At 57.5% G+C, this 57,671-nt stretch carries 47 protein-coding genes, 1 tRNA gene and 1 other RNA gene (2 of these 49 cut by a window edge); 13 read left to right on the plus strand and 36 right to left on the minus strand.

The annotated features are described in order from the left end of the window. Both DYI20_RS00280 and rnpB read right to left on the minus strand, forming a co-directional pair. Positions 1 to 471, minus strand: partial view of an HNH endonuclease family protein gene (locus tag DYI20_RS00280; protein WP_244924634.1) — the 5' portion only. Its footprint begins 348 nt before the window's first position; the window shows 471 of its 819 coding nt (coding positions 1–471); it begins with the start codon at positions 469 to 471; the stop codon falls past the left edge of the window. 75 nt (positions 472 to 546) lie between these two features. Beyond that, positions 547 to 914, minus strand: an RNA gene (rnpB, locus tag DYI20_RS00285) — RNase P RNA component class A. Between the two features lie 121 nt (positions 915 to 1,035). On the opposite strand from rnpB, the gene DYI20_RS00290 reads away from it, so the two are divergent. Beyond that, positions 1,036 to 1,830: a YaaA family protein gene (locus tag DYI20_RS00290; protein ID WP_110100368.1), complete on the plus strand. Its 795-nt coding sequence runs from the start codon at positions 1,036 to 1,038 to the stop codon at positions 1,828 to 1,830. Between the two features lie 17 nt (positions 1,831 to 1,847). Here the strand turns inward: DYI20_RS00290 and DYI20_RS00295 are convergent, their stop codons facing one another. After that, complete coding sequence (locus DYI20_RS00295) at positions 1,848 to 2,585, minus strand: zinc ribbon domain-containing protein (RefSeq protein ID WP_110100367.1); 738 nt, start codon at positions 2,583 to 2,585, stop codon at positions 1,848 to 1,850. Between the two features lie 79 nt (positions 2,586 to 2,664). Further along, positions 2,665 to 3,579, minus strand: a complete 915-nt coding sequence (locus DYI20_RS00300) for a Nif3-like dinuclear metal center hexameric protein (protein WP_110099505.1) — start codon at positions 3,577 to 3,579, stop codon at positions 2,665 to 2,667. Between the two features lie 61 nt (positions 3,580 to 3,640). Between DYI20_RS00300 and msrA the strand changes: the two genes are divergently transcribed. From msrA to epsC, 3 genes are all read left to right on the plus strand, one after another. Further along, a complete protein-coding gene (msrA, locus tag DYI20_RS00305) occupies positions 3,641 to 4,201 on the plus strand; it encodes a peptide-methionine (S)-S-oxide reductase MsrA (protein WP_110099504.1) in 561 nt (186 codons plus the stop codon). Positions 4,202 to 4,282: 81 nt separating this feature from the next. Beyond that, positions 4,283 to 5,215 (plus strand): cysteine synthase A, encoded by a 933-nt coding sequence (gene cysK, locus DYI20_RS00310; RefSeq protein ID WP_110099503.1) that lies wholly within the window; start codon positions 4,283 to 4,285, stop codon positions 5,213 to 5,215. Between the two features lie 176 nt (positions 5,216 to 5,391). Then, the gene (gene epsC, locus DYI20_RS00315; protein ID WP_110099528.1) at positions 5,392 to 6,021 is read left to right on the plus strand and encodes a serine O-acetyltransferase EpsC; all 630 of its coding nucleotides are present in this window, start codon (positions 5,392 to 5,394) and stop codon (positions 6,019 to 6,021) included. Between the two features lie 10 nt (positions 6,022 to 6,031). On the opposite strand, the gene DYI20_RS00320 is transcribed toward epsC, so the two are convergent. The 7 genes from DYI20_RS00320 to DYI20_RS00350 all read right to left on the minus strand — a co-directional run bounded on the left by DYI20_RS00320 (position 6,032) and on the right by DYI20_RS00350 (position 12,051). Next, entirely contained in the window at positions 6,032 to 7,255 is a 1,224-nt protein-coding gene (locus tag DYI20_RS00320; RefSeq protein WP_110100366.1) for an MFS transporter, read from the minus strand. Further along, a complete protein-coding gene (gndA, locus tag DYI20_RS00325) occupies positions 7,245 to 8,759 on the minus strand; it encodes an NADP-dependent phosphogluconate dehydrogenase (protein WP_110100365.1) in 1,515 nt (504 codons plus the stop codon). Before gndA ends, DYI20_RS00320 begins: the two co-directional genes overlap by 11 nt. 124 nt (positions 8,760 to 8,883) lie before the next feature. Next, positions 8,884 to 9,801 (minus strand): polyphosphate kinase 2, encoded by a 918-nt coding sequence (ppk2, locus tag DYI20_RS00330; RefSeq protein WP_183145565.1) that lies wholly within the window; start codon positions 9,799 to 9,801, stop codon positions 8,884 to 8,886. A gap of 96 nt (positions 9,802 to 9,897) precedes the next feature. After that, positions 9,898 to 10,794 carry a MarR family winged helix-turn-helix transcriptional regulator gene (locus DYI20_RS00335; protein WP_166769827.1) on the minus strand — a complete coding sequence of 299 codons (897 nt, stop codon included), beginning with the start codon at positions 10,792 to 10,794 and terminating at the stop codon, positions 9,898 to 9,900. Between the two features lie 238 nt (positions 10,795 to 11,032). Beyond that, a tRNA-Val gene (locus DYI20_RS00340) sits at positions 11,033 to 11,105 on the minus strand. 20 nt (positions 11,106 to 11,125) lie between these two features. Next, a complete protein-coding gene (locus DYI20_RS00345) occupies positions 11,126 to 11,641 on the minus strand; it encodes a redoxin domain-containing protein (RefSeq protein WP_110099499.1) in 516 nt (171 codons plus the stop codon). Then, the gene (locus tag DYI20_RS00350) at positions 11,638 to 12,051 is read right to left on the minus strand and encodes a DUF3052 domain-containing protein (protein WP_110099498.1); all 414 of its coding nucleotides are present in this window, start codon (positions 12,049 to 12,051) and stop codon (positions 11,638 to 11,640) included. Before DYI20_RS00350 ends, DYI20_RS00345 begins: the two co-directional genes overlap by 4 nt. 367 nt (positions 12,052 to 12,418) lie before the next feature. Between DYI20_RS00350 and aceE the strand changes: the two genes are divergently transcribed. The 6 genes from aceE (at position 12,419) to fabF (ending at position 20,530) form a co-directional block, all read left to right on the plus strand. Then, on the plus strand, positions 12,419 to 15,169 hold the full coding sequence (aceE, locus tag DYI20_RS00355; protein ID WP_110100363.1) for a pyruvate dehydrogenase (acetyl-transferring), homodimeric type: 2,751 nt from the start codon (positions 12,419 to 12,421) through the stop codon (positions 15,167 to 15,169). A 204-nt stretch (positions 15,170 to 15,373) separates the two neighbouring features. Beyond that, a complete protein-coding gene (locus DYI20_RS00360) occupies positions 15,374 to 16,606 on the plus strand; it encodes a PucR family transcriptional regulator (RefSeq protein ID WP_110100362.1) in 1,233 nt (410 codons plus the stop codon). A 125-nt stretch (positions 16,607 to 16,731) separates the two neighbouring features. Continuing rightward, positions 16,732 to 17,670, plus strand: coding sequence for an ACP S-malonyltransferase (locus tag DYI20_RS00365; protein ID WP_110099495.1), 939 nt, complete (start codon positions 16,732 to 16,734; stop codon positions 17,668 to 17,670). Positions 17,671 to 17,674: 4 nt separating this feature from the next. Beyond that, positions 17,675 to 18,730: a beta-ketoacyl-ACP synthase III gene (locus DYI20_RS00370; RefSeq protein ID WP_110100414.1), complete on the plus strand. Its 1,056-nt coding sequence runs from the start codon at positions 17,675 to 17,677 to the stop codon at positions 18,728 to 18,730. Between the two features lie 85 nt (positions 18,731 to 18,815). Further along, positions 18,816 to 19,061 carry an acyl carrier protein gene (locus DYI20_RS00375; RefSeq protein ID WP_110099494.1) on the plus strand — a complete coding sequence of 82 codons (246 nt, stop codon included), beginning with the start codon at positions 18,816 to 18,818 and terminating at the stop codon, positions 19,059 to 19,061. Positions 19,062 to 19,288: 227 nt separating this feature from the next. Continuing rightward, positions 19,289 to 20,530: a beta-ketoacyl-ACP synthase II gene (gene fabF, locus DYI20_RS00380; RefSeq protein WP_122548667.1), complete on the plus strand. Its 1,242-nt coding sequence runs from the start codon at positions 19,289 to 19,291 to the stop codon at positions 20,528 to 20,530. Between the two features lie 87 nt (positions 20,531 to 20,617). On the opposite strand, the gene DYI20_RS00385 is transcribed toward fabF, so the two are convergent. The 17 genes from DYI20_RS00385 to ftsY form a co-directional block, all read right to left on the minus strand. Next, on the minus strand, positions 20,618 to 21,121 hold the full coding sequence (locus tag DYI20_RS00385) for a DUF3145 domain-containing protein (RefSeq protein WP_110099492.1): 504 nt from the start codon (positions 21,119 to 21,121) through the stop codon (positions 20,618 to 20,620). 143 nt (positions 21,122 to 21,264) lie between these two features. After that, positions 21,265 to 22,272 carry a tyrosine recombinase XerC gene (locus DYI20_RS00390; RefSeq protein WP_122548668.1) on the minus strand — a complete coding sequence of 336 codons (1,008 nt, stop codon included), beginning with the start codon at positions 22,270 to 22,272 and terminating at the stop codon, positions 21,265 to 21,267. Positions 22,273 to 22,298: 26 nt separating this feature from the next. Continuing rightward, positions 22,299 to 23,558: a DNA-processing protein DprA gene (gene dprA / locus DYI20_RS00395; protein WP_122548669.1), complete on the minus strand. Its 1,260-nt coding sequence runs from the start codon at positions 23,556 to 23,558 to the stop codon at positions 22,299 to 22,301. Continuing rightward, a complete protein-coding gene (locus DYI20_RS00400; protein ID WP_243857349.1) occupies positions 23,548 to 25,185 on the minus strand; it encodes a YifB family Mg chelatase-like AAA ATPase in 1,638 nt (545 codons plus the stop codon). The genes dprA and DYI20_RS00400 overlap by 11 nt, the downstream gene beginning before the upstream one ends. Then, entirely contained in the window at positions 25,182 to 25,589 is a 408-nt protein-coding gene (locus tag DYI20_RS00405) for a YraN family protein (protein ID WP_166769828.1), read from the minus strand. Before DYI20_RS00405 ends, DYI20_RS00400 begins: the two co-directional genes overlap by 4 nt. Before the next feature lie 142 nt (positions 25,590 to 25,731). Further along, on the minus strand, positions 25,732 to 26,073 hold the full coding sequence (locus DYI20_RS00410) for a DUF2469 family protein (RefSeq protein ID WP_122548671.1): 342 nt from the start codon (positions 26,071 to 26,073) through the stop codon (positions 25,732 to 25,734). A gap of 112 nt (positions 26,074 to 26,185) precedes the next feature. Further along, positions 26,186 to 26,908, minus strand: a complete 723-nt coding sequence (locus tag DYI20_RS00415) for a ribonuclease HII (RefSeq protein ID WP_122548672.1) — start codon at positions 26,906 to 26,908, stop codon at positions 26,186 to 26,188. Next, positions 26,908 to 27,654 carry a signal peptidase I gene (gene lepB / locus DYI20_RS00420; RefSeq protein WP_122548673.1) on the minus strand — a complete coding sequence of 249 codons (747 nt, stop codon included), beginning with the start codon at positions 27,652 to 27,654 and terminating at the stop codon, positions 26,908 to 26,910. The genes DYI20_RS00415 and lepB (DYI20_RS00420) overlap by 1 nt, the downstream gene beginning before the upstream one ends. 12 nt (positions 27,655 to 27,666) lie before the next feature. After that, positions 27,667 to 28,329 (minus strand): signal peptidase I, encoded by a 663-nt coding sequence (gene lepB / locus DYI20_RS00425; protein WP_122548674.1) that lies wholly within the window; start codon positions 28,327 to 28,329, stop codon positions 27,667 to 27,669. A gap of 29 nt (positions 28,330 to 28,358) precedes the next feature. Beyond that, on the minus strand, positions 28,359 to 28,709 hold the full coding sequence (gene rplS, locus DYI20_RS00430) for a 50S ribosomal protein L19 (RefSeq protein WP_110099484.1): 351 nt from the start codon (positions 28,707 to 28,709) through the stop codon (positions 28,359 to 28,361). A gap of 165 nt (positions 28,710 to 28,874) precedes the next feature. Continuing rightward, complete coding sequence (trmD, locus tag DYI20_RS00435; protein ID WP_122548675.1) at positions 28,875 to 29,591, minus strand: tRNA (guanosine(37)-N1)-methyltransferase TrmD; 717 nt, start codon at positions 29,589 to 29,591, stop codon at positions 28,875 to 28,877. 5 nt (positions 29,592 to 29,596) lie between these two features. After that, positions 29,597 to 30,151, minus strand: a complete 555-nt coding sequence (gene rimM, locus DYI20_RS00440; RefSeq protein WP_122548676.1) for a ribosome maturation factor RimM — start codon at positions 30,149 to 30,151, stop codon at positions 29,597 to 29,599. Between the two features lie 114 nt (positions 30,152 to 30,265). Continuing rightward, positions 30,266 to 30,505 (minus strand): RNA-binding protein, encoded by a 240-nt coding sequence (locus DYI20_RS00445; protein WP_110099481.1) that lies wholly within the window; start codon positions 30,503 to 30,505, stop codon positions 30,266 to 30,268. A 2-nt stretch (positions 30,506 to 30,507) separates the two neighbouring features. Beyond that, positions 30,508 to 30,966 (minus strand): 30S ribosomal protein S16, encoded by a 459-nt coding sequence (gene rpsP / locus DYI20_RS00450; RefSeq protein ID WP_110100350.1) that lies wholly within the window; start codon positions 30,964 to 30,966, stop codon positions 30,508 to 30,510. Between the two features lie 192 nt (positions 30,967 to 31,158). Beyond that, positions 31,159 to 32,763, minus strand: coding sequence for a signal recognition particle protein (ffh, locus tag DYI20_RS00455; protein WP_110100349.1), 1,605 nt, complete (start codon positions 32,761 to 32,763; stop codon positions 31,159 to 31,161). Between the two features lie 175 nt (positions 32,764 to 32,938). After that, positions 32,939 to 34,708: an N-acetylmuramoyl-L-alanine amidase gene (locus DYI20_RS00460; RefSeq protein ID WP_122548677.1), complete on the minus strand. Its 1,770-nt coding sequence runs from the start codon at positions 34,706 to 34,708 to the stop codon at positions 32,939 to 32,941. Positions 34,709 to 35,006: 298 nt separating this feature from the next. Further along, positions 35,007 to 36,206, minus strand: a complete 1,200-nt coding sequence (gene ftsY, locus DYI20_RS00465; RefSeq protein WP_244924635.1) for a signal recognition particle-docking protein FtsY — start codon at positions 36,204 to 36,206, stop codon at positions 35,007 to 35,009. Between the two features lie 102 nt (positions 36,207 to 36,308). Here ftsY and DYI20_RS00470 point away from each other — a divergent pair, with 102 nt between their 5' ends. Next, entirely contained in the window at positions 36,309 to 37,616 is a 1,308-nt protein-coding gene (locus tag DYI20_RS00470; protein ID WP_122548678.1) for an MFS transporter, read from the plus strand. Here DYI20_RS00470 and smc read toward each other — a convergent pair. The 3 genes from smc to DYI20_RS00485 form a co-directional block, all read right to left on the minus strand. Next, positions 37,585 to 41,184 (minus strand): chromosome segregation protein SMC, encoded by a 3,600-nt coding sequence (gene smc / locus DYI20_RS00475; RefSeq protein WP_122548679.1) that lies wholly within the window; start codon positions 41,182 to 41,184, stop codon positions 37,585 to 37,587. The genes DYI20_RS00470 and smc overlap by 32 nt on opposite strands. 31 nt (positions 41,185 to 41,215) lie before the next feature. Next, positions 41,216 to 42,379: a non-hydrolyzing UDP-N-acetylglucosamine 2-epimerase gene (gene wecB, locus DYI20_RS00480; RefSeq protein ID WP_122548680.1), complete on the minus strand. Its 1,164-nt coding sequence runs from the start codon at positions 42,377 to 42,379 to the stop codon at positions 41,216 to 41,218. Between the two features lie 215 nt (positions 42,380 to 42,594). After that, entirely contained in the window at positions 42,595 to 44,769 is a 2,175-nt protein-coding gene (locus tag DYI20_RS00485) for a hypothetical protein (protein WP_110100345.1), read from the minus strand. Between the two features lie 322 nt (positions 44,770 to 45,091). On the opposite strand from DYI20_RS00485, the gene DYI20_RS00490 reads away from it, so the two are divergent. Together DYI20_RS00490 and DYI20_RS00495 are read left to right on the plus strand one after the other, a co-directional pair. Further along, positions 45,092 to 46,012, plus strand: coding sequence for an ABC transporter permease (locus tag DYI20_RS00490; RefSeq protein ID WP_110100344.1), 921 nt, complete (start codon positions 45,092 to 45,094; stop codon positions 46,010 to 46,012). Next, on the plus strand, positions 45,990 to 46,907 hold the full coding sequence (locus DYI20_RS00495; RefSeq protein WP_110099472.1) for an ABC transporter ATP-binding protein: 918 nt from the start codon (positions 45,990 to 45,992) through the stop codon (positions 46,905 to 46,907). Before DYI20_RS00490 ends, DYI20_RS00495 begins: the two co-directional genes overlap by 23 nt. A 104-nt stretch (positions 46,908 to 47,011) precedes the next feature. On the opposite strand, the gene DYI20_RS00500 is transcribed toward DYI20_RS00495, so the two are convergent. The 5 genes from DYI20_RS00500 to DYI20_RS00520 all read right to left on the minus strand — a co-directional run. After that, positions 47,012 to 51,349, minus strand: a complete 4,338-nt coding sequence (locus DYI20_RS00500) for a glycosyltransferase (protein WP_110099471.1) — start codon at positions 51,347 to 51,349, stop codon at positions 47,012 to 47,014. Positions 51,350 to 51,376: 27 nt separating this feature from the next. Beyond that, positions 51,377 to 52,996, minus strand: coding sequence for a heparinase II/III domain-containing protein (locus DYI20_RS00505; RefSeq protein WP_110099470.1), 1,620 nt, complete (start codon positions 52,994 to 52,996; stop codon positions 51,377 to 51,379). 3 nt (positions 52,997 to 52,999) lie between these two features. Continuing rightward, entirely contained in the window at positions 53,000 to 53,992 is a 993-nt protein-coding gene (gene galE / locus DYI20_RS00510) for a UDP-glucose 4-epimerase GalE (RefSeq protein ID WP_110099469.1), read from the minus strand. A gap of 139 nt (positions 53,993 to 54,131) precedes the next feature. Continuing rightward, on the minus strand, positions 54,132 to 55,382 hold the full coding sequence (wecC, locus tag DYI20_RS00515; protein ID WP_110099468.1) for a UDP-N-acetyl-D-mannosamine dehydrogenase: 1,251 nt from the start codon (positions 55,380 to 55,382) through the stop codon (positions 54,132 to 54,134). Between the two features lie 120 nt (positions 55,383 to 55,502). After that, positions 55,503 to 57,671 carry the 3' portion of a glycosyltransferase gene (locus DYI20_RS00520; RefSeq protein ID WP_158278428.1) on the minus strand. The gene runs 810 nt beyond the window's last position, so the window shows 2,169 of its 2,979 coding nt (coding positions 811–2,979); the start codon falls outside the window, past its right edge; it ends in the stop codon at positions 55,503 to 55,505.

The following is a 57,671-nucleotide window of genomic DNA, read 5'->3' on the forward strand; positions in this document are numbered from 1 at the left end:
GGTCAGGGTTTGACCGGTGTACAGGTCCTCAAGCACCCCGCTGTCTACCACGCAGTCATCGGTGCCACTGCGGTAGGTGACGTTTTGGAGATCACGGGCCAGAATTTCATTGCGGGTACTACACCCATCACCGTCGAGGTCCAGCCAGCCATCACCAAAGTATTCGCGCTGATATTCAGCGGAGAAGTCACGGTCCCCGGTCTCCAGGTGATCAAGGAGCTCTTCAGCAGTGCGGTCTTGGGCATCCACCTCGGTCAATGTGGACTGGTCGGGAAACAGCCCGAAGACCACGAGCAGCCCCATCAACACCAGGGCGGCCACCACGACGGTCCCGGTCGTGCGCCGGGAAGACTTCCGCCGGCGGCTCGCGCTACGCCCGATGCCTGGCGACCTGCGATGTCCTCTGTGGTGATGGGACCGAGAGCCGAGGCGAGACCGCGACTTTCCACGCCGAGGATAAGGTGCCTGCACAGCCGCGTCCTCCTTTAAGACCCTAACGATGTGGGAGATATTCACCGGCAGGTGGCCACCGGTGCTGACGATCAGTGGGATGGACCGGCGATAAGCCGGATCCTGTGCCGTGGGCTCGTTGCCAAGCCCACGGTAACGGTCATCCATCTAGGTCAGACTGCATTGCTGCAGGACTCTAGCAACCAACCCGGGTGCGTCTCGCGGGCCACGAGTTGGCACCCTACTTGGTTTTGCACCGGATGGGGTTTACCAAGCCGTTGCTGTCACCAGCAACGCTGGTGGTCTCTTACACCACCGTTTCACCCTTACCCAACAGGGGCGGTTTACTTTCTGTTGCACTAGCCTGCGGGTTACCCCGAGTGGGCGTTACCCACCATCCTGCCCTACGGTGTCCGGACTTTCCTCGACTCACGTCGCTGAGCCGCGACCGTTTGCCGGACCATCCCGGACAGCTAGTCTAGCGTTCCCGGCGGTCACCCTCAGGCCATAAGAACAACTGTTGTTTACATCGCCACGACTTGTCGGTCACCGGGAGTTTGGTCTCTGCCGTTTAGAGTGGGACTAATGCTAGTGCTTTTGCCCCCTTCAGAAGGAAAGAATTACCCAGAGAAAGGTCGCCCGATCTCTTGGGATTCTTTGGTGTTCCCGCAACTGAACGGAGAGCGCCACACCATGATGGGAAATCTGGCGACAGCCTCCTCGTTGCCGACGGTCTACGATGAGCTTGGGGTGTCCCGAAAACTCAGCAATGAGGTGGCCGCCAACCAGCACCTGAATATTGCACCCGCCGCACCAGCGCACCAGATTTATACCGGAGTGCTCTATGAAGCATTCGATTATGCCTCCCTGACGCCGGCGGCCAAACGGCGCGCTCGGCAGAAAGTTTTGGTTTTCTCTGGTCTGTTCGGCGTCACCGGGATTGCCGATAGAATTCCGGCCTACCGGATGTCTGTATCCGCCAAACTGCACACCGTGGGCACGACCGCTAAGTGGTGGCGCCCCAAAATGGCACCGTGGCTGGACCAACGCGCCACCCACGATGGCCCGATCGTGGATTGTCGATCCGGTGGTTATCAGAAAATGTGGGAAGCCCCGCACCCCATCACATTGACCGTCAATGTTTTCCAGATGCGTGGTGGCACCCCGAAGACTGTCTCCCACGCGGCAAAGTACACCCGTGGCCGAATTGCCCGAGCCTTAGTCGAGGCCGATGCTCGCTCCACGCGCTCCTTGGACAAGGTGCTCGACGTGGTCAAAGAAGCCGGCCGTAGCGGTGGTGAAGACCGCTGGGACGTGGAAATGGTGCGCCCCCAAGCCTCTCGGGGCGGCTCGTTGCAGGTCATTTTGCCTGAAGACTAGCTCCGACTACTCCGTCGCTACGCCTCGTCGCGAATAAGGATGACGCCGGTCTCTGGATCATAGGCCAGCTGGTCGGCGGGCGTATTGTCAATCGCTGCGAGTTCTACCGGCGACAGTGTCATGCCACTGGCCGAGGTATTGCCGTCTAACCGCATAACACCGATTCCTGCGTTACGCTGGGCAATGTCTTGGTAGTGAGCCACCAACTCCTCCGGCAGGCTCCCAACCAGTTCAGCCCGTGCTGCCGTTAGTCGTTTGCCCTCGGTAGCGATCTGGCCCATCTGGTCTTTCAGTCGCACCGCGAGCTCTTCGAGGTTTTGCTTCAAATACTGACGCTGTTGTTGGCAGGCGGAGATCTCGGCATCCACCCCGGCCACAGCCTCACGGGCAGCACCGGTGGCCGCTTCCGCCTGCGCCAGATCGGCTTCCACCGAGGATTTCTGCGCCAAGATCGCATTCAACTGGTGGGAGTTCGCCGCGTTCTCTTCTGCTTGCCCGCTCAACGTCTTCACCCGCCGGTCAAGGGATGCTTCGGTTGACTGTGCTTCAGCCAGGCGGAGACCAGCGTCCTCCCGTTGACGGTTGAGGTGTTGGAGTTGATCGGTGAACTTCTCGTACTGGTTTTTGCCTTGCTGGTAATCAGGGTCTTTCTTCAGCTGAGCCAGGCGCTGTTTCGCTGTGGCAATCTGGGTGTCGAAGGCCTGCAGGTCGAGAAGTCGTCGTTGGGTTTCGGGGTCGTAGCGTGTCACTGGCATCGCGCCATTCCTTTCGATCCGTACACTGTCCGCGTCGCTTCTGGTCTCGTGTCTTCTCGTCGGGTCTGTTGTGGTGTGATCAGTTTCGACCGGCGGTGATCACAAAGTCCCAGGGGTCGGTGTTCAGTGCTGAGACGCCAGTGTCAACCGTCCAGCCATGCTCGGCCAACCCGCGCTGTAGGGCCTGTGCGGCTGCCGGCAAGAACAGCCATTCGGAGGCGAAATGGGAGACGTCGACCAGATAGGGTCGGTCGCCTTCTAGTGCTGCCCGTTCGCGGGCTTCACTGGCTGGATGGTGGCGCAAATCAGCGGTGACATATACATCAGCGTGGTGGGCACGCACCTGGTCGAATAACGAGTCTCCGGCCCCACCGGTCACCGCCACGGTGCGGACCACGCCGTTGCGGTCACCGGCCACCCGCACTCCGGGCGCGACCGCGGGCAGAGCAGAAAACACCCGGGCGGCAAAGTCTTCCAGGCGCAATGGGTGGGGCAACGTCCCAACTCGACCCATCCCCTCACCGTTGACTGATTGTCCCTTCTCGGCCGGTGCCAGTGGCACCACATGCTGCAGGCCCAGAATCTCGGCCATCACATCGGAGACCCCGCCGACCGCAGAATCGGCGTTGGTATGAGCGGTAATCAGTGCACACCCACCCTCAATCAGAGTGTGCACGACTTTGCCCTTAAATTGGTCCGCTGCCACCGAGTGCACCGCTTTGAGCAACAGCGGGTGATGGGTAATCAACAGATCGGCTCCGGCCTCTACAGCCTCATCGACCACCGCTTGAACCGGATCAACGGCCCAATGAACTCGCCGCACGGGTTGTTCAACTCGGCCGGTCACCACTCCGGAAGCATCCCAGGGTTCGGCCAGTGATAACGGCCAGAGTTCTTCCATCACCTCGATCACCTCGCGCAAGGTGGGAGTTCGGTGGTATCGGTGCTGCTGGGTGGACGCATCGGACGCTGACGAGAGTGTGGAATCGGCCATGTCTCTATTGTCTCGCAGTCAGGGAATGAATTCACCCCCGTAGCACGCTATACCTGGCGTGATGGATCAGAACTTCGACACGAACGCGACACCGCAGACCCGTGAGCTCATCATGGCTGGGGGCTGTTTTTGGTGTCAGGACGCCATTTATCGCAAGACCCGGGGTATTACCGCAGTGGAAAGTGGCTACACCGGTGGCTACGTAGACCATCCCAGCTATCGGCAGGTCTGCAGTGGCACCACCGGGCACGCCGAGGCGGTAAAGGTCCGCTTTGACCCTCAGGTAATCGATGTGGGGGTGGTTCTCGATATCTTTTTCGCCTCGCACAATCCGACGAGTCTGAACAGACAAGGTGGGGATGTCGGCCCCCAGTATCGTTCTGCGGTCTTCCCCCGCACCGCGCAAGACCGCCAGGACTTTGCAGACGCGATCGACCGACACCAGCAGCTCTGGGATGCTCCGATTGTGACCACCATCGAACCGGCGGGGCACTGGTGGCCAGCCGAAGATGAGCACCAGGACTTTTATCACAAACACCCCGCCATGGGATATTGCCAGGTGGTCATTAACCCAAAACTGTCCCGAATCCGCAAAGATTACGCTTCGTGGCTGATCGACTGATGCCTTCCCACGTGATCTTCTACGCTTAAGTAAGGAAAGACTAACCCGTTGCCCGCGGTGAAAGAAAGGATGGCAACACCCATGGCACTACTGAATAATATTACCGAAGCTGTTGGTCACACCCCCTTGGTCAAGCTCAACCGCTTGGACCAGGACTTGCCTGGCAATGTGGCGGCCAAGGTGGAGTTCTACAACCCAGCTAATTCAGTCAAGGACCGTATTGGTGTCGCGATCATCAACGCTGCCGAGAAGTCCGGCGAGCTTCGCCCGGGTGGCATCGTTGTGGAAGGTACGTCCGGGAACACCGGTATCGCTCTGGCGATGGTTGGGGCAGCTCGTGGCTACCGTGTCATTCTCACCATGCCCGAAACCATGTCGGCTGAGCGTCGGGTGATGTTGCGCGCCTATGGTGCAGAAATCGTACTCACCCCCGGTGCCGATGGGATGCGCGGCGCCGTCGAAAAGGCCCAACAGATCGTGGCCGAGTCTGATAACGCCATCTGGGCTCGCCAGTTCGCCAACGAAGCCAACGTGCAGGCACACTATGACACCACCGGGCCGGAGCTGTGGGAAGACTCCGACGGCGCTATTGATGTGCTGGTCTCCGGTATCGGTACCGGTGGCACCTTGACCGGTGCTGGGCGCTATCTGCGCGAGCAGAAGCCGGAGCTGAAGATCGTGGCCGTCGAGCCAGCAGATTCGCCGATCCTTTCCGGCGGCAAGCCCGGCCCGCACAAGATCCAGGGTATCGGGGCGAACTTCGTCCCCGAGGTGCTCGACACCGAACTGTACAACGAGGTCTACGCCGCCACGTTGGAGGAATCCGTCAAGGCTGCCCGCGACCTCGGTACCCAGGAAGGCATTCTGGGCGGTATTTCCGCTGGTGCCATCATCTCGGCTGCGCTGGCTGAGGCCGCCAAGTCCGACAACGAGGGCAAGCTGATCGTGGCGATCATCCCCGACTTCGGTGAGCGCTACATTTCCACCGTGCTGTACGAAGACATTCGCGGCTAACTGGCTGGGGTAGGCCAGTACGCGCTCAGCAAGCCCGGAAGAGCGCTGCAGGCCCCCGCCCAGGTCACCTAGGACCGGCGGGGGTCTTTTTTGTCTCGTAACGTTTCAGAGTGGAATATGACACTAAACTCACGTGTTGTTGATAGATGCCTGACCCCGTTCGCGGTCAGCAGATGATGGAAACTCGCACCGAAAGGCTGAGCTCAGTGGGCTTTCTCTCACGTATTACCCGTCGCGTTGTCGAAGATATCCAGGCGGTCAAGGACCATGACCCCGCGGCTCGGGGCTCCGTTGAAGTCGCGTTGGCCTATTCGGGGCTCCATGCCATATGGATGCACCGTCTTGCCCATAAAGCCTGGCAACACGAGCACCTCAAACTTCCTGCTCGCCTGCTGTCCCAAATCAACCGGGCGCTGACCGGTATCGAGATTCACCCGGGGGCCACGATTGGTCGGCGGTTTTTTATCGACCACGGCATGGGCGTGGTGATTGGCGAAACCACGGAGATCGGTGACGATGTGATGCTGTATCACGGTGTGACGCTTGGTGGACAGTCCTTGGAGAAGGTCAAGCGCCACCCCACGTTGCATGACGGTGTCGTCGTCGGTGCTGGCGCTAAGATCCTCGGCCCGGTGGAGATTGGGGCGGGCACTGCGGTGGGTGCTAACGCGGTGGTCGTCAAAGATACTCCCGATAATGCCATTGCCACCGGTGTACCGGCCACCGCGCGTATTCGGAAATCACCGCAGGAAAATAAGCCGGCCGTCGACCCGGCAGAGTACGTCGACCCGGCCCTGTGGATCTAAGGACCTTGCCCTAGGCTCGGGCCCCAGCCGTCTGCGTGTCCGGGATCCACCGGGCTAACCACATCGTGAGCACTCCGGCAGCGGGAACCACCAGCAGCGCCCAGCGTAGCTCGCTGACCTCGGCGAGTGCACCGACCACCGGTGGGGTGATGAGAAAGCCAATCCGCATCAGCCAGGACACGAGGGTGACGCCGGTTCCTTCGGGTAAGCCCGGGATACGGTGGGCTTGATCGTAGGCGCCGGGGACCAGAGCCGCGGAGCCGTATCCGGCGATGCCGACTCCCAGGATGGTGCCCCAGACCGATGGGAACAGCAACGCGACACCGAGCCCGAGCCCGATCAATGCACCACCCAGGCTGAGGATGGGGCGTAGCCCGAAGCGGTTAATCAGCGGGTCGGCGACCAACCGGCCCATCAGTTGGCCGGTGATCAGCGTGGTGAACCCCATAGTTGCCACGATGGGGCTGGTGCCACGTTCCTCGGAGAGATACAGGGCCGCCCAGGAGTTCCCGACGTCTTCAACCATGGTCCCGGTGTTGCCGATCAAGACCAGCACCAGCAGGAATCCAAGGCTCGACCAGCGGATCGGCAGGCGGCAACGTTTCCCCGGTGTCGGGTGACTCTCGATGGATACCTGCCCGGGTGCAGTGCCGGTGTGTTGGCGTGGGAGCATCCACCACCAGGCCCCAACAGCCGCCAGCGTGAACATCGCCCCGGAGAGGCTCAGGTGTACCGGTAGCGGGAGGGTGAGCCCCACTGCCCCGGCTGCCATGACCCCACCCAGCACCCCACCCAGCGACCAGACCGCGTGCAAGGAATTGATGATGGACCGGTGGTATCCGGCTTGGACACGCAAGGCGTGCTCATTTTGGGAAACATCGGCCACCGCATCAGCGCCACCGGCAATCAGCAGACACAGCATGAGCACCCAGAGGCTGGGGGCCAAGCTCGCTCCGAGCAGACCAACAGCCACCAGTGCGGTAAAGACCGCGGCAATCAGCCCGGACCCGAAAGCCCGCACGAGCCGGGCGGCCAGGAGTCCGAACAGGATCGCTCCGGCGGGAAACGCGGCGACGGCAATACCGAAGACCCCGTCGCTGAGTCCTAGCGAGTCTTTGATCTCCGGGTAGCGTGGCAACAGGTTGGCGAACAGGGCCCCGTTGGTCAGAAACAACACGGCGGTGGCGGCCCGTGCGCGCCGGTAAGGTGCAGGCGGTGTGTGGCTACTGCTCAATCTCGCAACGGTCCTGGGACCACAGGGTATGGAAGGACCCGTGGCGGTCGACGCGCTGATAGGTGTGGGCGCCAAAGTAGTCGCGCAAGCCCTGAGTCAGTGCCGCTGGCAGTCGCTCGGCGCGCATCTGGTCGTACCAGGCCAGGGCCGAGGAGAACACCGGGACCGGCACACCCGCCGCCACACCGGTGGCGACCACACGACGCCAGGCCGGAAGAGTTGCGGTGATCGCTTCGGTGAACTTCGGGGCGAACAACAGGTTTGCCGGGTAGTCCCCGGCTCCGGAATTCTGCGGATCGGGGTGCCGGGTCACATCGCGTCCGCCATAGGCTTGCATGATCTCGTCGAGCAACCGGGCGCGAATGATGCAACCATTCCGCCACAGCGAGGCGATGGTGCCAATATCCAATGGCCAGTCGTAGGTGGCTGCCGCGGTGGTGAGCATGTCGATGCCTTGGGCATAAGACACCAGCTTGGAGGCATATAGTGCCTGGGCCACATCGTCGATGAAAGCCTCCCGGTCGTCAATGGTCACCGGTTCAGCCCCGGCCGAGAGAAGCTGCTGGGCTTGGGCTCGTACCTGACGCTGTGACGAGACGGTACGGGCGAAGACGGACTCAGCGATCGCGGCGACTCCGGAGCCAATGTCCAGCCCAGAGATCGCGGTCCAGCGACCGGTGCCTTTTTGTCCCGCACTGTCAACGATGACATCCACCAGGGGCTTGCCAGTGGTGGCATCGATGTGGCCCAGAACCTGGGCGGTGATATCGATCAGGTAGGACTCCAGTTGGGTGGTGTTCCACGTGGCGAAAATCTCGGCCTGTTCTGCCGGTGAGATGCCGGCGACCTGGCGCATCAAATCATAGGCCTCACCGATGACCTGCATATCGGCGTATTCGATCCCGTTGTGCACCATCTTCACGTAGTGGCCGGCCCCATTGGGGCCGATCCAGGCACAGCACGGGTCGCCCTGGAAGTCAGCGGCAATGTCTTCGAGCATCGGGCCCAGGCTCTGGTAGGAGGCCGGGGGGCCACCGGGCATGATGGCCGGGCCGTTCAGTGCGCCGTCTTCCCCACCGGAAACGCCGACTCCCACGAAGTGCAGGCCCCGCTCAGCCAGGGCCTGTTCGCGACGGATGGTGTCCGGGTAGTGGGAGTTGCCACCGTCGATCACCACATCCCCGGGCTCCAGGAGTTCAGCTAGCTCTGCGATCACGGCATCCACCGCACCGGCAGCGACCATGACCAGCACCCGACGGGGGCGCTTCAGCTCAGCGACCAGCTCGGCCAGGGTTTCGGTCCCCACAAATTCGCCCTCGTCACCGTGCTCGGCGAGCAACGACTCGGTGCGTTCGGCGGATCGGTTGTGGACAGCGACCACATAGCCGTGGCGAGCGAAGTTGCGGGCAAGGTTGGCACCCATCACTGCCAGACCGGTGACCGCAATATCGGCGCGTGGCTCTGGGGAGGACTCGGTGGCTGTCTCGGTGGGTTCCGCACTCATCGAAAGGATCCTTTCCTGGCAGGCGAAAGCGTCGGTCGGGGCGGGGACCGTCCCCGTTTAGTCTAGCGCCCGGGTGGTGTCCCGTCCTGGAAGCGGGAGCCGCAGCGAGGATTCTGGTCGACGATTAGTCTCCCACGGCATCCCGGCCACGCTGAACGATCAGCGGATCGGGTTCACCGACGACATCGTAGTCTTTGTCGTCGTAGTCAAACTGGGAAAGGTAGTAGCGCATTGCGTTCAGACGGGCGCGTTTTTTGTCATTGGATTTGACGGTAATCCACGGGGCGTGGTCGGTGTCGGTGTGCATGAACATCTTTTCTTTGGCTTCGGTGTAGTCTTCCCACCGGTCCAAAGCTTCCAAGTCCATCGGCGACAGCTTCCAGCGACGCACCGGGTCCAGCTGACGGATCGCAAACCGCGTGCGCTGTTCGGTCTGCGTGACCGAGAACCAAAACTTGGTCAGGTGGATGCCGTCTTCCACCAGCATTTTCTCGAACAGTGGCACCTGGTTCATGAAGGTCTTGTATTGCTCGTCGGTGGAGAAGCCCATCACGCGCTCCACACCGGCGCGGTTGTACCAGGAGCGGTCAAATAACACCATCTCCCCGGCGGTGGGAAAGTGGTTGATGTAGCGCTGGAAGTACCACTGGCCCGATTCAACTTCGGTGGGCTTATTCAGCGCCACCACTCGAGCAGCACGAGGGTTGAGGTGCTCAGTGAAGCGCTTGATCGTGCCACCCTTACCCGCAGCGTCGCGACCTTCAAAAACGATAATGTGGCGTTGCCCGGTGTCCTGGGTCCAGTACTGCAGTTTCAGCAATTCGATCTGGAGCCGGTACTTCTCGAGCTCGTATTCTTCACGAGTCAGGCGTTCCTCATACGGGTAGTTTTCGCGCCAGGTGTCGACGGCCTTACCCAAAGGATCAATCAGATCGGGGTCGGGGGTGTGACCGTCCGAGACCGTGTACCCGCCCTCGCGCATGGCGTCAATAAATTCACGTAGATTCTGGCGCGGGGAATCCGGTTCCAACATTTCCAGCATGGTCGTTGTCTCCTCTGGTACGGGTCAAGATTGCTGTGGTGCACTCGGCGTCGAACCCACCACCACCGTCAATATAACCGCTCGGTCAAGCTCCGACTAACGGTCACGTGAATCCGCGGTGAACAGTTCTCGGTTTTCGGTTTCCACCACACGCCACTGCAAATCGCGGAGCCGTTCTCGGTCGCGCTTGCTCAACGCACGGGTCATCCGCCGGCCGGTCTTGGTGATCCGGTCACATAGCTGCGTGGCGAATTCGTTACCTTGCTCAGTGATCACCGCAGCACGCTCTCGGTGATCGTGCTCAGCCACTTGACGCACCACGTGCTTATTTTTCACCAGCCGGGTGACAATTGCCGAGGTGGTGGATCGGTCCAACCCCACGTGGCGTGCCAACTCAGTTTGGGAAATGCCCGGATGCAAACCGGCCGTCACCAGCACGCACATTTCCTCGGGTTTGTAGTGGTTCCACTCCACGCTACGAGACCACAGGGTTGCGTGGCGGTCTAAGACCCGTCGCACCATATCTCCGGGGTAGGACCAGGACAGGTCATCCTCGGTCAGTCGTCCAATGATGCGCCACTGGTCGATCACCCACGTGGCGTCTTCGGGATTCAACGGATCCAACAGCCGGTGTTGGACCACCTGGACCGAGGTCTTCAGTTGTTCCGTGGCAATCTTGGCTGGGCCGGTCAACGAGATCGTCCGTCGTCGCCCATCGTGGGGATCGGGGTGCCGGGTGACCCAACCGGTGTCTTCCAGGCGACGAAACAGTTCCGAGGATTGGGCTCGCTCCACGCCGGTTGCCTCCAGAGCAGCGTGCTGGTCGACGGGCTGATCGTCGAGTTCGCAGAGCCGTTGCACCGATAGCAACACGGAGAACTGCACGGGCGTGAGATCGAGGTCAATCACCTCGTTCCAGATCCTGAGATACCGGCCATCCAATCGTCGCATCTGGTAGCCGAAGTACTTTTGTACAGCGTTGAGTTTTCCCATGGCCACCGGCCCCCTTGAGCACGCTCCCTGAGTACGCGGCATCTCACGTCTCGGTCTGACAACTTCCCGTTATGTCGGAACAATTCATTATATACCCGCAAGTAATTCAGATCATGGACGACGTAGAACACAAAAAAGGCGATAAAACCACCTGGACCACGTGGTTCATCGCCCGGAGTTCTCAACCACCCTCGCACCGTGGCGATCTGGACGGTTGGCTAACACATTCAGCACAGAGTGGGTCCTACCGGGATCGAACCGATGACCTACTGGGTGTAAACCAGTTGCTCTACCAGCTGAGCTAAAGACCCGAAGAATAACGCAGACTATCCTAACCCAGCGGTGGAGTTTCGCCAAATTGCTCTTGAGCCAACCGCAGGTGCTCGGTGTGTTCCCGGGGCTGGAGCGCGCTACCGGTCACGCGGGCTCGTTCGACACCAGCGCGATCCAGTAGCACACTGTGTCGCAATGGCTTACCGGTAGCGGGATCAAACGCCTGGAAGCTCTCGGCAATCGCGCCGTGTGGCCAGAAGTCAGATAGTAACGGTATGGGACCCGCCGACCCCGTGGCGGGATCATCCGCGCCCCAGAGCTGGTCGGCTAGCACCCGGAGCACGGCCACAGAATCCACCGCCACCACACGCAGTCCCACCCTGGTTTCGCTCAGCTGGGTGACCAGTGTGGGAAGGGCGGTCAACTCGCGGGAGCACACCGGCGTAAACGCGCCGGGAAGAAAATACAGCCACACCCCCGCCAACGAACACTCGGTTCTCTCGGGTGCCAGGAACGGAGAGGACCACCTCTGGCCGTACTGGTCTCGTGCCGACAGGGCACCGGGCGAGCTCACAGCGGTGAGGCGACTTCCAGCCGAGTGGCTGACCAGCTGTCAGACACTCCCGCCTGGGAGGTGCGACGTAATGCGGTCGAGCGGCAGGCCTCTTCAATATCAGACGGCGGCACATGGAGTTCTTGTGCCGGTTTGGGCACCAACAACCAAATGGCGCCGTTTTCGGCCAGATTGGTTTGGGCATCGACGAGAGCATCGGCGAGATCTTGAGCGTCGCCTTCATCGGATCGCCACCACAGCAAAACGGCCTCGACCGGTTCGCGGTCATCTTCGGCCAACAGTGGCTCGCCGAGTTCGTCTTCCAAACCGTTGCGAAACTGGAAGTCGATATCGTCATCCCATCCCAGTTCTTGAACAATATCGCCCACGGACAGGCCCAGGGCCTCAACGAGGCCGGCCGATTGGTTCACGACACGCTCCTTGTGATGTGTGAGGGTAACAGCCGGAACCGAATCGGCCCGGTTCCGGCGTTAGTCAGTATCTCTAGCATATCGACGCCGGTGACGTTAGCAACAATGCCACGCTCGGTCGCTACGGTTGGGCCCAACGTTACTGCCTCGACATGCTGTCGTTACCCGTTCGTACACCGTTTTGACCGGCTCGATGGCGACCGTGAGACAGGTAACGATCGCGTCCTGAGCGTGTCTGAACTCCGCTGCACGCGGTATTCTCGAAAGTATCAGCACCAGCTCGCACACCCACCGGTCTGCGATCTGGTCACCGTGATGACGCAACCCAATGTGGTGGCGATACCACCGATGAAGAGAGGTTCACGACGTGAGCGCAGCTGAAGAAAGTTCCCACATCCGCAATCGATTGACCGACAACGTTCCGGATAAGGATCCCCAAGAGACACAGGACTGGATCGAATCTTTTGACGGAATGCTCGAGGAACGGGGCACCGAACGCGCTGAGTACATCATGCGCAATCTTTTGCAGCGGGCTAGCTCCAAGTCGGTGTCTATTCCCATGGTGACCACCACCGACTACGTCAACACCATCCCGGCGGACCAGGAACCGGATTATCCCGGCGATGAAGAACTGGAACGCCGGTACCGTAACTATTTGCGGTGGAACGCTGCCATGATTGTCCAGCACGCTCAGCGTGAAGGCATCGAGGTCGGTGGCCACATTTCATCCTACGCTGGCCAGGCCACCCTGTACGAAGTGGGCTTGAACCACTTCTTTCGCGGACCCGATCACCCCGGTGGTGGCGACCAGGTCTTCTTCCAGGGCCACTCCTCCCCGGGAAACTACGCTCGAGCCTTTCTCGAGGGCCGGCTGACCGAAGAGGATCTAGATGGGTTCCGCCAGGAGAAATCAAAGGGCGACCACGGGCTACCCTCCTACCCTCACCCGCGGATGATGTCGGACTTCTGGCAGTTCCCCACCGTGTCGATGGGGATCGGCCCACTGAATGCAATCCAGCAGGCCCAGGTTAACCGCTACTTGCACAACCGGGGTATTAAAGACACCTCGGAGCAGCACGTGTGGGCGTTCTTGGGCGATGGCGAAATGGATGAGCCTGAATCCCGCGGTGCTTTGCATATTGCAGCCAACGACAAGCTGGACAACCTAACGTTTGTGATCAACTGCAACCTGCAACGTCTCGACGGCCCGGTCCGCGGTAACGGCAAGATCGTCCAGGAACTGGAAGCCTACTTCCACGGTGCCGGCTGGAACGTGATCAAGGTGTTGTGGGGTCGTGAATGGGATCCGCTATTAGAAGCCGACGACACCGGCGAACTGGTGCGCATCATGAATGAAACCCCCGATGGCGACTACCAGACCTATAAAGCCGAAGATGGCGCCTTTGTGCGCGAACACTTCTTTGGTCGGTCTTCGACCACCAAGGAACTGGTTGCCGATATGTCTGATGATGAGATCTGGGGCCTGAAGCGTGGCGGTCACGACTATAAGAAGGTCTACGCCGCCTATGATGCCGCGCTGAAGTTCAAGGGCAAGCCCACGGTGATTTTGGCTCACACCATCAAGGGCTATGGTCTGGGCACCCACTTCGAAGGTCGTAACGCAACCCACCAGATGAAGAAATTGACCGTGGAGGACATCAAGGTCTTCCGCGACCGTCACCGGATCCCGATCTCCGATGAGCAGATCGAGGCCGATCCGTACCACGTGCCCTACTATCACCCAGGACCGGACGCTCCGGAAATCAAATACATGATGGAGCGCCGTGAGGCACTGGGTGGTTTCTTGCCACAGCGTCGAGAGAACTACGATCAGCTGGCGATGCCCGATGAGAAGCTGTACAAGCACGCGCGGAAGGGCTCCGGCAAGCAAGAAGTGGCGACCACGATGGCTTTCGTGCGTCTGCTTCGGGATATCATGCGCGATAAGAATATCGGTCAGCGCATCGTTCCGATCATCCCCGATGAGGCCCGCACCTTCGGGATGGACTCCTTCTTCCCCACCGCCAAGATCTACAACCCGCGCGGGCAGAACTATATGGCCGTAGACCGCGACCTGTTTCTGTCCTATAAGGAATCAAGCCAGGGCCAGCTGTTGCACGTGGGTATTAACGAAGCCGGTGCCACCGGGGCGATGACCGCCTTGGGTACCTCGTATGCCACCCACGGCGAGATCATGATTCCGATCTACATCTTCTACTCGATGTTCGGATTCCAGCGCACCGGGGATCTGGTGTGGGCGGCCACCGACCAACTGGCCCGTGGTTTCATGATTGGGGCTACCGCCGGTCGGACTACCCTGACCGGTGAAGGCACTCAGCACATGGACGGCCATTCCCCGATCCTGGCTGCCACGAACCCGGCGGTCCGCCACTACGATCCGGCGTTCTCCTACGAAATCGCCCACATTGTCCGCCACGGTTTGGATGTGATGTACGGCGACCACGACGGGGATCCGCTGGACCGTGACGTGCTCTTCTATCTGACCGTCTATAACGAGCCGATCGTGCACCCCGAAGAGCCCGAAGACCTCGACGTCGAGTCGTTGCTGAAGGGTATCTACCGTTACTCGGTGTCGGAGCACGGTGGCCCGAAGGTCAACCTCTTCGGCTCGGGTGTCTCCCTGCCCTGGGTCATTGAAGCCGCCGAGTTGCTGGCTGATGACTGGGGGGTCTCCGCAGATGTGTGGTCGGTGCCGTCCTGGACGGAGCTACGTCGCGAGGCCGTGGCCACCGAGCACTACAACTTTATGCATCCCGATGAGCAGGACCAGGTGCCATATATCACCCAGGTGCTCCAGGACGTCGACGGTCCGATCGTGGCCACCACCGACTACGTCACCCTGTTGCCCGACCAGCTACGCCCCTACATCCCCAACCGGTTCGCCGTGTTGGGCGCTGATGGCTTCGGCTTTGCCGACACTCGGGCCGCGGCACGTCGGTACTTCACGATTGACGCTCATTCAACCGTGGTGCGCGCTCTGAAGGAACTCGAAGCCACTGGCGAGGTGCCCGAGGGCACGACCGCCCAGGCTTTCGCCCAGTACCGGATTGATGATGTCGCTGCCGGCACCACCGGTACCGCCGGAGGAGACGCCTAACAAGCCCCTGCCCTGCGCGAACTTCCCCGGCGTTGTGCCCCGGAACTGCCGTGGTGGCCACCGAGCTGTCGTGCGCAGACCGGGGCACGCCCGTCTGGGAAGACGCAGATCCGCCGTTGGCACCGATTTATTCGGTTCCGGCACCCGTCCCGATCAGCAACCGCACAGACATAGCACAGACACCACATCACCTAACTCAAACTCATGCGTGAGAACACCAACGAGACCGACCACCAATCGTCTGCGAGACGACCACCGACGCTGTCGGAGGAAGCCCTCAAAGAGCTCTCCAGCCAGGTCGGCGTGTTGAAAACCAGCATCTTGCGGCAGCTGGAAACCGATTTGAGCTGGTATCGCGAGTTGGAAGCCGAACAACGTGCCTCGTTGGGAGCTATCGCCCAACAAGGCTTGCAGGCCTTCATCGACTGGTTCGCCACCGACCAGCCCCGCCCGGCTAATCAGATGAACCGGGTGCTCGCATCGGTGTTCGCCAATGCACCGGTGGAACTGTCTCGTACCGTGAATTTGCGACGAGCCTCCCAGCTCTTGCGATCCATCCTGGACACGGTGGAAACTCACCTGCCCACCGCGGTCGCCGAATCCGACCGGAGCACCATCCGAGAAGCGGTCTTGCGTTACTCCCGAGAGATCGCCTTCGCCTTGGCTGACGTCTACGCCAGGGCTGCCGAGAAGCGCGGAGCCTGGGACACCCGTCTGGAAGCACTACTACTCGACTCGGTGCTGCGCGGTGAGAACCCCGAAGAAATCCAATCACGAGCTGCCGCCCTGGGCTGGCGGGCCACCAGTGGCATCCTGGTAATCGCCGGTAATACCCCGTCGGAAAACCAACCGGCGGTCCTACCGCAGCTACGCCAAACCGCCACCCGGGCCCGCGTGGAGGCCTTGGTGGGTGTTTTCTCCGAGCAAATGCTCCTCGTGCTGGGCTCGGCAGAAGGACGTCACGACCTCATCGAACGGTTCACGCCCTTCTTTGGAGACGGTCCCGTGATTTACTCCTCCCCGGTTGATTCACTCCGCGAGGTCCACCACGCCGCCCACGAAGCGATCGCCGGATTCCACGCGGCTCCGGCCTACCCGGGGGCCCAGCGCCCGATTGCGGCCTCTGAGCTGTTAGCAGAACGCGTGTTGAACCGTGACGCCAGAGCCCAACGACTGCTCGTGCGGTTCTACTACCAGCCGCTGAAAACTGCCGGCGCGGCCATGATCTCAACATTGGACAGCTATTTACGGCTGGGTCACTCCTTGGAAGCCACCGCCCGCGATATGTTCATTCACGTCAATACCGTTCGGTACCGCTTACGTCGGATCGCGAAGCTAACTGGCAAAGATCCCCTGAACCCTCGAGATGCATATGTCCTACAAATTGCGCTGGCAACCGGTAGACTCATGGAGGCGAATACATCGCGTGAATACTGATCACCGCGCACTCGGCCGACATTGATACCTCGACCGTGGTTTGTAGGTTTCCTACAATAGTGTGGTGTGAGCTTCGTGCTGTGTCTCGCCTGTGAATCGTCGTCGAGTTTGGGAGAGTTGAATCTATGCTTGCAATTGTGTGCCCCGGACAAGGTTCTCAAACCCCAGGATTCCTGACAGACTGGCTGGAACTGGGGGATACCCGCGAACGTCTGGGCACCTACTCTGAGGCAACCGGCATTGATCTGCTCGCCCACGGAACGGTCTCAGATGAACAGACCATCAAAGACACCGCCGTGGCCCAACCCCTGATTGTTGCTGCCGGACTGATTACCGCACGCGCCCTGAACCTCAGCTGTCTGGATCCCTCCGGCTGGATCACCGCCGGACACTCCGTGGGTGAAGTGACCGCCAGTGCCCTGGCCGGGGTGCTGACCGAATCCGACGCCCTGAATTTCATCAAGGTCCGCGCCGCTGGTATGGCTACAGCTGCTGCGACGACCCCGACCGGCATGGCCGCGGTGATTGGCGGTGACCCGGAGGAGGTCAGCGCCCATATCCGCGCCCACGACCTCACCCCGGCCAATGTCAACGGTGGTGGCCAGATCGTGGCCGCCGGTGCCGAAGCAAATCTCCAGGCCCTGGCCGATGACCCGCTCGATAAAACCCGGGTCATCCCGCTGAAGGTCGCCGGAGCGTTCCACACCGATTACATGAAACCAGCCGTGGCCGGATTGCATGACTTCGCCGACACCTTGTCTCCCGCCGATCCCACCGTGCGCCTGTTGTCCAACCGCGATGGCCAAGAAGTCACGGATGGCACAGAGGTACTGGACCGACTGGTGTCCCAGCTGATCCGCCCGGTGCGGTGGGATCTGTGCCAGGAGAGCTTGCGAAATGCCGGCGTCACCGGACTGATCGAGCTGTTGCCCGCCGGTACCCTCACCGGCCTCGCCAAGCGCGGGCTGAAGGGCGTCAAGACTCTGGCTATTAAGACACCCGAGGACCTCGAACCCGCCCAAGAATTTATCGCCGAGCACCTCGGTGCTGCAGTTGAAGGATGATCAGATGAGTACAGTGACCCTGAAGCAATCGGCTCTTCGAGCAGGTAGCCGGATTCTCTCAGTCGGCGCCTACCGTCCCACTTTGGTGGTCCCCAACGACGATATCGTTGAGCCTATCGACTCCTCGGACGAATGGATTCGGCAACGCACCGGGATCATCACCCGCCACCGCGCTGATGCTGAGACCTCCGTGGTTGATATGGCCACCGCCGCAGCCGAAGACGCCTTGACATCGGCCGGAATGACCGGTGACCAAATCGATGCGGTCATCATCTCCACAGTGACTTTCCCCTTCGCGACCCCCTCAGCGGCAGCCAAGGTCGCCGACAACATCGGCGCCAACCCGGCTCCGGCCTACGACATTTCAGCCGCCTGTGCTGGCTACTGCTACGGTGTGGCCCAGGCAGATGCCCTGATCCGGTCCGGAGCAGCCGACCATGTGATGGTCATTGGTGCCGAAAAACTCTCTGACATTATCGATGAGACCGACCGGTCGATCTCCTTTATTCTCGGCGACGGGGCCGGCGCTGTGATCGTGGGTCCGAGCGAGGAACCGGGCATCGGTCGGTCTGTGTGGGGTGCTGATGGTTCCCGATGGGACACCATTCACATGACCCACTCGATGCTGGATGTTCGCGACGCCCTGGAAAAGGCCCAGAAGCACGCTGATGCCTCCGAGATCGTTGATCGAGACGATAAGCTCTGGCCGACACTGCGCCAGAACGGCCCCTCGGTCTTCCGGTGGGCTGTGTGGTCGATGTCCGATGCTGCTCACGATGCCTTGACCGCAGCTGGGGTGACCGTTGATGACTTGGCGGCGTTCATCCCCCATCAAGCCAATATGCGTATCATTGACGAGTTCGCTAAACAACTAGATCTGCCCGATACCGTGGCTATCGCCCGAGACATTGCCGATGCGGGCAACACCTCGGCAGCCTCGATCCCGCTGGCCATGCACCGGTTGCTAACAGAACAGCCCGAGCTGTCCGGAGGCTTGGCCCTACAGATAGGTTTTGGCGCCGGTTTGGTCTACGGCGCCCAGGTGGTTCGACTGCCCTAAGGCTTTGAGCCGTCGGGTTGTCTTCCCATCTGACGACAGACCACCGCTGACAAACACGCCAACGTTGTGAAAAGGAGTATTGCTCATGGCTAACAAGGAAGAAGTTCTGGCTGGACTGGCTGAGATCGTCAACGAGGAGACCGGCTTGGAGACTGAAGAGATCCAGCTGGACAAGTCCTTCACCGATGACCTGGACATCGACTCCATCTCGATGATGACCATCGTGGTCAACGCTGAAGAGAAGTTCGACGTGAAGATCCCAGACGAGGAAGTCAAGAACCTCAAGACCGTCCAGGATGCCGTCGACTACATCGTTCAAGCTCAGAGCTAAGACTCACCAGGACACACTCTCGCGGTCGCTGATCGCACCCATGAGCATTCTGGAGCGGTCCTAAGACATGCCCCTGTCACGTCTGTTTCACGACATGGCACGTCTTAGGGCCGCACCCGGAGGCTGTCGCATAGGTGCCCCTTGTGGCCGCCCACACACCTACACCGACCGATTTAGTGGCCGAAGGCAGTGGTCTTCGGCCCTGCAGAAGATAAAAGGCTGAAAGCATGACTCGCAAAGCTGTGATCACCGGTCTCGGTGCCACCACGCCTATTGGTGGCGACGTTCCGACGTTCTGGGCCAACGCTCTGGCCGGAACCTCAGGCGCCCGCACCATCGAAGAAGATTGGGTCGAAGAATATAATCTCCCGGTGCACTTCGCCTGCACCCTGTCCGATGATCCCGCAGACAAGCTCTCCCGTGTCGAGCTCAAGCGCATGGATCCCACCACGCAGTACGCCATGGTTGCTACCCGCGAGGCCTGGGCTGACGCCGGGTTGACTGATGTTGAGCTAGATCCGCAACGACTGGCGGTTGCCTACGGTACCGGAATTGGCGGGGTCTGGACACTGCTGTCGAGCTGGGACGCCTTGCGGGAGCGTGGGCCACGTCGGGTGATGCCGATGACTGTGCCAATGTTGATGCCCAACGCCGCCGCGGCCATGATCTCGCTGGAGCTCAACGCAGAAGCTGGAGCTCGCACCACCGTGTCTGCGTGCGCTTCCGGCACCGAAGCGCTCGACCAGGCTCTGCACCTGATCCGTTCTGGGGCAGCCGATGTGGTGGTCTGCGGCGGTTCTGAAGCCGCGATCCACCCGTTGCCGGTGGCCGGCTTCGCTGCCATGCAGGCGCTATCCAAGCGCAATGACAACCCCCAAATTGCTTCTCGCCCTTACGACGTTGACCGTGACGGCTTTGTCCTGGGTGAGGGAGCTGGCACTCTGGTGATCGAGTCCGAAGACCACGCTACCTCTCGTGGGGCACGCGTTTATGCCGAGCTGGCCGGTACCGGTGTGACCTCCGATTCGCACCACATCACCGCACCCGAGCCCGAAGGGCTGGGAGCCTCCCGCGCTGTCTGGGAGGCTCTGGAGTCCGCTCAGGCTTCACCGAATGACGTTATCCACATCAACGCCCACGCCACCTCAACGCCTGTTGGCGACAAGCCCGAGTACTTGGCCTTAGCCTCGGTGTTCGGTGACCGCATCTCCGAGATTCCCGTCTCTGCCACCAAGTCTCAGACCGGTCACCTGTTGGGTGCTTCCGGTGCCATCGAATCGGTGTTGACCGTGAAAGCTTTGGCCGATCGTCAGGCACCGGTCACTATCAATTTGGAAAACCAGGACCCGGACATCCCGTTCCATGTGGTCACGGACGAAACGACCCTTCCTGAAGGCCAGCACTTGGCCATTTCGAACTCCTTCGGATTCGGTGGCCACAATGCTGTCGTGGCCTTCCGCAGTGTCTAAGGCCCCACGACAAAGACCGACGAATAGTTCAGCCCGGGTCCATCATGGACCCGGGCTGAACTGTATGGAGGAGGGTAGAAGGCTGACTTAGCCGACTTCGTGCAACCAGCGGACATTGGCCCCGTCGGTTGCTTGACGGAATGGCTCGAGTTCTTCGTCCCACGCCTCCCCGAGAGCCAGGCTGAGCTCGTGATAGACCGCGGATGGTTCTCCTGCCGCCTGCTCGTAGGCAAAACGAATTCGGTCTTCGGACACCATGATGTTGCCCGTCACGTCGGTGGTGGCGTGGAAAATGCCCAGTTCGGGCGTGTGAGACCACCGGGAACCGTCAGAACCTTCTGAAGCCTCTTCAGTAATTTCATAGCGCAAATGAGCCCACCCGCGCAGTGATGAGGCAAGCTTTGCGCCACTACCCTGCTCCGCGCGCCAGTTGATTTCGGTGCGGTAGGTTCCCGGCGCGGCCGGTTGTGGCACCCAATCCATTTTTTCTTGGGCACCAAGAACAGCGCCGACCGCCCACTCGATATGCGGGCAGAGCGCTGCTGGTGCGGAATGGACGTACAACACGCCATGAGCCATTGGTAAAGACATAACCACCCTCCATATTTTCTGGTACGTCTTCCCCTACGACCGGAAAATATTTTCTGAGGTTGTTATGCCACGTTAAATGACATTCCTCTTCCATTATGCACTATTGGCTGAAAGGACTCCAGCTCGGCGTTCGCCATGATTCTTTAGGCCCGAGGGTGAGCTTGACGATATCCATCGCGTAGCCGTTCGATGGAGATATGTGTGTAGAGCTGAGTCGTCTGTAATGATGAATGTCCCAGCAATTCTTGAACGGAACGAAGGTCTGCACCACCATCGAGCAGGTGTGTGGCCACGGAGTGTCGCAGGATGTGTGGCCCTGACGCCGAGGTCGATCCAAGGGCTCGTAAATGACGATCGACCATCTCTCGAACCTGGCGGACACCGATACGACCACCGCGAGCGCCCAGAAAGAGGGCATCGACCGGTGTCAAGGCTTTCACGAGGTGGGGTCGGCCCTGTTCACGCCAGCGGGCAGTCGCGTCTAGCGCAGACTCGGTCAGTGGAACGACGCGTTGTTTGCGCCCTTTCCCGGTGACCCGTACGGTGTTCTGAGCGGTGTCGAGATCGGCAATGTTCAGGTCGGCGAGTTCGGCCACGCGCATTCCGGTCGCGTACAGTAGTTCCATCATGGCGATATCTCGCAATTCAACAGCCTGTTGGGTGGGGGTGCAGGCGTGGGATGCTGCTAAGTGTTCTCCCGTTTCTTCTGTAGCGGGTGCTCCCATCTGGTCCAACAGTTGGCTGGTTTGAGTTTGGGTGAGAGCCGCAGGCAAATGTTGTTGCTTCTTGGGGGTCCGTAGACGTAACGCTGGGTCGTGCTCAATGAGGCCCTGCCGTTTGGCCCAACCGAAGAACCGGCGGACTGATGCTGTTTTGCGCGCGATACTTGCTCGAGAACGATGCTGCCGGTGCAGGTGAGCTAACCACCCTCGCAGGTCTGAGAGCTCCATATCCGGTAACACGGCGGACTGTGGCGTCGTGGTCTGTGTTGCCCGTTGGGTCGCACAATACTGCGCTAAAGCGTATAAATCACTGCGGTAAGCCGTGACGGTATTTGGCGACCGATTGAGTTCAAAGTGTAGATAGTCACAAAACTCCTCGATCCACTGTTCGTCGGTGATGTGGAGTGTGGACTGCCCGGAACCGCTCATGCCTCTACTCTGCCACGTTGGCGAGCTCACTGTGACGAGGACATGGCCACCCGTTGCGCTTGATATTGCCCGTGCCGTTCATGAACTAAGCCGGCGCGAGACAGTTTCGGAAGGTTCCGGGCAACTTCGCGGGCACTGAGCCCGCTGGCTGCACAGATTTCGTCCATTGCGGCATAGCGTCGCAGTGGTAGCGCGTCATAAAGGATGAGTTGTTCGTAAGACAGCTGCTGATCTAAAACGTCACTGTACCGGCAATGAGATTCCTGATCTGCTGGTACGACTGGTGTGACCGGCCCGATATCGTCCAGCATCTCAGTGAGCGAGTGGTGATCAAAGACGATCACGGCTGGAGTTTCGGATAATAGCCGGTGGCAACCTGCCGAGGCTGCCGAATGAATAGATCCAGGCACGACTGCCACAGCAATACCCATCTCCAGCGCATGGTGAGCGGTGTTTTGGGCTCCGGATCTCCAGCGGGATTCCGGTATCAACACCAGGGAGCTCAGCGCAGCGATCAGTCGGTTTCGATTCAAGAATCGGTACCGGTTGGGTCTGGCACCAGGAGGGAGCTCGCTGATCAGCACTCCGGTGCGCGCGATATCGGCCAGCAACTCTTGGTTTCCAGATGGATAATACTGATCTAATCCTCCGGCCATGACGGCCATGGTCGAGATGGGAGCCTTCTCGCCACTGTCTGTTGCCAAGGCTGTTCGATGCGCTAGGGCGTCCACACCGTAGGCGCCTCCGGAGATAATAGTGCGCTGTTTGTGCCGGAGCAGGCTCACGAACTCCTCGGTCACCCTCCGTCCGTACGGGGAGATTTCTCTACTGCCGACAACGGCGACCGAGTGTGAGTGAGAAGGGATCTGCCCCGGTCCTCGTGTCCACAGTGCCACCGGGGTGGTGTGATCCAGACGGTTGAGCGCGACCGGCCAGCGGTGGTCCTCCGGAATGAGGAAACCACCCCCGTTGCGCCGAAAGTCTGGCAATATGGCTGCCGGACGATAATGATCCCGTTTGTCTTTCCAGCGAGACAGGATCTCGCGAAGCTTTCTCGTGCTCTTTCCTCTCAGCCCGAGGTCGTCGAAGCCTTCCACCAGATGCGCCCATTCCTGGTGAGTCGGGGCGGACCCTTGCACGAATTCCGCTGCACGCAGGGGACCGACCACAGTGATGATCTGTGTGGCGAGTGCATCTGCTGGTTCAATGATTTGGGTCAGTCCAGCCCGAGCGAAGGCGATCTGCTCGAGCTCTTCCTCGCTGAAGGTCCCCTGGCTACCGGTCATGTTCGCTCCCCCACAGTTTAAGATGGAAGGCCATGTCGATTTCGTCGACTCCGGGATGGGTTTGTTCTGCTAGGTCGGCCAAGGTCCAGGCGACTTTGAGGATACGTGAATACCCACGTGCGGTGATCTCGCCGCGGTCCAGGCTCCTGTCGAGTATCGCCCGAGCCGAGGGGCTAACGCTCAGCGACGGGTGATGGAGTAAGCGTTGGTTCATCTCAGCATTGACGCGGACGCCCGTGCCTTTTAGTCGCTCGGCTTGGCGAGCGCGGGCTGCCAAAACTCGTTGGCGAATCGTGGCGGATGACTCCGGCTGCATCCCGCGACGGTTTAGGTCGCGGGATGTCACCGGGTGCAATCCGACGAGGATGTCAATGCGGTCCAAAAGGGGTCCCGACAGTCGTGCGTTGTACCGTCGTCTGACAGCGGATGTGCAGGAGCATTGGCGTGATCCGGCATATCCCCACCCACACGGACAGGGGTTGGCTGCCAGAAGCAACTGGAATGAGGCGGGATAGATGACGTTATGACGGAGCCGGGATAATTCGATGTGACGGTTTTCCAGTGGCTCACGCAAAGCTTCGAGGACGCGTCGGTCAAATTCAGGTGCTTCGTCGAGAAAAAGCACCCCGCCGTGAGCTAACGAGATAGCGCCTGGTTGGGCCTGCCGGGTTCCGCCCCCAATCACGGACGCTAGTGAAGCAGTGTGGTGCGGGGCCTGAAAAGGTGGTGTGGTGATGCTATCGATCACCTTGGCCTGTGAGGAGGCCAGCGAGTGAATCGCGGTCGTTTCCAGTGAGACCTTTTCGTCCAGGTGTGGCAGGATCGTCGGTAAGCGTTGGGCGAGCATGGTTTTGCCTGATCCCGGAGGTCCTTGAAACAGCAGATGGTGCCCGCCAGCAGCGGCGACTTCCAGTGCCCAGCGTGCGTGGTGTTGCCCGGCAACTTCTGCGAAGTCCAGCTCATCCTGCCGATCAGGTTCCTGCATTGTTGCGTCCGGGACCGATGCGGTGAACACATCAAAATTCTCACTTCGGACAGCCGCACCGAAATCCTCCAAGACCGCGCTGAGATGACGATACGACAACACGGTCACCCCGGACACTAGTTCGGCCTCTTTCTTCGAGGCCTCGGCCACGACAACTGTGTCAAACCCGGCCTTTTGTGCAGCGAGTACCGCTGCCAGCAGTCCTGGAACGTGCTGCAAGGTTCCATCGAGACCTAAAGCAGCCAGAAACACCGGCCCGGTTTCATCGTTGACCCGATACTCGGCGCCATAGGCTGCCATAACGATGGCCAAATCGAACAGTGGTCCGCTCTTGTGTAGTCCAGCGGGAGTGAGATTCACCGTCAGATGCCGTCGGGTGATCGGCATTCCCGAATTTCGCGCTGCTGCACGAATACGATCTTTCGCTTCGTTCAGTGACTGATCGGGTAGGCCCACCAGAGTAAATCCGGGCAGCGCTCCCCCGATATCTGCTTCAACAGTAACCAGTTCCCCGTGCAGGCCACTGAGCGCCATCGCGTAGGTTCGCCCGATGCGTGCTGGTTCGGTCACATTCAACACCATGGAGTCCAGGACCGCGTCCGCGGTAGCCGATGCAGGGTTGTTGTCATATTCGGGGTTCATAGCATCACGTCCTGGAACAACCGAGCCTCGTGCTGACGTTGCGTGCCCACAGTAATGGCAAGCAGATCAACTCGTACCGGAGTGTACTGAAGCTGAGGATGTTGGGCCCGGTAACTCAGCACAGCTCGCTGAATGCGACGAAGTTGGTACGCAGTGAGCGCCTGCTCGCCGGTACCGAAACCGACCCCACCACGGGTTTTGACTTCCACGGCCACCAGGTCGCCACCAGCCACGGCGATAATATCGATTTCGCCCTCACGTGACCGCCACTGTCTTTCCAGAATGGTGTAACCACGTTTTACCAGAAGCTGTGTTGCTAATTCTTCACCGTGTGTACCAAAGGACCGGCGATCGCGGTGACGTTTTGGGTCTAGTTGTGTCTGCGATGTTTGAGAGTTTCTCACTGATTGCACCTCCACAACCAGTGTGAAATTCCCGCAGAATCAGCTCAGTACCTGGTGAATTTCTGTGGACAATCACAACACGACCCAACACCTGTGGACAACAACCACGCCCCCAGAAGACCACCAGGAACACACCACGAGATTAGGCATACGGTTCGGGGCCCAGCCCGGCCTGCGCACTCACGTCGAGATCCTGATGTGGCAACTCTTCGATATTGACGTCTTTGAACGAGACCACGCGAGCGTTATGAATAAACCTGTTCGGACGGAACACATCCCAGACCCACCCATCCTCAATGTAGATCTCGAAGTAGGTTTGCCCCTTGTCCTCGACTGTGGTGAGCTCCACGTGATTCGTTAGATAGAACCGCCGTTCGGTTTCAACGATGTGTGTAAACAGGTGCAGAACGTCTCGGTACTCTTTGTAGAGGTTGAGCTCCTGGGTGGCATGGTATTCTTCAAGATCGTCCTCGGAGTCGTGCATATCTCCATCATAGGTAATCCTGGCTACCCCGGGGCAGGCATAGCGGTTGCGACACCGGCGAGGCTGTGATCACGCTCGACGGCCGAATACTTTCTGCGCAACTCCTCCAATACTACAGCAGTGTGTCTTGACGATGTGGTGCCGGAATCAGATGCCAGCTCCGCCGATGATATGGGGAGATGCCCCGGTCGCGCAGTGCTTGGCGATGCTGTGCCGAGCCATATCCTTTGTTATGAGACCAGCCGTAGTCGGGGTAGAACGCGTCAGCCTCGGTCATCAGTCGGTCGCGACAGACTTTGGCCACTATGGATGCGGCAGCCACACTCGCACAGTCCCGGTCGGCCTTGACCTGTAGATGTACTCGAAGCTCATCCGGGAGATGCCGCTGTTCCTCCGCGACCTCGACCGGCAGGCTTAACAGCCAGTTGAATTTTCCGTCCAGGATTAGCACGTCGGGCACTCGGTGATGTCGCCTCACCAGGTCATACCAGGCCCGGTGCCCGGCGACCGCCAGCGCGGCGTTGATTCCCCACCGGTCAATTTCTGCAGGCTCGGCGTGGCCGATGCCCACCATCCACGATGTGTGAATCGTGTCTGAGAGAGTTTCTCGACGTCGGGCAGACAGCATCTTGGAATCCCGCAGCCCCGGGATGAGGAGCGTGGTGAATGGGGAAACAGCACTGATCCCCACCGTTACTGGCCCAGCCAGCGCACCGCGTCCGACTTCGTCCATGCCGGCCACCAGGATGGTGTCTTTGGGACCGTGGTCGGGCCGGTGGGTACTTTCGTCGGCGGCGAGCTGACGTTCTGTCGCGAAGCTAGCGTCGGCAACCATTAGGGTTCAGGCACGTCGTTGAAAGGTTCGTCATTCGACCCTGCCGGGCCCCACCGGTCAATGGGCCAGGCAATGACCTCAGCACGTCCGACGACATCATCGACGTTAACGAATCCGTCGTTGGGCCCTTCCTGGTGGGCCCGGGAGTCTCCCGAGGCATTGCGGTGATCGCCCATCACCCAGAGCTTGCCTTCAGGCACGGTGACGTCGAAGTCTTGGTCGGATCCCGAGGCACCCGGATACACGTAGGGCTCGTCAATGATCTCCCCGTTGACTTGAATCTTGCGGGTCTGCACATCGACGGTGACGTGATCGCCAGGCATGCCGATGATACGTTTCACCAGGTGCTGTTCTGAGGAATTTGGGAGGAGACCAACGCCTTCGAACACAGTCTCAAAGACGTTGCTGTCGTCGTCGACCGGCGGGAGCCAGCCCTGCGTATCTTCGAACACGACGATATCACCGCGTTTCAGGTCGGCCACCCCGGGAACCATGAGGTTGACGAAGATCCGGTCATTGACTTGCAGAGTGTTCTCCATTGATCCGGAGGGAATCACGAAGGCCCGGAAGAAGAAGGTTTTGATGATAAAAGACAGGACGAGAGCAGCGACGACAATAATGAGGATTTCTCGCACATTGGCCCAGATTCGACGTCCCAGGCTCGGTGCGTCTTGGCGGTCATCACCCTGGTATGCAACATCATCGGACTGCTGGTTCAGATCAACGTCCTTGTCTAATTTGCTCATCGTGGATTTACTCTACTCTCTGGAAGTTCGAACAGGTCCTAGCACGCGTTCATTGTGCACCATGCCGCCACCGGGGGCACCCAGCAAATCCCGAGAATCGAGGGAGGATTCCCGGTTGTCCCCGAGGAGAAAGACTCTGTCTTCGGGCACCGTGACGTCAAACGCTGTGCTTGAGGCAGGCCGGTCAGGCTCAGCAAGATAGTGCTCTTCGTGGAGCTGGCGGCCGTTGATTTCGATGCGACCGTTCGCGGTGCAGCAGGTGACCCGGTCTCCGCTGATGCCAATCACTCTTTTGACCACGTTGTCACGGCTCGGGGCGATGCCGATCCATGCTCCCACGCTTTCGAGCACGTCCTGGAACGGTTGTTCCGGTTGATAGGGGGTAAATGAGCCTTGAGCATCGATGACCACCACATCTCCGCGCTCTACCGGGTGGTGCTCGTAGTAATCCGGATCGATCCAAATACGCTCTCCGACTTGTAGCCCGGGTTCCATGGACTCAGAAGGAATCACGTACGAGTCGCTAAACCACCAGCGCAAGGTGAACACGATCGCCAGCACCATCACCAGCACGAAAATCAGCCCCCACATCAGGGCTTTGGCTCTCCCCGACACAGCAACGGACCGCGAGCCATCATCAGGGCTCACGGTCCGTTGCTGGTTCTGCTGTGTCACCGTCAGGACAGGCTACTGATCAGCGCTGACTAGGAGTCAACGCGCTTCTCGGGAATACGAGCAGCCTTACCGTGACGATCGCGCATGTAGTACAGCTTGGCACGACGCACGTCACCGCGCTTCTTGACCTCGATCTTGTCGATCACGGGAGAGTGCAACGGGAACTTACGTTCAATACCGACGCCGAAGGACGTCTTGCGCACGGTGAAGGTTTCGCGCAGGCCCGAGCCCTGACGGCCCAGAACGTAGCCTTCGAAAACCTGAACACGCTGGGTCTTACCCTCGATAATGTTCACGTGCACAGCGACGGTGTCGCCGGCCTGGAAATCAGGAATGTCGTTGCGCTTCGACTTTGCATCGAGCTGATCTAAGATGTTCATGGATCTCTCCTGGTGGGACGCCGCAGGTCACCCACGTCATACAGCAAGCTCTTGACGTCTTGCGATGGAAATTTCGAGACACCCTTGTTGAGGGTTGTCCCGGTGCACACAGGCGGTACGCTATCCCCCGCGGCAGACAGCGGACCCAGCGGGCACGAGTATCTATTATGCCAGATCCTTGCGGATTTTCCATAAATCAGGTCTGCGGGTCTTGGTTCGTTCCTCAGCTTGTGCTAAACGCCACGCGTCGACTTTGCCATGATCTCCGGAAAGAAGTACCTCGGGGACCTCTCGTCCCCGCCACGTCGCGGGTTTGGTGTAGACCGGATATTCCAAGAGCCCATCTGAATGGGATTCTTCCACCAGCGACGCAGGGTTTCCTACCACTCCAGGAATCAATCGCCCGATAGCTTCGATCATGGCCAAGGTCGCAACTTCTCCCCCGTTGAGCACATAGTCGCCCAAGGACACAAGGTGCACCTCGAAGAGTTCTTCAGCCCATGCAAAGACGCGCTCATCGATGCCCTCGTAGCGTCCGCAGGCAAAAACCAGATGTTCGCAGTCCGCTAGGGTCGCGGCGGTGGGTTGAGCGAAAACCTCCCCGGACGGAGTCGGGATCACTAAATGCGGTGTGCCATAGCCCAGGTGTTTGCCGTGGGATGCCACTTCTTCCAGAGCACGTGCCCACGGCTCCGGTTTCATGACCATTCCAGCCCCACCACCGTAGGGTGTATCGTCCACGGTGCGATGCCGGTCGGTGGTCTGGTCCCTGAGATCATGGACATGAATCTCCAGCAGACCCTTGTGGCGGGCTTTACCGATCAGCGAGACGTCCAGGACCTCGAAAAACTCGGGAAAGATGCTAATAATGTCGATGCGCATCGGGGTTAGTCCTGTCCCAGTTCCAATAAGCCAGCAGGCGGGGTGAGGATCACCAGTTGTTGGTCCACGTCGATCTCCGGAACGATTTCGACCACGAAGGGTACGAGGCTTGTCGTGCCGTTGGTGCGTGTGACTTCGAGCAAGTCCTGGGCCTCCCCAGGGATCAGGTCCGAGATGGTACCGATCGTCTCACCTTCAGCAGAGTCGAGTTTGACCGTAAAGTCCGCTAAGTCTTCGGCGTACCACGCATCATCATCGTCTTCCAGGTCTTCCGGTTCAGCATAGAGCTGGCAATTACGGTACTGCTCAGCCTGGTTCCGGTCGCTGATCTCTTCAAAAGACAGCAACAAAATATGCTTATTCCAGCGGGCGTTGTTGACCGTCAGGCTACCAGCTAGTGGCGAGTCTTTTTTTCCATGGTCCACGGTGAGCACCGCGCCGGGAACAAAACGAGTTTCTGGGGTGTCTGTGAAGATCTGAACGGTGACGTCGCCTTTAATGCCGTGGGGTTTACCGATCCGTGCCACTCTCACGAGCCCGTCTAGCTTTTCCTGGGCCATGCCGATTCTTGCTCCTTAGTACCTGCTGGTGCTGGGTGGTTGTCATGTTAAAATACTGAGGGTTCCTAGAACAATGTGATCGGTGTTCTAGGAACCCTCGAGGTCATCTCTTCTTTAGTGACGACGGTCCGTGTCAACCACGTCTACTCGCACCGAGTATCCGGCCAGCCCGTCAATGACAGCGCGCAGGGCATTGGCGGTCCGACCTTTTCGGCCAATGACACGGCCGAGATCGTCGGGATTTACTCGCACTTCGAGAAGCTCGCCACGGCGGTTTTCACGGAGGTCAACCTGTACGTCCTCGGGATAATCAACGATCCCTCGGACCAGGTGTTCCAACGCTTCTTGCAACATGATTACTCAGACTTTTCTTTGCTGTCTGCGTTCTCTTCAGTCGCAGACTCATCGGTGCTCTCTTCAGCCTGGCCTTCGGCCTGGTCTTCTTCCTTGTCATCACCCTTCGGGGTAATGGCCTCAGGAATAATCACCGACCCCTTCTCCGGAGCAACAAACTCCTCTTTAGCTTCCGGCTGCTTCAAGGTGGACTCGTCGTAGGACTCGCCCTTGAACTTCTGCCAGTCGCCGGTCAGCTTCAGCAAAGCCTGGACCTGTTCGGTCGGCTGAGCGCCGACCGACAACCAGTACTGAGCACGCTCAGAATCAATCTTGATGAAAGAAGGGTTCTGCGTCGGGTGGTAGAGACCGATCTCTTCGATGGCACGACCATCACGCTTGGTGCGGGAATCCATCACCACAACACGGTAGTGCGGCGAACGAATTTTACCCAGACGCTTCAGACGAATTTTTACAGCCACTGTTGTGGTTACTCCTCTTTCTCACATTGAGTGCACGTCAACGTTTTCACTGGGGATCAAAGTTGAAACGTAGCGTGCGAACGGAAACGCAGAGGAAAGGATAGAGGGTCGTTTCCTCCGCGAATCAGTACCGAACCATTATGCCAGACAACGCACTCTTATTTCCACTCGACGCCCCGTGGTGGATAACCCCTATTTCAGGAACTTCTCGAAGCCTTTCGGCAAGTTGAGCTGACTGGGATCCATTCCCTGAGAGTTTTGAGCACCACCAAAAGAGCTGCCTTTCAAGGGATTTGGCTTGGGACGGTTAGCGGCTTTCTGCGCTTGCTCCCGCGCTGCAGCCTCCGCTTTAGCGGGGTTGCCGTAGCGCTGTTTCTTGGCGTTCTTTTTGCCACCTTTACCTTTTTTCTTGCCCCCGTGGCCACCCGCTGGCATACCGGGAATATTGGGCATGCCAGGAATACTCGGCATGCCTCCACCCGAGGCCATCTTCTTCATGACTTTCTGAAGCTGGCCAAACTGTTCGACCAAAGTATTGACGTCAGAGACTTTAACCCCAGAACCTTTTGCGATGCGAGCGCGTCGCGATCCGTTCAGGATCTTCGGCGCGTTCCGTTCATGCGGGGTCATCGACCGAATAATAGCTTCAATACGGTTAATGTGGGAATCGTCGAATTGGTCAAGTTGTTGGCGCATACTCTGGGCGCCGGGCATCCGCATCAACAGCTTCTTCATTGACCCCATGTTCTTGAGTTGCTGCATCTGCGACAAGAAGTCGTCAAAGGTAAAGTCTTCTTGCCCGGCGAACTTCTTCGCCATCTTTTCGGCTTCGGCCTTATCCCAGTTACGCTCAGCCTGCTCGATCAGGCTCATCACGTCACCCATGTCGAGGATACGTGATGCCATGCGATCGGGGTGGAAGACTTCGAAGTCCTTGATGCTCTCCCCGGTGGAGGCAAACATAATGGGTTTGCCCGTGATGTGTTTGACCGACAGCGCGGCGCCCCCGCGAGCGTCGCCGTCCATCTTCGACAGGACGACACCGGTAAAACCGACACCTTCGTTAAACGCCTGAGCAGTGGCCACCGCATCCTGACCGATCATCGCGTCGAGGACGAACAGCACTTCCTGCGGGTTAGTCGCAGCTCGGATATCAGAGGCCTGCTGCATGAGCTCTTGGTCGACACCGAGACGGCCTGCGGTGTCGATGATGACCACGTCGTGTTGACGTTTCTTCGCTTCATTAACCCCGTCCAGAGCAACCTGGACCGGGTCACCAGTGGGATCTTCAAACTCCGAGGAGACGCCTGGGTGGGGGGCAAAAACTGGAACTCCGGCCCGTTCACCGTTGATCTCCAACTGACGAACAGCGTTCGGACGTTGCAAGTCAGCTGCGATCAACATCGGGGTATGCCCGTCTTCTTTAAGATGACGGGACAGCTTGCCGGCAAGGGTTGTTTTACCAGCGCCTTGCAGACCCACCAACATGATCACCGTCGGCGGGGTTTTCGCGAACTGGATACGACGGGTCTCGCCTCCAAGGATCTCTTCCAGTTCAGCGTTGACGATTTTGACAACCTGCTGGCCTGGGTTGAGCGCCTGGGAGACTTCTTCACCCAAAGCACGTTCCTTCACGCGCTTGATGAACTCACGCACCGCGGGAACAGCAACGTCAGCATCGAGCAATGCACGGCGAATTTCCCGAGCAGTTGCATCAATATCCGCCTCGGTCAGGCGACCTTTACCCTTCAGATTCTTGAAGGTCGACGTCAGACGGTCTGTCAGAGATGTGAACACTGGAAAGAAACTTCCTTCGGAAACGGTTATTAGCTCCTACCCAGGGTAGCAAGACTTACGTCGGTCTTCAGAAATAGTCAAGTCTGCCTGAGGAATACCAGCGTGACCCCTCAGTCAGAGAGAAACTCACATCACTGTAGACCGTAGCTCCAGTAGCCTTGATGCCGAGTAGGGGTTAGGGCTTGGGAGGTTTATCGCTCAACACGCGGGAAGGAACCCAACCAGTACCCACCTTGGCAACCACCTGGGTCCATGAACCCTTCGAACCCAACACATGGACACGCTCACCAGCCGGAACCGTCCCAATCCGACGCGTCTTCGACGACGTACCAGCACGCATCGGACCAGACGAGGTCACATACTGATATGTCTTCACAGAGGATTCAAATTTGGAAACTTTGGAAGACGCATTGGACCGGATGCTGGGCAGTAGCGCATTCAGGCGGGCCCCGGGGCATGCAGTAGCGTTGGTATGGCGGTGGCCAAGAATGACGGGCGACGAAACGTGAGTACCGCTCTTATAACGCGCGGTCGAGCCCGGAGAAGCGCGCGAGACAAGTGTTGTTTTCCCTTGCGGGTTGAGATCGTACTGGTGCGCCTTCCACGCCAGAACCCGTGTCAGCGAGTTCACCATAGCTGTCGGCGGAGTAGCTGCCTCGAAGTTCCCGATGGCACTGACACCAATAGTGTCTGTGTTGAATCCTCCGGCCTGTGCTCCTATCGGCAAAGAATCCATCGACCCCTTGCGGCCTTCGTAGATCGTTCCATACCGATCGACGAGGAAGTGATATCCGATGTCTCCCCAGTCCAGCGTCCGGGCATGGTAGCTATAGATACCGCGAACTTGCGCATAAGCTTGTGACCGCGAGTAGTTGTTGGTCCCCGCTGTGTGGTGGACGTACATCGCTTTGAGCGTGCTGGATTGCTTGCTGGGAGACGCCCAGGATTCGTTGGCACCCCACTGTGACCTTCGGACGATCGTTGGTCGACCTACGCTAGGGTTCTTCTTGCTGGTGGAAACATGGCTGGCGGTGTTGGCAACCACAGCGCCATCATTATCCGAAACACCGGGGTCGATCAGCGTAATCTCCAGGCCCGACGGAACCTCACCTGATTCGGTGTTGACCCGGACCTGCACGGCGTCTGCTTCCGTGGTCGCAAGTGGCTCTGTACCGATAACATCGCCCTCGGCCATTTCGTCATCGATGATCTCCAGTGATTCCCACTGAGACCAACCATCCTGCTCCCGAACGCGGATCGAAACATTAGTGACGATTTCAGAAGTGGATCGATGCCAGGTCACACCGGCAATCACGAAATCAATGGATTCCAGGGGAACAGTCAGCGCAGACAGCTCGCCTTCGTCGCTCTCCCCATCCAGAGCAGACTTGCTCAGATGGTCTTCTTCACGATCAGTCGCCGGTTCCGACCCTTCCGCTGCATCGGTAACCGTTTGCCTGTTTTCTTGGTCTGCTACAGTCTCATCGTCCTCAACAGCGTTCTCGCTCGGGTCAGCATCGACCGGTTCGGGTTCCGCCAGTTCAGACTCGGTGGATTCCGAGTCGGTGGGTGCAGACTCACTCAGGGCAGACTCAGTTGGATCCTCCGAAACCTCGTTCGTCGCCGGGCTATCCCCCTCTTCATGGGCTTCTGCGTTCAGGGGCTCGGGCGAGGTCTCGGCTTCGATCTCTTCGCCCTCGGGAAGGGCTTCCTGAGAGACACCATCGATAGAAAATACCTGGCTATCTTCACTGCGCACCTCCGCCTCAGGAAGGTCAGCCTCTGCAGGTCCTTCGGCGGTTTCGGCAGGCTCGTCGACTGTAGCATTTTGGCTGTGAACCGCAACAGAAACGGTGTCGGCTACTGCTGGGCTGACGGTGGAGACACCGAGAGTAAGAAGAACGAATGAAACGGTGAGCTTTTTTCGCAAAGTGAAGCCAGGCATAAGGGGCCTATCCAAGGGGTGTGAGAGACATGTGAAGACAGTGAGACAGAAGTGTCTAATTAGACAACCATCATGCTACCACAGGGTAACAATCTCAAAGCCGATCGCCTTGCATTAAGAGCGATGTGACCCCCAGACAGCTGAAGCCCTCCACCGAGACAGAAGCGAGCCGGTTCACCAATCGCTCCTGGCCGGGAAGAGGCTTCAATCGTTGCCATGTCACTGAATCAGGTCACAGCACTGAGGCACGTCGATAAGACGCCACCTGCCCGGCTGGTCTGAGTCAGTGCCACGGAGGTTACTCTGCTATCAGCGCGTCAACGAAACCGTGTGTGTCGAACGGGGCCAAGTCGTCGGCACCCTCGCCCAGGCCAATCAGCTTGACGGGAACACCCAGCTGACGCTGGATTGCGACCACGATGCCTCCCTTAGCAGATCCGTCGAGCTTGGTCAGCACAATACCTGTAACGTTGACGGCTTCGGTAAAGACCTTTGCCTGGGTCAGGCCATTCTGTCCCGTTGTGGCATCGATAACAAGCAGGACCTCGCGGACCGGCGCTTGTTTCTCAGAAACACGCTTAATCTTGCCGAGCTCGTCCATGAGGTTACCCTTGTTCTGCAGACGTCCTGCGGTATCAACGATCACGGTATCGACTTCAGATTCGATGCCCTTCTGCACGGCGTCGAAAGCGACTGAGGCTGGGTCGGTTCCTTCTGCCTCGGAACGTACCGTCTCAACCCCAACGCGGGACCCCCACGTCGCCAGCTGTTCGGCGGCAGCTGCACGGAATGTATCAGCTGCACCAAAGAGCACCGAATGATCTTCAGCCACGAGAACGCGACCAATTTTACCGACAGTGGTGGTCTTGCCCACTCCGTTGACGCCCACCACCATCACAACGGAGGGAAGGCCTTCTTGACGCGATACGGCCAGACGACGATCCATCGTCGGGTCTACCAAGTTAATGAGTTCTTCGCGGAGCATCTCACGGACTTGCTCGGTGTCTTTCGTGCCCTCAACGGTGACTCGTTCACGGAGCTTATCGACAAGTTCCAGTGCGGGACCGGAACCAAGGTCTGCGGTCAACAGAGTCTCTTCGATTTCATCCCACACATCGTCATCAATGTCGTCCTGGGACAGAAGGGCTAGCAACCCTTTGGAAAAGATGTTGTTGGATTTCACGAGACGCGCACGCAGGCGCCCCAAACGGGTCTTGGCTGCTTCTGGTTTCTCCAGCTCGGGAGCAACCGGCTCCTCGATGACAGTCTCAAGCTCTTGGACTTCGGTCTCAGCCTGAGCTTCCTCCGATGGAGGCAGAACCGGTGTCTCATCTGGGACGGCAGTTTCTGCAACATCCTCCGGAGATGGAGCAACTTCCTCCGGAGTTGCGGTGGTTGTATACACCACCTTCGTTTCATCAGGTCGATCCGAGACAAACGTCGACACCAGACCGACTAAGACGGGCAGAACAACGGCGCTGATAATAAGGATTTCCACCTCTTCAGTCTTTCATATTCTCCGGGTTCTTGCCGAGCCAGTTTCAGCCCGTTGCTAAGAGCACACTGAGGACAATCCGGGCTTCGTGATTGAATCGAATATATGCCCCAAGATCGCGATGTCCCGAAAATTCCAGCAGAGCTAAAAGTCCTCATTACGGCGACCTTCCTCATCGCGATCGGTTTTGGCATCGTTGCCCCGATTCTTCCTTTGTACGCCGAGTCATTTGGTGTCGGGGCATTTGCGGTCTCAGCAGTGGTGTCCTCGTTCGGTTTAGCTCGCTTACTCTTCGCCCCCGTCTCCGGCCGAGTCACCAGTAAGTTTGGCGAACCCTATGTCTACACCACCGGTGTCACCATTGTGGCGCTGTCCATGTTCTTGGTGGCCCTTGCACAGACGTACCCACAACTTCTCGTCTTCCGTGGAATGGGTGGCATCGGTTCCACCCTCTTCACGGTTTCTGCGATGTCTTATCTTGCACGCAAATCTCCCCCAACGATCCGCGGACGCATCTCTGGCGCCTATGCGTCATCGTTCTTGTTAGGCAATATTTTTGGCCCCATCGTCGGTGGCGCGCTCGTGGGCTTGGGACCGCGTGCTCCCTTTGTCATTTATGGGTGCTCCCTATTAGTTGCCGCCGCGGTCGTCTTGTTCACGCTCACCGGCGTAGGTCGTAGCAAAACGCACCGACCGGCACCAGATGACCGACCGGCGATGAAGCTCAGGCAGGCACTGAGCAATAGTTCTTATCGGGCAACGCTGACATCATTTTTTGCCAATGGCTGGGCTGCGTTCGGGGTGCGAAACTCCGTGACTCCCCTCTTTGCGGCCTCGGCCTTCGCGGGAATGACCTTCTTCCTCGACGGTCCGCAAACCGCGGCGGTCGGGTTGTCGTTATTTGCCGTGGGCAACGTAATTGCTGTGACCTTCTCGTCGAGGCTCTCCGACCGGATTGGGCGTAAGCCTCTGATTGTCTCCGGATTATTCATCGCTGGCGTGACAACTGGCGTGCTCGGCGTGTTCGTTAACCCTTGGTTATTCTTAGCCCTCAATACCATCGCAGGCGCCGGAACGGGACTGCTCAACGCTCCACAGCAAGCTGCGATTATTGACATCGTGGGACAAGATAAGAAGGCCGGAACCGTCATGTCGACAGCACAAATGGCCTCCGATGTCGGCGGTATTGCGGGGCCATTATTGGTCGGCCTGTTGGTCGATGTCACGGGCTATGCCTTGGGCTTTGGCCTCACCGGAATCATCTTGGTCACTGCAGCCCTGGTCTGGACGATCGCTCCGGAAACCAACGTCCCCGTCACTCCTGGGGGACCGAGGACCGGGTCATTGCCGAAAATTGAGCCGGCTCAATCGGAGGCCACAACTAATTTTCGTCATGACTCAGACGCTGGCTGATCACCTGGGATACTCCATCTCCACGCATGGACACACCATAGAGCGCATCGGCGATGTTCATCGTGCGCTGTTGGTGGGTGATAATAATCAGCTGCGAGTCCCGTTGGAGTTCTTTGAAGATCGTCAGCAACCGGGAAAGATTAGCGTCATCCAGCGCAGCTTCTACCTCATCCATCACATAAAAGGGTGAAGGCCGGGCTTTAAAGATCGACACCAGTAGCGCAACGGCGGCTAGCGACCGCTCGCCTCCAGAGAGTAACGATAGCCTCGTGACTTTTTTACCGGCCGGACGGGCATGGACTTCAATGCCCGTTTCCAACATGTTCTCCGGATCGGTCAGGACGAGCGCTCCTTCACCTCCGGGAAAAAGCGTGGAGAAAACATGCTCAAACTGAGCGGAGGTATCCTCGAAGGCTTCTCGAAAGACCCTGAGCACCGTCGCATCGACATCCTCAATAATCTGCAACAGGTCCCTGCGAGAATTCTCTAGGTCCTCCAACTGTTCACTGAGGTATTGGTGTCGTTCCTGCACCGCCGAGTACTCTTCCAAAGCCAGCGGATTGACTTTGCCGAGCGCGCGCAATTCACGCTCGGCCTTCTTCAAGCGTTTCTCCTGTTCGTCTCGACGGTAAGCAGTCGACGATACAGCCTCGTCCTGATCTTGCTGGCCCTCGTTAAATTCGGGGATTGGTTGGTCGGTCCCAAAATTCGCGACCAGATAGTCGTGGGTGTACCCCAAAGTGTCCAGACTTTTTTGTTTGAGTTGCTCGAGCTTAATTTCTTGCTCCTGGCGGGCAAGCTGACGAGCGTGGGTACGTTCTTTGAGTTTCTCTAGATCAGATTGAGCCTGCTGGCGTCGGTGAACCAGAGCTTCCCGACGTTGCTGAGTTTTTTCACGAGTGGCCGCGAACTCTTGCTCATCAACCTCAGCACGACGAACCGAACTACCGATCTTTTCCAGAACTGTATTTACGGCCACGTGGACCTGTTCGAGGTGAGAGACTCGGTGTCGTTGCTGGTGTAGCGCGCGGGAATACTCTTGTTCTGCCAGGTGAGCAGCAGATAGCCTCCGCCGGGCTTGTTCCACGCGTTGTTGTGCCTGTTGTTCAGTCGACTCCTGAGTTCGCAACGCCAGCCGCGCATCCGTTTCAGCCCGTCGAGCTTCGACGGCGCGAGCCTCTGCACGCTCGGCTTCTTGTTCGCTCGGCGAATCTTCCGAGGTGTGCTGTTGCGACGCTACCCGCTCGGCAGCCACGGCTGTATCGTAAGCCTCCTGGTATCCTGTCACACGGTTCTGAGCCGCCTGAAGGTGATCGGCAAGCTCCTCCAATTGTTGCTCTGAACGCTCGCTATTCTGCAGGGTTTGGGCCAAGCTATTCTTCGTCGCTGCCTGTCGCTCCAGGTAGGTCGTCTCTCGCCGTCGAGCTTCATCTACCCTCTCGCGGATCTCGTCATGAGTTTGCTGCGAGGTGCGTACTTCCTGTCTCATACCCTCAATGTGTTGCTGTTGAGTCGAGATCTCCGTGTCAAGCCGATCTCGGGTCTTTTCGGCATCATCAAGCGACCCGCGAGCTTCGACATGGCTACTCCCGCCGGCTCCGTGAACCTGGACCCACAGATGCGTCATGAGGTGTCCATTCCGGGTAGCGATCACCACATGGGCATTATCGAGGTCGGTCTCCTCGAAGCGTTGTATAGCGCGTTCGGCTTCCTCGAGGTCTTCGCACAGCACGACGTGTCCGAACAGCTCTTGCAATGTCGCGGTCACGGCAGAATTCGCGTCTGGCTCACGCGCGAAGACGTGGTCTACCGCAGTAACAAGCCCATCAGGGAGTTGTTGCCGCTTCACGTAACTCTCCCCTTCAGAGGTGGGAGTGTAAATCCGCGTGGTCTCAACCTCGCCGTGTTGCAATAAGTCCACAGCAGCCTTGGCGGTTTGCGAGTCATCCGCCCAAAGCTGTTCAACCGCCACCGGTAGCACGGCCGCAACGGCGCGTTCCCACCCAGCTGAGACCACAAATTGAGAACTCAATTCTTCGACAGCCAGATCCATTAAAGACGCCCGAGCCGAGCCCTTGTGTGGTTCCAACGAATCCTTGAGGACCTCGATCCGTGCCTGGATAGCGCTATATTCACGATTCTGCGCGGCCAAGTGTGCCATCAGGTCATCCAGTTGGCCACGCTTCTGGGACAGTTTCCGGTCCGCCTCGTCAAGCTGGCCTTCGATCTGTGCACGTTGCCGTGCTGCCTCATCGGCCTGCGTTTGGTATGCGGAAAGTGAGTTTTGTAGCTCACGAAGACTGTCTTGACGGTACTCTGATTCTTCAGTCACGTGCCTGCGCTGGGCTTTCACTGCTTCCAGTTCAGCGATGGCCGAGGCGAGCTTTGCTTCTGCTGTGGCAATGGCGCGGTGACGTTGGGCCTCTTCTTGCAGTGAGTCCGTATATGCTCGCGAAGCGATTCTTGCTACGCGCTCGGCATCGTCCTTTTCCTGGATGGCCCGCGCCAGGGCCTTGTCGGTTTCTGCTCTGGTATCGCAGATTTGCCGATATTCTTCGGCGGCTTGATCAAGCTGGGCTTGCGCTTGCTCGGCGGTGATGGTCGTGGTTTTCGTGATCGGTGCCGACGCGGTCCGCAGCCGTTCGTCGGTCACCGACAGCAACGACCGATACCGTTCCTGCAAACCACTGAGCCCGTACCGGTGTTCACGAGCGACGGTGGCCGCCTGCGTAATGTCGTCGAGTTCTTGGTCCAGCGCGTCCATTTGTTCAGAGACCTGAGTGATGTTCTGGCGAGCCGCGACGAGCTCTTCGTCGTTGCCCCGATCTTGTTCCACCAGATCTGCCACCACCCGCAGTTGCTGCTCCACGTCGTCGGCCAGCAGTCTGGCACGGGCATCTCGGACATCGTATTGGATGCGCTGGGCTTTGCGTGCCGTGTCGGCTTGACGCGAGAGTGGTCCTAGCTGGCGACGGACTTCTTCAGTGAGGTCTCTGACTCGGTCCAGGTTCCCACGCATCGCATCGAGTTTGCGAACCGACCGTTCTTTCCGGCGACGATGCTTCAGAATTCCGGCGGCTTCTTCAATGAACCCCCGTCGCTCCTCCGGTGTGGCATGGAAAATGCGGTCGAGTTGCCCCTGACCGACGATGACATGCATTTCTCGACCGAGCCCCGAGTCACTGAGAAGCTCCTGGATATCGAGCAGTCGGGCCGGTGACCCATTGATTTGGTACTCGGATCCGCCGGCTCGAAACAGGGTGCGGGAAATGGCCACTTCGGAGTATTCAATCGGGAGGGCACCATCAGAATTATCGATGGTCAGGGTCACCTGTGCCCGCCCCAAAGCCTGGCGACCTGAGGTGCCTGCGAAGATGACGTCCTCCATCTTGCCACCGCGCAGGTTCTTCACACCCTGCTCGCCCATCACCCAGGCCAGTGCATCGACAACATTTGATTTCCCCGACCCATTGGGGCCGACGACGGCGGTGATCCCAGGTTCAAATTCGAAAGTAGTTTTGGAAGCGAAGGACTTAAACCCTCGAACCTCGAGCTTTTTCAGATACATTTACACGTCACACCGGACGGCAAATAAGCCCTTATTCACCGAGTCCGTCGTCAAATTGTGGTAAACGAGAGCCCACGCCGAGTAGCTCTGCAATCGCCGAGACAGAACGCGGTGCGGCCCGGCCGTCACCATAGGGGTTTACCGCATTGGCCATCTTGGCGTATGCCTCGTCATTTGTGAGCAACTCGGAGACTTCCTCGACAACGCGCTCTTCGGCGGTACCAATCAGTCGGACGGTTCCGGCGGTCACCGCTTCGGGACGCTCGGTGTTCTCGCGCATCACGAGCACCGGTTTGCCCAGACCTGGTGCTTCTTCCTGAACGCCACCGGAGTCGGTGAGGACGACGGTGCTGAGGTTCATCAAGTGGGTAAATTCCCCGTATGCCAACGGCTCGGTGACGATGACATTTTCTTTGCCTTCCAGGAACGGCAGAATTGCCTCACGCACTACAGGGTTCTTATGGGCTGGCAAAACAATGGTCGCGTCCGGGTGTGAGTCCGACAGTCGTGCCAATGCTCGGCCGACACCGCGCATCGCATCACCCTGATTCTCACGGCGATGAGTCGTCACCAACACAACCTTGCGACCCTGACCTACCTCATCGACGAGTCCTTGCAGGGCGGGTTCACTAAACGGCACGCGCTGGTCGACGACTTCAAGCAGAGCATCGATGACCGTGTTACCGGTGACGTAAATATCGTCAGGGTTAACTGCCTCGCGGATGAGGTTGTCGCGACTGACCGAGGTCGGTGCTAAGTGGAGAGAAGAAATCTGGGAGGTAATCTTCCGGTTCGCTTCTTCCGGGAACGGGGAGAAGATATTGAAGCTACGGAGCCCGGCTTCGGCATGAACCACTGGCACACCACGGTTGAAGGCGGCAATGGCGCCAGCTGTGGAAGTCGACGTGTCACCTTGGACCACCACGGCATCGGGTTTCTCTTCATCCATGATCGCGTCGAGACCATTGATGGTTTTCGCCATCACCATGTTCAGGGTCTGGCGGGGCTGGATGATATTGAGGTCGTGGTCGGGAGTGATTCCGAAAAGCTCATTCACCTGGTCCAACATTTCCCGGTGTTGTCCAGTGACGGTCACCACACACTCGAATTGATCCGACTCCTGAAGAGCTTTCACAATCGGGGCCATCTTAATCGCTTCGGGGCGGGTGCCGTAGACCGGCATGATTTTCATTATGTCTCTACTCCTACATCACTACGACACAACGACCTCACGCGTCAGTGAGCCGGTGATTTCATTTTAGTATGCCGAGACAACCCTACACAGCTACCACCCTAATCAGCACATTTTCGTTGGGAGGGCCGAGATAAACATATGACCTTTCTCGATATCCTTTCCTTAGTACCCGCATGACTGCACTGTGATCACTGTGATCGCCGACATTCCCCGGGCTAGATACTGATCGCGCTGGTGCTCGGTACCTTTATCACGTTTTGCGGGCTGTCCTTTCTTCTGATGAACGTGAGAACTGTATATCTCCCCGATTCCTCAACGCCAGTAAAAGCGTACCGAGGAGTGTCTTGGTACCAAACTTCGGAGATTTCTGTCCCATCGCGATACAGGTAGAAAGCCCATTCATACTCACTCGGTTCGACACTGGCGAAATCGTTAGCCACAAGTATTCGCCCATGGATACGTTGCACGGTTGTCACTGAACTAGTGGGATCAGGATAAGACAGTGCGGCCGATGATTCACGCAGATCTGTAATCAGCCGAACCTTGGTTCGTGGAGCGGTTTCGTCCGCAGAAAGTCCTGGAACCGATAGGGTCTTCAGTGAGGCGATCTCGGGTGGGGGTGGCGTCACGACATCCAAGGCCGAGGCGACTTTTCCGAGAATGGTTGATCTGTTCAGTATACCCTGCTCCATCGTCCTTAATACTGCTTCATGTTGTTGTTGCAGAGGCTCTTGAAACTGCTCTGGAGCGTGTCCAACGATCGTCGCGAACCCTTCACGGATGAAGAGATCTCCAGCTCGCTGAGCGTTGAATGTGAAGCGCTGCGCGTCTGCCTCATCGCGTCGAATCTGTACGGTTTTGCCACTATCCGCTACATCATACGATTCGCGCCATGAGTCGTCGTCCGGCACCTTTTTCAGCTCTGCAGTGGTGAGACGGCTTGTCCACTGATCACTGTCGAAAGGGTACTTCAGCAACTGGGGCGCCGAAGCCTGGAATATGTCTTTGACCAGCTTGCCTTGGGTTCTTTCGTGGAATTCAGCGAGTCGCGACGCTTGCAAAAAGTAAGGATTAGCCAGTGGAAACAAGGGGACTTCGCGCTTGTCTAAAGCCTGTCGCGTGATACCGAAATGGTACCTATTCCTAGTCCGAAAGTAGTATCCGTCGAGGCGTTGGAACAGGTCGGATCCCCTAGAGCGTTTAAAGGTTCTTTCGAAATGCTCAGCAACTAATGGTTTGAAGTGCTTATTCGCAAGCCGGGGGTAGCTGTGCGCTTGGAGAAAAAAGTTGAAGACCCGCGGGTCCGACATCGATACGCCCTTTCCAAGTTCCCGGAAAACACGGTTAGCCAGACCTTCAGCAGACCCCGGGACGCGAAGTAGCTCTCCTCCACCTCCGCGGATCGTCATCTGGGGAATGGCGTATTCTCCTGAAAAATCGGACAGAAACATCTCGTAGTTGCGATTCGAATCGCGTATTTGATGGGTGAAGACACGCTCACTGAACAATAAGGATAAACCGCACTGTTCAGTAGGGCCCCACCACTCCATGCCGTGATCAGCGCGAATCGCATTGGCGAGCTGAATATCTCGCCCGTAAACCTTACGTTTCTTACCCTCATATCTTCGTGGGTCAAACGTCAAGACCTTGAAGTCTTGATGAGCACCAGTCAGTGTCAGGAGCGCTAGAGCGAGCCGGGAGTCAACGCCTCCGGAAAGGGTGATAACTTTCCGAGCGGACAACGAATTCACTGCAGTCGTCAAGGACTCTCTGGCTAGCTCTATGCCTAACGACACGGCGTCGGTGTAGTCATTGATTGTCTCAGAGCCCCCCAGTGTAACCCGCGGACGGATGGTCGCTTGGCGACCGGTAATCTCGAGGACGCAATCTGGCTCGAGAATATGTATTTGTTCTGCCATGGTCGTCGAGTCACTCATCCCCTCGGCAGTCCGGCCACGACTAGTTAGAGCGGCAACGTATGTACTGAGATTCAGATGAACCGAAACACCGGACTCTCGAAGAGCAACCGCAACGGCGATAAAGCTATCCGACAAGACCACCCCACGCCTAGGGATAATTGCATAAAAGACTGGTCCAAATCCGAAGCGATCGGCAAAAACAAGGTGTTTCACTCCTGACAACAGGTGTCGAGAACTAGCTATGGCTAGCCATTCCCCAGGAGCATCACGCAAGTCGGCAATCGTGAGATTCTCGGGGTGAGCGAACCCAAATTCTCCCCGGCAAAGCTGTTTGCCTGTCAAAGCAAGTCCACCGAACTCCGCAACCTTCGTATTTGGCTTCCACTTACCCGGGACCGCACTTTCTTCGATGGTCCGAGCTCGGGTATCAATCAGCACAGCGCGAACGACGGATGAGGACTGAGAATTCATGGTTGCCTTCTGAACGACAGCTCGGGGGTATATCGACTGGGCACAACCATCTGTGGCCGTAGCTTCACTCAATGGCTGGTTTGACCCGGCATCCCTACAAAACTATCAGCTTCGGCGAATACCTCAGCTTATCTGCACGGGTGATCCTCGTTCTGCCATTTACCTCCCAGTTCGGACGACCCTCCTAGCATCTGGCAAGATCGTTTCGCCGTGGCGATACAATGTAGTCTCAATGTGAAGGTGCAGATTCCCTGCAACGGCACAAAGAAGACCTCTTGATGCCGTTGTATGTGGAGGAGCAGGAAAGGCTGTAGCGAGAAGTATGGCGTCTACCAACGACAAGGAAGCGGGTCATCCACAAACCGCTGAGTTCGTTTCGGCCGTAAAAGATTCGTATCCAGGTGTAGACAAGCTCACTCCCATCGGAGGGCGTCCTGGAATCGGAAAGTATATTCGTCAGCTATGGCAACGGCGTCACTTCATTTGGCGTCAGTCGCGAGGCCGCGTTGTTACGGGCAACGACGACGCCAAGCTGGGGCCACTTTGGTTGGTTCTTCGCCCAACTCTCGACGCAGCTTTCTACTGGATTATCTTCGGGCTGTTGTTGCAATTCGATCGGGGCATGGACAACTTTGTGGCCTTTGTCATTATTGGTGTCTTCATGTTCCAGATGACCAGTAGTGCCTTGGGAACCGGTAGCAAGGTGATCGCGTCGTCTCGCTCACTGATACGGGCTTTCAAGTTCCCGCGGATGGCGCTGCCTTTAGGAGAGGCTCTCTACGATTTGTTGCAAAGAGGCCCGGCCTTTTTGATGATGTTCTTGATCATCATGGCTATCCCTCCCCACGAACTTCCAGAGTGGAGTTGGCTCCTCTTCCCCATCATTCTGCTCATTCACGTCGTCCTAAATTTTGGCATCACGCTACTTGTTGCTCGGCTGGCGGTCGTTTTCCCTGACCTGAGTAAGGTGATTCCTTTTCTAACTCGCCTGCTCATGTACGGCTCTGGAGTGATCTTTCCGATCACCCGGTTTACGACTAGATATCCAACGTTGGAAGCCATAATCGAGCTGAATCCGATCTACACCGTCTTACTGATGTACCGCGAAATACTCATTGATGGCACGGTGCCAGCAGTCGAGCATTGGTTGGTTCTCTGCGGTTGGGCCGTTGTGTTGTTTGTCGCTGGGTTTCTAGTGTTTTGGCAAGGAGAGGAATCTTATGGTCGCGAACGAAACGTCTAAGCCTAAGAACTCTCCCACCCCGGAACCGGACGAGAGCGAGGACACCATTTCACCAACCACGACAGAGCTCGGAGAGCTCACGATGCTCGCCACAGACATTGAGCTCACTTACCGCGTGCGGATTTTAGATGAAGGCAAAGAGCGCGGATTAATTCAGTCACGCGGCAAGAAGACATCGTTTCAGGCGCTGAAAGGGATCTCGCTGGCAGCGCGCGAAGGTGAATTCATTGGGCTCGTAGGGCGAAACGGGTCGGGTAAAAGTACCTTGCTCAGGGTTCTCGCCGGTGTCGAGACTCCGAACTCAGGCCAGGTCGTGGCACGCTCCACACCGCAGCTACTGGGTGTTGGCGCCGCACTCTTGCCGAACCTCACCGGTATCGACAATATTCGTATCGGACTATTGGCCATGGGACTCACACCGGCACAGGTCGAAGAGAAAGTGCCCGAGGTTGTCGAACTGGCAGACATTGGTGACTTCGTACGGATGCCGATGCGTACCTACTCGTCCGGTATGGGAGCTCGGCTCCGTTTCTCGATCTCTGTGTCGGCAGACCCGGATATCTTGATGATCGATGAGGCCCTTTCCACCGGTGACGATGCCTTCCGACAACGCTCGAATCAGGCCATGAAGGACTTGATCGCCCGCTCCGGTACGGGATTCCTCGTTAACCACTCGCCCTCTGCAATTCGTGAAATGTGTACTCGAGTCATCTGGCTCGATAAGGGTGCAGTTGTCGAAGATGGCGAACCTGACGAGGTGATGAAGCACTACAGCTATTTCATGAATGCGTTGCGGCGCCACGGCGAAAATGTCGCCCAGGGTGTGAAGGAAAAGCACATGCAGACATTCCAGGATCGGATTGACGACATTGTGGAAGACGGCCAGCCATCATAACGAGGCCATACCTCATGGCGTCCTGTCATCTTTAGCCTAAACGCACTTCTGCCCCTCCCAACGATGTACTGGGAGGGGCAGAGATATGCGGGACCTTACGGGTTTTAGCTCTCAATCAACCGCAAGATTTTTCCTGAGATGACTCCTGGACGGAAATGCTTATGCATATAGTCACGAACTGCATATGACTCGTCGAGCAGAGCCTGGGGATCTGCGGCCAGCGACCGAATTCGCTGGACAGCGCTGTCGATATCGTCAACAAGCCACCGTGTTCCATATACTTGCTCTGCTCCAGCCCAAGGTAGGATCACCGGAACACAGCCCGCAGCCCCTCCTTCAGCAACCACCTGATGAGTTCCTTCATGATCACTCGTCGACAGAATGAAACCGGGGACGGTGGTATACCATTCTGCAAGGTCAGGACTGTGGCCATCAAATACTACAGCGTCTTTTAACACCGGTGAGGATTCGATCCGCTCATAAACCCTCTGGAAGTACTCCTGTTCTGCGGGTCTATCCTGCAACCAGGGATACTCCGTATATTCTTTCCCTTTGACGATCAGCTTATACTCTTGGTCCTTAGATGCGAGTTGCTCGATGATGTCCAAAGCTCGATCGAACCGTTTGGACTGCGGAACAGACCCGACAAAGCCGATATTCTTCGGGTTAATCTCGCTTCTATAGGTGAGAAATCGGCCCATATCGAACGTATTGCCGATGACGAAGCTCTTAGACGTCGGAATACCATAGCGAACCTGCGCCCTGCGCATCCCTACCGGCGAGACGAAAATAAACGCATCAACATTTTTGAGGATTGCTTGGTCTAGAAACTTCGTTCTCAGTTCCTGGGCATGCACCCTCGTGATGAGTTTTTGTCCCGGAAGCTTATTCTGGCTGTACCACACCAGATTGCCCAGCGACCACTCACAAAAGATCACGTCAGCGCCATCGAGAAGACGTCGACTTTGTTGTTCATCATGGATGCTATGGCCACCCCATCGGTCAATTCGGACACGGTGGCCCGCCTTTTGGATACCATTCATGATCTCGATAAAGAACTTAAAATCGTGTCCAGCGATAAGGACGGTTTGCGAGCTCTCATCAGGACCAGCGAGGGAAACGTTCCTAGCAGAACTAGTAGTAACTGCTGTTTTCGTTGAGTCTACTTGCTCTTTTTTGTCTCTGACAATCTGCCATGCGAAAACGTCCTCGTCGTCGAGAGTAGGAGTTTCACCCTCTAAAATTTGCGCGTAAGTGTCGCGTTCGAAGAGAACAAGCCTACTGTTGATGGCTGCCGAACACGTGGCAACGGGGACAAATAGGTTTCCCGGCGACCAAGACACAGCCTGCTTTCCGACGGCCTTCCAATCGCCGAAGGTTAGGCCGTTGAGAAGGTCTTCCACATCGTTTCGGCTCAAGGTCCCGATGGAATTGGCCGCCTTAACGACATGTCGAATGTCGTACTCGCGCAATGCGTCCATCTTCGACTGTGCCGTGGGCGCTACAACGACTTGGCCAGCGACTTCTTGACCGTCGAATTCTTCGTCAAGCAAATACATGTCAGGACGTACTGACTGCTTCTCGAACTCGGGGATATCACTCGCCGAGCACTCCACGGCAAAGGGATGCAGCTTGGGAGCTCTTACGAGGAACCCAGCGACGCGCATCATGTACACCAAACGATGGGCGCACGTGTGGGCCTCGTAAACATGTCGCAAGGCCTTCCACAAATCCTTGTGCCGGGCTTCCTCGGACGATTTCCAGCGTTTCAAGACACTATTGGCTTCGTCGGGATTTTCAACGGTGGGGACTGTACCCGCGAAAGTTTCATCGACACCACGACCAGGCGAGCTAAGAACGCTTGACCCGGATGCAGTAATCTCCACAACTCGGCGCGAAAACATCGAGGGAGAATCCACAACAGAGTTCCCGTTGAGATGGATCGGGTGTGCTTTATAGGCCTGGCACATCTCGGGGTAGCTCAAACTCTGTCGAGCGTAGCGACGGAAGCGATCTGGAAGCCGATAGGGCGAATTCGGGTCGTTATGCACCCGCTCATAGATAGCCAGCCCGTACGGAGCTGATTCGTAGAAGAGAAAGTCAAGGCCCTGCTTTCGTGTGGCATATTTGTCGCCATAATACGTGCCACCGTAGGCAATGGTGTCTTCGCGTTCACGAGTGCTCGGCAACGGATTGTGCAGTATTGGTTGAGCTGCGAAAGGCGCCGACGCGACGGCCGAAATGCGGTTATCTGGTTCAGCGTTATAGTCGACAATCGTGCGCGCATCAGTAGTAAACACGTAGTCACACCGAGCAGCCGTACGCTTAAAGCGGTTGTAATGAACTGGATCTTCCTTATTCCAGAACATCACGGGAATGCCGTGTTCTTGGGCATGATCAATCAGGTTAGCAATTGGCGCGTGACTCGTGTCGTCGTAATATCCGATGATGCCTTCCCACGCTTTGTCGTTACCCTGCCAGGCAGACTCAATGAAGACAGCATCAATGTCGTTGTGAGCGAACTGTTCCCGCCAGTCATCGGGCGTGACCCGAATCGCTGTCAGCTCGGGTAGGAACGTCTCGGAGGTAAACGTATCACCAATGAAGGCAACGGTGTAGGAATCCAACGGCCGTTCAGAAGAGCTCTTCGCTAGTTGCGATTGACTTCTCAAAAGCTCTTGGAGCGCAGACCAGTAGATCTCACCTGTCTGCTTCCACGTGCGGTTTTCTCTTACCCAGCGACGAGCGCGTACACCGAGCTGGTCTCTAAGTTCCGGGTTTCGGATGAGCCGGTGCAACTGTTCCTTCAGTTCAGGGACACTATCCTTCGCGAAGCTCAAAGCCCGTGATTTATCTTCGTCTGTACCGTAGAAAGCTCTGTGTGGCGAGACATCAGACAACACCACCGAACGCCCCACGGCCATAGCTTCCAAAGGCTTGAGCGGAGAAACAAGCTCAGTGACTGGCAACGATTTCCGGGCTAGCGGGAAAATGTCGATGCTCGACAGATAAGTCGGCATGTTGGCATTCGGTATGCCCTCGAGGTACCTGGTGCGAGGTTCTAAACCAGCCTCGGATACACGTTTCTTGAGTTCGGGCAGATAAGATCCACCACCAATGACCAAGAAGTTGAATTCATCTCCCTCTTCTTGAATAGCGGAGAGTGCGTCAACCACCAGATCAAGCCCTTCGTACTCGGTGACGCTACCGGCGAAGCCAACAACAGGCAGTTCAGGCTGGGAGAATCCGAGCTTCTTGAGCAGTTGGAGATCTTTACCTTGAGGAAAGAACTTATCGATATCCACCGAGTTTGCAGCAACGGAAATGTTGTCCCCGTTGACTCCACGTTCGACAAGATCGTCTTTCATTTCTTCTGTGATGACCACGACGTGGTCAGCCTCGCTGGCAACTTGAAACTCAAGCCGGCGGTCAAGTGCGTACTTTTCAGATCCGGCCCACGCTGGGTTCTTAGACGCCGCTGTGACTTCCCAGAAGCCTCTCATTTCGTAGACAAAGGGCACCCCGAGTCGGCGTGCAGCCATCAGGGCCGGAAGCGCAGTGAGGTAATTTGACGCTGACACAATCACCTCAGGCTTGTCGATCATGGCCTCGCGTACGTAAGCGTCTGCGCTGACTTGCAAGAAAACGCCAATGTCGCCTTCCCAGCTTTTGAGTCCGGGGTTGTGAACATAATGGACACCATTGATCTGTTGCTGATAGCGACGCTTTTCTTGAGGAACTTTAAAGCCTGTCGACGGGCGCCTATCCCACGGTTTACCAGGCAGTGGGGCGACAATGACGTCAGCGCCTTGCAACTGGAGCCCCTGTGCAATCCCCTGGGTTCTGGTCGTGTAGCCATTGCTATTGGACACGGGCGAAATGCCAACCGCATAGAGAATCCGATTCTGAACCGGCAAATAATTGCACGTATAGTGCTTCTGAGGTAGCTCGACAGGCTTGTCAAGTAACTTATGCAAGGACCGAACACGCTGAACAAATTTTTTCTCTCCATCGCCCAGCACGGCGCTTTCTGGAACACTGTCGAGGATACTGTTCGCTTCAGAGATGTTCCCTTGGACGTTCAAGACCTTATTTGCATAGGGCAATGCGTTCTTCACCGTAGGCTTTTTCTGAAACCGGTCTCTCAGGCTTTCCAGGGATTCTTTCGAGGAGAGATTGCTGGCTGCTGTCGGCAATACCCTTCCTCGGACATCACCTGCGCGCCGAACAGAGTTTCTCGTCAAGCGCACGACCTTTGCATTAAGGCGCCGGAGGAACATAACCATCACGAATGCCAAGAGCGCCAATAGCCAGAATAGAGCAACAACCAAGATTGCCAGGTCTATAAAAAATGCCAAGACAGTTGCAGCAACCGCCACCAAACCAAAGAAACCAACAACAAGCTGTTGCTTACGACTAAACCGTCTGAACAAACCAAGCATAATAACTTTTCAGCTCTCCACAATTATTTAGTACAGGTATATATCAGTCGTTACTTCGCGAGTCGCTGCGGAAAATTCCACTTGAAGGACGTCCGCTGGTTTATGAACACCATTCTTGGGAAAATACCAGCCCTGAATATCAGGGGTCTCTTCGCCTCGGCGTTGAACAATTTTGAGATCGCCTTCCGAACGTAATCTCAGGTGCCCAAGATTTTCGTTCGACGCGTTCTGGATGACCACGGTATCGCCCGATGGCCTGGCTCTGACATCGGGTCCGAAATGCCATAGCAACGTGTACTGATGGAGATCAGCAGACTCAATCGTATCGATAATCCGTACGTGGCGTTTGGCATCATTCGGCTGATCGTCTTGTGGTTGAACGGTCACTCTGCGACTATGCTTGACGCCCTCGTAGCGGTGGTTGAAGCCTTTGACGTCGAACATCCCCTGTTGCTCGACTTGCTGTAGCCCTACCTTGTCCATTTTTGTGGGGTCGATACGAGGTAGTCCTTCGCCATCCACGATAAGCGTATTGTGAGCGAAACTAGAGAAAGCATAAATAGTATACGGATCAGACATCTCGTACCCATTAGGGCCTGCTTCCCTGAGAATCTCGAGCCCTTTGTAGACGAGGTATACGCTCAGCTCATCGCTGTGTTTGTGGTAGTCGGAGTTATAAGCGGCTACGAAATGCAGATACAAAGAATCAAGATCTCGCCAGTCTTCACGAAATATTGCCACACCAGCTTCATCGGCAATGAACCGGTCGAAATCGGGCGGAGTGCCAAGTGCACCTTGGGTCAACGCATACCTATATGAGTCCGAGTTATAGACCCGACCATATCCTCTACCAAGAACCGGCCCAGGCGGGGTGTCGCTGACAGGCGCAAAGGAGCCCAAGGGGCTGATGGTTGCGATTGCGTATCTTTCAGAGGCTTTGAAGACTTCTCGTAAGGATTGTTCCGTCGTCGACGCTTGCTGGCCTTGTAATTGGTTGTATTCTTTCAGATGGCGACTCACGATGACGTGGTAGTCGGGGGACTGTTCCTTATGCACTCCTTCGGCCGTGTAACTGCTCTTGAAGTAGGCAGTCAATCGCCCGAACGCTAAATCATATAAACCTTCGTTGTCGTCAATGTAGCTACTGGCGAGCATCAAGGCGAGGTCCTGGAACATCCCGTGGTTCGTTCCGGCGCTATGGAATTCGTCTTGTACCAAAAGATCAACGCCTTCGCGAATAATGTCCTTCACGAAAGTCTGATCCGAGGCGCTGAGCAAAGGACCGTAGTCGTCCAGCAGACAGCACAACGCGATAGTTCGTTGAGCAGTGGACTCATCGTGGTACGACATTGGAATCCGGGAAGGAGGTAACCCCACTACGTCACGCCAGGTATGGAGTAGCCATATTAACTTTTCCGCAATAGCATCGTCTAAATCGATATGAAACGGGCGAAGATAATAATAAAAAAGCCAACCGTGCATTTGCCGAGCCAGACTACGGGTACGTCGGTGACGCCACACCTGACCATCCTCAAGTCGCAAGGTCTGTCGTGGTTGGATAGTCATCAGGTCACGGTCAACAAAACGCGAGCGCGCGTCGCGCATGGCGAGCATGTTGCGTTTCGGAAATAAATAGTCCAGTGTCATCTGTCACCCTTCTGTCGGTTCGGTCGCCAACGGAGGGTGCTTAACAACGGACTCAACGATGTCTTCGACCCCGTAAGATGCTTTCCAACCCAGTTCTTCGCGAATTTTATCGACGTTGGCAGTTACTGTCGCCGCGTCCCCATCGCGTGGAGGCGCGATCTGATACTCCAGGTCAACCCCTGGAACTCTCTGGAATGCATGGACGATATCCAGAACACTACTTCCGATACCTGTGCCTACGTTATATGTATAGACCCCTGTCGCATTCGGCTGGCCAAGTGCGTCAAGGGCGACAATATGTGCATCGACAAGATCTTCTATATGCACATAATCCCGAATGCAGGTGCCGTCAGGAGTGGGATAGGCATCTCCGTAGACTGAAACCACACCGTGGCTCGTCAGCATATTGCGGATAGCAGGCATGAGGTTCGTGGTGGTGGTGTCAGCAAGTTCTGAACTCGTCGCGCCAGCGACGTTGAAATAGCGTAAAGCCACGGCGGACAGCCCCCACGCCCGTTCCGCGTTGTGGAGAGATTGCTCGTTGATGAGCTTGGTCTGGCCATAGGAGTTGATGGGATGACAGGCAGTGTTTTCGAACACTTCCGACTCGCATGGTTGTCCATACACCGAAGCGGACGAAGAGAAAACGATCTTCTGAACGGCTGAGTCTCTCATAGCACTCAACAGATTGACGAGCCCACCGATATTATTTCGAAAATACATCTCGGGTTGCTCGACGGACTCGTTGACAGCCTTCTTCGCCGCAAAATGCACCACGGCGTCAATTTGATGGTCCGAAAGAATCTTGCTGAGCTGCTCAACAGCCTTATCGGCCGACAGATCGAGTTGATATAACGGCACATCCGAGGGCACGCGCCTCTGAAGCCCCGTGGAGAGGTCATCGACCACGGCAATATCGTAAGCTCCCAGCTCGAGAGCCCGGGAGACGAAATGGCCACCGATGTAGCCGGCCCCGCCCGTCACTAAAAGTCGCATTTCCCTCTCCTCGACTCCTTGTCCTCCATGCGGTCAAATATGGCTGTCTCTGCTGACGACATCTTATTCGCCAAAAACTTCGAGGAGGGCAACCGTCAACCTCTCTGGTTGCCCTCCCGCGTCCAAGGACGACATGCAGTTATTTATCGCGCCACTGCCCACGAGTATCAATCACATGCTTGCCCGACACGCGGTCACGCAGATCGGCGAAGACAGCGTGGTCAACAAGCAACAGGACAATATCGGCTGCTTCAACAGCGGCATCCACGCTTGCGAAGTCGACGTTGGGCAAACCCTGCAATTTCGCGGGAAGCTCGTTCACGTGGGGTTCTACCGCGAGGATCTTGGAGCTGGAAAGCTCGCGTGCCATTTGCTCAGTGATTCGCATGGCCGGCGACTCTCGCAGGTCATCGATATTGGGCTTAAAGGCAAGACCCAGCGCCGCAATGACAGGAGCTCGGCCAGTTTCTTTCTCAACGTCATAGGCTTCTGCCTTGACCTGCTTGATGACCCAATCTGGCTTCGCGTCATTAATTTCGCGAGCGTTGCGGATCAACTTCGCCGAATCCGGTGCAGCGGCGACAATGAACCAGGGGTCCACAGCAATGCAGTGCCCACCAACGCCAGGGCCGGGCTGAAGGATGTTAACCCGCGGGTGGTGGTTGGCCAGTTCAATGACTTCCCAGACGTTGATCCCCAGCTCGTCACAAATCACAGACAGCTCATTCGCGAAGGCAATGTTGACGTCACGGAAGGAGTTTTCGACCAGTTTGGACATCTCGGCCGTGCGCAAATCGGTCAAAAGTAGTTCTGCCTTGCAGAAGCTACGGTAAAGGTCGCGTGCGCGCTCAGCAGCGTGCGGTGTCGAGCCACCAACGATCCGGTCATTGGTCACCAGCTCGACCATGACCTTACCGGGCAGCACTCGTTCTGGGCAGTGAGCGAATTCCAGTGTGCCCTTGTCTTGAAGATCTGGACGGGCTTGGTGAATCACATCCGCCAAGTGTTCGGTGGCCCCGGGAGGTGAGGTTGATTCCAGAATCACCAGCTCATCGCCCTGTAGCTGAGGAGCTATATTGCGACCTGCTACTTCAATATAGGAAAGGTCCGGGGTTTTGTCATCGTGGAACGGGGTGGGTACGGCCACGATGTAGGCATCAGCTTGCGGAGTCTCTGCCGAAGCTGACAGCAGGCCCTGATCAACGGCTCGCTTGACGTAGTCCTCGAGGTCTGGCTCAACGAACGGTACAGTTCCCGAGTTAATCGCCTGAATCGTTCTTTCATTGACGTCAACGCCAAAGACTTTCACACCGTTCTCGGCCAGAATTGCAGCCGTTGGAAGGCCAATGTAGCCAAGCCCCACGACGGCCACGGTCGAAATATTCGACATAGAATTATCCCTCGATTTCTTTCGGCACTTGGTTCAGTACAGCACCGCGGTCCGTGCGGGGGCACTGTACACCCCGGGGAAGTATACCCCAGGATTTTCAATGAGGTGACAACGCAACACCTACGGTACGTACCCCGTGAGCTTCTGATACAGCTCAGTGTAGCGACTTTCGTTGGACTTCCAGGTTCTTTCCTGCAACGCCCACGACCGTCCGGCATGACCGATAGTTTGTCGTAGCGTGGGGTTATCCAAGAGATCCGTCAGGACGCGCGCCCACTCAATGTCATGCTCTGGCGGGACCAACATACCGGTCACCCCGTGATGGACCAGTTCCGACAGAGCCGGAAGATCCGAGGCGACAACGGGCTTGCCACTGGCGGAAGCCTCAACCGATTTCATCGGAGTGACGGTCCTGGTGACGGACGAATCAATACGGGGCACGACGAACACGTCTAAGGCCTGGTGATACAGTATCGACTCTTCTCGTTGCACCCGGCCGGGTGCAATCAGTCGATCACTTAGTCCCAGCTCTTCGGCCAGACGGAGCAAGCTGGGGCGGGCGGTACCATCTCCGACAAGGAGCATCCGTAGCCGAGGCCTGCTCGGGGCCAGGTGAGCAACGGCACGCACGACAGTATCGAGTCCTTCGTACGGAACCAATGAACTGACCGTCCCCACAAGTTCCAGGTCACGCGGCAGCCCCAAGGCCTCGCGCGCTTCCTGAGTGGACCGGGGTTCCTTGAGGAACTCGCCCCCGATTGCATTTGGTGTCAGGACGATGTCTGCACTATCGCGATCGAATTCTTCGAGTTTGGCTCGCATTTGCTTCCCGAGTGTCACCACGCCGTCAGCGGCCAGCACAGATTCCTGTTCCCGCTGTGTAAACAACCGGTAATACTCAGACCGGTAGGCTTCCGCACCACGTGTTGACGCCCACGTATCGGCAAGTAACCCTCGGACTTCATACACCCATGGAATATCCAAAGCTTCTGCAACGGCACGCACGGCGTTAGCGTTATTCCAATGTGAGGTGGTGTGCAACAAAGCCGGCTTAACCTTGAGGGCATGAGTGAGCAACATCTCAGCATACTGTTGCTCACGTTTTTCAGCATCAGTGTGCAGGCGCCTTGGAATCAGCCGGTGGTAGTCGATGCCATCAAGATGATTGACGGCCGGGGCTGTCAGCCCTCCGGTCACCACAGGCCATCCCATGCGAGTTGCGGCGCTCACGTTCCATCCCCGAGATTGCAAGGCTCGCAAGATGGAGTGTGATCGTTGTGCATATCCCGAACCGGTATATGGCAACGAATTAGTCAGCACGTGGAGAATGGCACCTTGTTCGGGGTGATAGTCCGGCACCCTTGCTAGTTGGGGACGCTCTCCTTGGAAGGTTCTCAACTGTGACCGGTACCCTTTGCGCTTCCAGCCTTCTTTCCCCGAGGTTTTCAGCCCTTCGACAGCAGCGGTCATGTTGCCTTTATTCCACTGGATCCGTGACCGTGCGAGGCGGTAGCCCTTGCCTCCGGGGCGCACTCTGGCCAACCCCCATTCGGCCGCCTCGGTGTCTCCACTGCTGGTGAGCAGGTTGACCAGCTCGAGAACTTTACGGGAGCCTGCACGTGCTTCCACGGCTCTACACAATTCTTCTCGTAAGCTTTCGGAGTTCCCACGTATGGCTGCCCCCAGAGCCCCGACAACATCAAGTGGTCCGCCGTGGATCTTGGACGCAACGCTGGCGACAGGCTCAGAAATCGACGTCGGCAACCGTCGCGCTACTTGCAAGGCAAATAACGCAGGGTCTTGTCCGATATGGTCTCTTGCGGTTTGGGCCGCAAGCTGGAAATTGCGAAGAAGCTGAGGGGTTCTGTTCCATGATGGTGACGCATTGGCCGTGTTCGTTGCTAAAGAGCCCTTTCGTGCCTGGAGCAGGTGACCTAGCAGCGCAGAGAGCCGGGAGGCCTCGACATCGAGAGAAATGTTGTCGGCAGCCCACCGGTGGGATGCAATATTCTGAGCAGTAGAATCTGGGTTCTTCGCAAGCTCCAGCCAATAGGAGGCCAATTGGTCGGCAGTAAGCTCGCCGAGTGGCTGATGTCCGGCAACGCGCAGTGTCTGCGCTGCCTCTCCTTGTACCAAACCGGTGATATGTTTTCCCGTTGCCAGTAATTCGTAGAGTTTGGAAGGAACAGTGTGTCTGAAGCTCTGCCAGTCTGGTCGAAGACTCACAACACATGTATCGGCCCATTGATAATGTTCGGTAGCGCGGTGCGACGGCACGGCGTCGTAAAG

Origin of the sequence: Auritidibacter ignavus, assembly GCF_003703835.1 — a bacterium.
Lineage (GTDB): Bacteria > Actinomycetota > Actinomycetes > Actinomycetales > Micrococcaceae > Auritidibacter > Auritidibacter ignavus.

Excerpts from the sequence above, each read along its gene's own strand:
- DYI20_RS00290 (WP_110100368.1), top strand. The coding sequence starts at position 1,036 with ATGCTAGTGCTTTTGCCCCCTTCAGAAGGAAAGAATTACCCAGAGAAA.
- DYI20_RS00295 (WP_110100367.1), bottom strand. The coding sequence starts at position 2,585 with ATGCCAGTGACACGCTACGACCCCGAAACCCAACGACGACTTCTCGAC.
- DYI20_RS00300 (WP_110099505.1), bottom strand. The coding sequence starts at position 3,579 with ATGGCCGATTCCACACTCTCGTCAGCGTCCGATGCGTCCACCCAGCAG.
- msrA (WP_110099504.1), top strand. The coding sequence starts at position 3,641 with ATGGATCAGAACTTCGACACGAACGCGACACCGCAGACCCGTGAGCTC.
- cysK (WP_110099503.1), top strand. The coding sequence starts at position 4,283 with ATGGCACTACTGAATAATATTACCGAAGCTGTTGGTCACACCCCCTTG.
- epsC (WP_110099528.1), top strand. The coding sequence starts at position 5,392 with ATGGAAACTCGCACCGAAAGGCTGAGCTCAGTGGGCTTTCTCTCACGT.
- gndA (WP_110100365.1), bottom strand. The coding sequence starts at position 8,759 with ATGAGTGCGGAACCCACCGAGACAGCCACCGAGTCCTCCCCAGAGCCA.
- ppk2 (WP_183145565.1), bottom strand. The coding sequence starts at position 9,801 with ATGCTGGAAATGTTGGAACCGGATTCCCCGCGCCAGAATCTACGTGAA.
- DYI20_RS00335 (WP_166769827.1), bottom strand. The coding sequence starts at position 10,794 with ATGGGAAAACTCAACGCTGTACAAAAGTACTTCGGCTACCAGATGCGA.
- DYI20_RS00360 (WP_110100362.1), top strand. The coding sequence starts at position 15,374 with ATGCGTGAGAACACCAACGAGACCGACCACCAATCGTCTGCGAGACGA.
- DYI20_RS00365 (WP_110099495.1), top strand. The coding sequence starts at position 16,732 with ATGCTTGCAATTGTGTGCCCCGGACAAGGTTCTCAAACCCCAGGATTC.
- DYI20_RS00370 (WP_110100414.1), top strand. The coding sequence starts at position 17,675 with ATGAGTACAGTGACCCTGAAGCAATCGGCTCTTCGAGCAGGTAGCCGG.
- DYI20_RS00375 (WP_110099494.1), top strand. The coding sequence starts at position 18,816 with ATGGCTAACAAGGAAGAAGTTCTGGCTGGACTGGCTGAGATCGTCAAC.
- fabF (WP_122548667.1), top strand. The coding sequence starts at position 19,289 with ATGACTCGCAAAGCTGTGATCACCGGTCTCGGTGCCACCACGCCTATT.
- DYI20_RS00385 (WP_110099492.1), bottom strand. The coding sequence starts at position 21,121 with ATGTCTTTACCAATGGCTCATGGCGTGTTGTACGTCCATTCCGCACCA.
- DYI20_RS00390 (WP_122548668.1), bottom strand. The coding sequence starts at position 22,272 with ATGAGCGGTTCCGGGCAGTCCACACTCCACATCACCGACGAACAGTGG.
- dprA (WP_122548669.1), bottom strand. The coding sequence starts at position 23,558 with ATGACCGGTAGCCAGGGGACCTTCAGCGAGGAAGAGCTCGAGCAGATC.
- DYI20_RS00400 (WP_243857349.1), bottom strand. The coding sequence starts at position 25,185 with ATGAACCCCGAATATGACAACAACCCTGCATCGGCTACCGCGGACGCG.
- DYI20_RS00410 (WP_122548671.1), bottom strand. The coding sequence starts at position 26,073 with ATGCACGACTCCGAGGACGATCTTGAAGAATACCATGCCACCCAGGAG.
- DYI20_RS00415 (WP_122548672.1), bottom strand. The coding sequence starts at position 26,908 with ATGGTTGCCGACGCTAGCTTCGCGACAGAACGTCAGCTCGCCGCCGAC.
- lepB (WP_122548673.1), bottom strand. The coding sequence starts at position 27,654 with ATGAGCAAATTAGACAAGGACGTTGATCTGAACCAGCAGTCCGATGAT.
- rplS (WP_110099484.1), bottom strand. The coding sequence starts at position 28,709 with ATGAACATCTTAGATCAGCTCGATGCAAAGTCGAAGCGCAACGACATT.
- trmD (WP_122548675.1), bottom strand. The coding sequence starts at position 29,591 with ATGCGCATCGACATTATTAGCATCTTTCCCGAGTTTTTCGAGGTCCTG.
- rimM (WP_122548676.1), bottom strand. The coding sequence starts at position 30,151 with ATGGCCCAGGAAAAGCTAGACGGGCTCGTGAGAGTGGCACGGATCGGT.
- DYI20_RS00445 (WP_110099481.1), bottom strand. The coding sequence starts at position 30,505 with ATGTTGCAAGAAGCGTTGGAACACCTGGTCCGAGGGATCGTTGATTAT.
- DYI20_RS00460 (WP_122548677.1), bottom strand. The coding sequence starts at position 34,708 with ATGCCTGGCTTCACTTTGCGAAAAAAGCTCACCGTTTCATTCGTTCTT.
- DYI20_RS00470 (WP_122548678.1), top strand. The coding sequence starts at position 36,309 with ATGCCCCAAGATCGCGATGTCCCGAAAATTCCAGCAGAGCTAAAAGTC.
- smc (WP_122548679.1), bottom strand. The coding sequence starts at position 41,184 with ATGTATCTGAAAAAGCTCGAGGTTCGAGGGTTTAAGTCCTTCGCTTCC.
- DYI20_RS00485 (WP_110100345.1), bottom strand. The coding sequence starts at position 44,769 with ATGAATTCTCAGTCCTCATCCGTCGTTCGCGCTGTGCTGATTGATACC.
- DYI20_RS00490 (WP_110100344.1), top strand. The coding sequence starts at position 45,092 with ATGGCGTCTACCAACGACAAGGAAGCGGGTCATCCACAAACCGCTGAG.
- DYI20_RS00495 (WP_110099472.1), top strand. The coding sequence starts at position 45,990 with ATGGTCGCGAACGAAACGTCTAAGCCTAAGAACTCTCCCACCCCGGAA.
- DYI20_RS00500 (WP_110099471.1), bottom strand. The coding sequence starts at position 51,349 with ATGCTTGGTTTGTTCAGACGGTTTAGTCGTAAGCAACAGCTTGTTGTT.
- DYI20_RS00505 (WP_110099470.1), bottom strand. The coding sequence starts at position 52,996 with ATGACACTGGACTATTTATTTCCGAAACGCAACATGCTCGCCATGCGC.
- galE (WP_110099469.1), bottom strand. The coding sequence starts at position 53,992 with ATGCGACTTTTAGTGACGGGCGGGGCCGGCTACATCGGTGGCCATTTC.
- wecC (WP_110099468.1), bottom strand. The coding sequence starts at position 55,382 with ATGTCGAATATTTCGACCGTGGCCGTCGTGGGGCTTGGCTACATTGGC.